This is a genomic window from Anaeromyxobacter oryzisoli (assembly GCF_022690765.1).
In the GTDB taxonomy this organism is placed as follows: Bacteria; Myxococcota; Myxococcia; order Myxococcales; family Anaeromyxobacteraceae; genus Anaeromyxobacter; species Anaeromyxobacter oryzisoli.
The window spans coordinates 1-49,531 of record NZ_JALCZA010000036.1; the positions used below are offsets into that span (position 1 = coordinate 1).

Here is a 49,531-nt window from a genome sequence, read left to right on the forward strand (position 1 = left end):
CGTCGCCCGCGCCGCCGCGGCCGCCCTCGCCGGGCGCCCCACCGTCGCGGCCCAGAACGCCCTCGCCCGCGCGCTCGAGCACCCCGAGGCGTCGGTCCGGCGGGTCGCCGCGACCGCGCTCGCCCGGCTCGCCGGCGAGCCCGTCGAGACCGAGGGCTCCCCCTCCGCGCGCCGCGCCGCCTCCCGCCGGATCGCCGCGAAGCTCGCCGCGATGGACGGCGCCACGCTCCGGGAGGCCGTCATCGTCGGGGCGGGGGCTGGGCTCCGGCGCCGGGCTGCGGGGCGCGGTGAAGGCCCCGGGCATCGCACGAACGTGGCCGCGAACGCGAATGCGAGCGCGACCGCGAGCGTTGTAGCGACCTCGACCGTGCCCCCTCCTCCATTCACCCCGAGCGTGGCGCCGCGAAACGGCGCGGAGTCGGAGCGTGCATCGACCGCGATCGCAGCCCCGAAGGCGAACGTGAAGCCGAATGCGACGGCTCACGCGACCGAGGACGGCAGCGGACCGCTCGCCCCGAGCGTGGCGCACCGCGGCGGGCATCCGCATCCAGGGCGCGAGCTGGACGGCAGCGCACCGTTCGCCCTGAGCGTAGCGCCGCGAAGCGGCGCGGAGTCGAAGGGCGCACCGCCGAAGGTCGCGCGCCGCGAGGCCGCCTCCGCGCTGCCGGCCTCGATCGCCCGGGCGGCCCGGGTCGCCATCGCCGAGCTCGCCTCGCCTGCTCCCCTCGCGAGCCGCGCCGCGGCGGCGGACGAGCCCCCCGCGCCGGACCTCGAGGCGACCGTCGTCGGCGAGCTCCGCTGCGCGCTCCGCGGCTGCACGCCGGAGGCGCTCGCCGCCACCCTCGGCGTCCCGCCGCCGCGGATCGAGGCGACCCTCGCCGCGCTCGAGTCGAAGCGCACCGTCGCGAAGCGCGGCACCCGCTGGTTCATGGCCTGAGAGGATTCCAGAGGATTCGATGGAGAACGTCCGGTACACCGCGAAGCGCCTCGCCGAGATCGTCGGCGCGACGGAGAAGCAGGTCGTCGCCACCCTCGGCCGGAAGGACGGGCTCGGGCTGGGGGACCTCGCGGTCCTGCGCGAGAAGCTCGAGAAGTTCCCCGAGCCGTTCCCGCACCGCATCCAGCTCTTCCTGAACTTCAAGGGCGGCACCGGGAAGACGAGCATCTCGTCGTCGTACGCCTACCGGCTCGCCGAGCGCGGCTACCGCGTCCTGATGATCGACCTCGACAGCCAGGGGCACGCCACCAAGTGCCTCGGCGAGGAGGGCTCGTCCTTCACGCGGACCCTGCACGACGTGCTCATCCGCCGCGTCCCCATCGACGAGGTGACGGTGAAGACGGGGATGCCGAACCTCGCCCTCGTCCCGGCGAACCTCGCGATGAGCACCATCGACCTCGCGCTCATGCCGCTCGCGGGCCGGGAGTTCCGGCTCCGCAACGCGCTCGAGCCGGTGCGGGCGAAGTACGACTTCGTGGTGCTCGACGCGCCGCCGTCGTTCGGGCTGCTGAACCTGAACGCGCTCATGGCGGCGACCGACCTCGTGATCCCGGTGCTCGCCGACTTCCTCTCCTACGACGGGCTGCGGCTCCTCTTCGAGACCATCCAGGGGCTCGAGCAGGACCTGTCGCACCAGCTCGAGAACATCTTCATCGTGGTGAACGCGTACAACCAGACGTACAAGATCGCCCGCGAGGCGCTCGACGCCCTGAAGGCGCACTACGCGGAGTACCTCCTCGACTCCGTGGTCCGGCAGTGCACCAAGTTCGCCCAGGCGTCGAGCGAGGGCTGCCCCATCTTCGGGTACGACTGGGAGTCGAAGGGGGCGAACGACATCGAGGCGGTCCAGCTCGAGATCCTCGAACGGGTCCGCGCCGCCGCGCAGGCGGCCGACGCCGCTGGAGCCTAGGCGATGCGCAAGGCCTTCGACGCGAACATCCCGAAGCTCCGCCCCAGGTTGAAGTCCGCAGGGGCGATCAGGCCTCAGGCCTCGGACGACGAGGCGAGGCCTCCAGCGTCGGGCTTCGAGCCTCGGGCGGCGTCGCCGGCTGCGGTCGAGGCGGACGTCGCCGGCGCGGTCCCGACCGCGAGGGAAGCCGCGCCTCGGGCCCTCGGCGAGAGCAGGCCTCGGGCGTCAGACCTCGGGACTGACGGCGCGGTGCCGGCTGCGCGCGAGACCGACGGCGCGGCCGCGGTTTCGACCGCGGGGGGAGTCAGGCCTCAGGCTTCACGCCTCGGACCTCGCGTCGCTGTGACGGCGGCGGTCGAGACGGCGCTCGCTGCGGCGCGCTCGCACACGCCCCCGACCGCGACCTCGGACGCGATCTCGGAAGCGACCGCACCCGCGTCGGAGACCCCGATCTCTCACGCGACGCCATCCCCCGGCTCGGCCCCGTCCGCCAGCGTGCCTCTCCCCGCGGCCAGGAGCCTGACGCCCGAGGTCTCTTCCCCAGACCTCGGGCCCGAGGCCTCGCCTCCCGACGACGTCGTCGCCCGCCGCGACCGCCTCGACCGGATCAAACGCCGCGTCGCCGACGCCGCGCGCCCCGCCGCCCGGATCGAGCCGGTCCCCGCCGATCCGGCGCAGGCCGCCGAGAGCGTCCTGGGCCTCGTCCGCGACCTCGAGGGCGAGCTCGCCCGGTCCCGCGAGCGCGAGGAGGCGCTCCGCGCCGACCTGGACGGCGCGCGGCAGGAGCTCGCGCGGGCCGCCGGCGAGGCGCGCGGCGTCTCGGAGCGGCTCGCCGCCGTCGAGAAGGAGCTGGAGGAGAAGCGCGGCGTCCTCGGCGAGCTGCTCGTCGAGCTCGAGGCGCTCGAGGACGAGCGCGACGGCGCCGTGCGCCGGGCGCAGTCGCTCGCGGCGCTCGACGAGGAGCGCGCGCGGCTGCTCGACGAGGTGTCCCGCCGCGCGGACGAGGAGGCGAAGCAGCGCGCCGAGCGCGAGGCGGAGGTCGAGCGGCTCGGCGAGGAGCTCCGCGCCGGCGCCGCCGACGGCGCGCGCCTCCGGACCGCGGTGGGCGAGCTCGCGCGCGAGCGCGATCAGCTCGCGGGCGAGGTGGACCACCTCCGCGCCGAGCGCGACGAGCTCGCGAGCGCGAAGCGCGCCCTCGAGCAGGTCCACGCCGCCCTCACGCAGGCGCGCGCCCGGCTCGGGTGAACCGCCTCCTCGGCCCCCGTCTCGTTCGCCCTGAGTTAGCGCCGCCCCCCCGTTCGCCCTGAGCGCCGCGCCAGGCGCGGCGCGGAGTCGAAGGGCGCGGAGTCGAAGGGCGCGGAGTCGAAGGGCGCGAAATCGAAGGGCGCCGAGTCGAAGATCGCGGAGTCCGCGCGTGCAGGCTCGAGGTGCGACACGCGCACACTCGGACCGTGCCCGCTCGCTGGTCAAAGGGGTGATGAGAGCCCGCGATCGCCCGCGGGATTCCCGTGTGCGACCACAAGCCGCGTGGGTGCCGAATCCTCCCTCGTGGCGCCCCGACTAGAATGCAGCCGGTCGGTGGCCGCGCGTCGAGGGGCGCCGGAGCCGCTCGGTGGGGAGGAGCACGATGGCCTGCAGCCGTGTCGTGGCGTGCCCGCTTTTCAAGCAGTTCTCGCTGAAGTCCTCGCTCAAGGTCTGGCAGTCCTACTACTGCGAGGGCGACTTCACGAGATGCGAGAGATACAAGCTGTCTTCCGGCGCGTGCACGGTTCCCCCGAACCTGCTCCCGAACGGCAAGATGCTCGACGTCCCGATCGATCGCCTGGGGCCGCTCGAGCTGAAGTGACGCGCTGAAACATCGATTTCGAGGGGGAGGGAGGCGGGGCGTCCGGGAGGGCGCCCCGCCATTTTCGTGCTCAGCGAGCGGGGGTCGCCGTCAGACCTTCTGCGCCGCGGCCCGCTCGATCGGCGTCACGTTGGCGCGCTCGCGCATGTGCTCGAGGGCGTCGTACGAGGCGTGCTTGTAGGCCTCGCCGAGGGTCGGGTAGTTGAACACCGCCTCGACGAAGTAGTTGAGGTCGCCGCCGTGGCTCATCACCGCCTGGCCGAGGTGGATGAGCTCGGAGGCGTGCGGTCCGATGCAGTGGACGCCGAGGAGCTTCCCGCCCTCCGTGTCGGCGATGAGCTTGAGGAAGCCCACCGCCTCGCCGACCAGGTTGGCGCGGGCGTTCCCGGTCAGGCTCGCCCTGCCGACCACGTACGCCTGCCCGCGCGCGCGGAGCGCCTCCTCGGTGTCGCCGACGCCCGAGATCTCCGGGATCGTGTAGATGCCCACCGGGAGGAGCGAGGAGAGCTTCTGCGTGCGGGCGCCGCCGCAGGCGTGGTTCATCGCGACCCGCCCCTGCTCCATCGAGGTCGAGGCGAGGCCGGGGAAGCCCACCAGGTCGCCCGCCGCGTACACGTGCGGCACCGCGGTCTGGTAGAACGCGTTCACCTCGAGCAGCCCCTTGTCGTTCGCCTGGAGCCCGGCGGCGCCGAGGTTCAGCGACTCGACGTTGCCCACCCGGCCCGCCGCGACCAGGACCTTCTCGGCCACGAGGCGCGAGCGGTCGGCGAGCGTCACGAGGACGTCCCGGTCGCTCGCCTCGAGCTTCACCGCCCGCGTCCGCTGGTACAGGTCGATGCCGGCCTCGACGAAGAGATCCTGCATCGCGAGCGACACCTCGGCGTCGAGCCAGGGCAGGAGGCGCTCCTTCGAGTCGATGATCGACACGTTCACGCCGAGCGCCGCGAAGATCGACGCGTACTCGCAGCCCGCCACCCCGCCGCCGAGGACCGCCAGCGAGCGCGGGACCCGGTCGAGCATCAGGATCGAGTCGGAGTCGTAGATCCGGGCGTTGTCGATCGCGTACTGCGGCGGGTGGAAGGGGCGGGTGCCGGTGGCGAGGAGGACCACGTCGGCGTGGAGGTCCTGCTCGCCGCCGTCGGGCACCGACACCCGGATGGTGTGCGGATCCACGAAGCTGGCCACCCCGCGGAACATCTCGACGCCGGCCCGGTTGAGGGCGTCCCGGATGCGCGAGTGCTCGCGCGCGGTGACCAGGCCGCGGCGGCCCATCAGCTCGGGGACCGTGACGGTGCCGGAGACGGTGAACTCGATCCCGTGCACGTCGCGGGCGCGGGCCTGCTTGATCGCGAGGGCGGTCTCGCGGAGGGCCTTCGAGGGGATCGTGCCGGTGTTCGCGCACGCGCCGCCGGGGACCGCCTCCTTCTCGACCAGGGCGACCTTCTTCCCGAGGAAGGCCGCCTGGATCGCGCCGTTCTCGCCGGCGGGGCCGCTGCCGATGACCACCACGTCGTAGGAGAGCATGCAGGCGGCCATATAATGCGCGCCGGCCCGGAGTTCGATATTCTCTACGGCTCCGTGCGCAACACCCCGAAGAATCCCGCCCTTTCGCAGGTCCAGAAGAACCTCTCGGTCGAGATCGACGAGCGCAGGAGGGCTCTCGCGGCCCGCGGCGTCCGCCTGTTCGACTTCGGCATCGGCGATCCCAAGGAGCCGACGCCCGCGTTCATCCGGGAGGCGCTCCGGGCCGCCGTCCCCGAGGTCTCGCAGTACCCGAGCGCCTTCGGGACCGCGCCGCTCCGGCGGAGCATCGCCGGCTACCTCCGGCGCCGGTTCGGCGTGACCGTCGATCCCGAGTCCCAGGTGCTCGCCTGCGCGGGCGCCAAGGAGGCGATCTTCCACCTCCCGCTCGCGTTCGCCGGCGACCCGTCCCGCCGCAAGATCGTGATGCCGGATCCCGGCTACCCCACCTACGAGGTGGGCGCGCGCTTCGCCGGGCTCGAGCCCGTGAAGGTGCCGCTCACCGCCGCCCGTCGGTTCCTCCTCGAGCCCGAGGACGTGGGCGAGGAGACGCTCCGGCAGACCCTGATCTTCTGGATCAGCTACCCGCACAACCCGACCGGCGCGGTGGCGCCCCGCGACTACCTCGCCCGCGTCGGCGAGGCGGCGCTCCGGTACGGGTTCGTGGTGGCCTCGGACGAGTGCTACGCGGACATCTACTACGGCGAGCGCCCCGCCTCGATGCTCGAGGTCCAGCTCGAGAACGTGCTCGCGGTCCACTCCTGCTCGAAGCGGAGCGGGATGACCGGCTATCGCAGCGGTTTCCTCGCCGGCGACCCGGATCTCGTGAAGGTCCTCCGGGGCGTGCGGAGCCACCCGGGGGTCTCCTCGCCGGCCTTCGTCTCGGCCGCCGCGACGGCGGCCTGGGGCGACGACGCGCACCCGGCGGAGCGCCGCGAGATCTTCCGGCGCAAGCGCGACCGGTTCCTCCGCTTCTTCGCGGAGCGCGGGCTCGTCGCCGACGCCTCGGAGGCGACGCTCTACCTCTGGGTCCGCGTCCCTGCGGGGGAGACGTCGGCGAGTTATGCCCTGCGGCTCCTCGAGGGCGGGATCGTGGTGGCGCCGGGGACCGCGTTCGGGGCGGGTGAAGGTTACATACGCGTCGCGCTGGTGCCGACGCTCGAGGAATGTGAAGAGGCCATCACGGCCTGGAAGAGGATCGACGGATGAGCGACTGGAACGACGTGGAACGGCTGGTCTCGGCGGCGTTCGCCGACCGGGCCCGGCTGTCGGACCCGCAGACCAAGGCGGCGGTGCTGAAGGCGCTGGACGGCCTCGACCGCGGCACGCTGCGGGTGGCCGAGAAGCGCGACGGTGAGTGGAAGGTCAACGCCTGGCTGATGCAGGCGGTGAACCTGTTCTTCGCGATCTCGCCGATGCAGACGACGCGCCACGGCGCCTTCGAGGCCCGTGACAAGATCCCGCTCAAGAAGGACCTCGAGCAGGCCGGCGTCCGGGTGGTGCCCGGCGGCGTGGCCCGCTACGGCTCGCACCTCGAGCCCGGCGCGGTGCTCATGCCCGGCTTCGTGAACATCGGCGCCCGCGTCGGCGCGAACTCGATGGTGGACACGTGGGCGACCGTCGGCTCCTGCGCCCAGGTCGGCGCGAACGTCCACCTCGCCGGCGGCGTCGGGATCGGCGGCGTGCTCGAGCCCCCCGGAGCCCGGCCGAACATCATCGAGGACGGCTGCTTCATCGGGAGCCGCTGCATCATCGTGGAGGGCGCGCTCATCGAGGAGGAGTCCGTCCTCGGCGCGAACGTCGTGATCACCCGCACGACGCCCATCATCGACGTCACCGGCCCGAAGGAGGTCGTCTACAAGGGCCACGTCCCGGCGCGCTCGGTGGTGATCCCCGGCACGCGCCCGAAGCAGTTCCCCGCGGGCACCTTCCAGCTCCCGTGCGCCCTGATCATCGGGAAGCGGAACGCCTCGACCGACAAGAAGGTGTCGCTCAACCAGGCGCTGCGCGACTTCGAGGTGCAGGTCTGATCAGGACCGACGCGCCGAGCCCTCCGGCTCGGCTCGGGGCACAAGGGTAACGAATGGATCTCGCCGAATCCCTCGCCCGGCGCGTCGAGGCGCTCTGCGCGACGCCCTCGCCCATCGGGCAGGAGCGCGCCCTGTGCGACCAGGTCGAGGCCTGGGCGCGGGCGCGCTCCCCGCTCGTGCGCCGGGTGAAGGATTCGGTCGTCGTGCAGGTGGACGGTCCGGCGGCGCCGGGGCGGCCGCGGCTCGCGCTCTGCGGCCACCTCGACACCGTGCCGATCCACGAGGCCGACCGCGGGCGGCCGCCGCGCCGCGAGGGCGGCCGGCTCGTGGCGCCCGGCAGCTCGGACATGAAGAGCGGCCTCGCGGTGATGATGGAGCTCGCCGAGCGGCTCCCCCGGACGGCGCGCTTCGCGGACCTCCTGCTGGTCTTCTACGCCCGGGAGGAGGGCCCGTTCCTCGAGAACGAGCTCGGCGACGTGCTCCGCGAGGCGGACGAGCTCCGCGGCGTGGACCTCGCGCTCTGCCTCGAGCCGACCGACAACGTGCTCCAGCTCGGCTGCGTAGGCTCGATCCACGGGACCTTCACCTTCGAGGGGAAGAGCGCCCACTCCGCCCGGCCCTGGCAGGGGCGGAACGCGGTGCACGCCGCCGGCGCCCTCCTCGCCGAGCTCGAGGGGCGCCCGCCGCGCGAGGCGGTGAGCGGCGGGCTCGTGTTCCGCGAGGTCGCGAGCGTGACCCGGATCGAGGGCGGCCGGGCCCGGAACGTGGTGCCGGATCGCTGCACGCTCAACGTGAACTTCCGCTTCGCGCCCGACAAGGCGCTCGACGCCGCCGCCGCGGAGCTCGTCGCCCTCGGCGCGCGGTTCGGGGCGAAGGTCGAGCTGACGGACCTCTCGCCCGCGTGCCCCGCCTACGCGGACCACCCGCTCGTGCGGCGCCTGCTCGATCGCACCGGGATCGCCGCCCAGCCCAAGCAGGCCTGGACCGACGTGGCCCGCCTCGCCCAGGCCGGGATCCCCGCCGCGAACCTCGGCCCCGGCGCGAACGCCCAGGCCCACCAGCAGGGCGAGTGGGTCGAGCTCGCCGCCCTCGACGCCGGCTACCGGATCCTCGAGCGGTTCCTTGGCCCCGACCGAGAGTAGTGCGGGGAAGGAGAACGAAGGGACTGCACAACGGTGGGTCGGATCGGGGTCAGGCGCGGAGTGGCGAGGCAAGACTTCGCCGACGAGACGCGATGAGCGCCGGGAAGAGTGCACAACGAGAGCCCGAACGCCGTCCACGGCGCACGAACGCTGGTGTGGCGACGTGCGCCATCCCGCGGCGGCTCATCGGGAGAGTCGGCGGAGCCTGCGTGGACTGGTGGCGCGATGGAACTATCCGCATGCCTCGCCGCATAGTGCGGCGTGCTGGACGCGCATGAGCCACGTGCCGGGGGGAAAGAGGATGTCGCGCGCGCCCGCCCTCCACGACTCGAGCGCCTTTCGGTAGGCCCATCCGAACTCCTCGAGCCGCTGGAGCGCCTCGATCCGCTTCCACCTGCTCCTGCACGCGACGCGAGGATTGAGCCCCCGCCGCGGCTCGCCGGGGGCGGGGCGCGCGTAGGGCTTCTGGGCGAGGACGCGGGCTGCGCCGAGGAAGGAGCGGCCTTCACCCGCGAGCTCCGCCGCGGCGCGGTCCTCGGCATCGCGGAGCGCCTTCCCGAGCCGCTCGGCGAAGGCGGCGTCCCACTCGAACCCCGGGGGCCTGTGGAGCTGGAGGCTCACCGAGGCCGGCATCCGGCCCATCTTGCGGAAGAACCCCGCGGGCTTCTTCGCGACGATGGGCTCTCCGCCGACCAGGGCCGGGTCGGACCAAAGCCCCGGCCACTCCCGGCCGCGCCGGACGAGGCCGGCGGCGACGGGATTCGCGAGGACGTGGACCATCTTCTCCATCACCGTGTCGTCGGTCTCGAGCCGGACCGCGCTGTAGCTGTCTCGCTCCCAGAAGCCGTCCCACCGGCCAAGGGAGCAGTTCATCGCCCGGGCGACCAGGCCGTCGAGGTAGCGGTGGAACTCGGGGAGCCGGGCGTGCGGGTCGGTCACGACCAGATGGAAGTGAGTCGAGAGCACGCAGAACGCGTGCACCTGGATCTCGTACCGGTTCGCGGCGATGGCGAGGACGTACCGGAAGATGTCGTCGGTATTCCTCGATGGACGGAGGAAGAAGCGGCGTTCCGAGCAACGGCGCGTGACGAGATAGGTGGTGCCCTCGAAAAGTTGCCTGGGCGCGGTCATGCCGGAGGCCCAGGGCAACCGGCGTGCCGAGGAGGGATCGCCTGAACTGCGGGACTTTGGGCAGCGGCGGCCGTCCGCGCGGCGGACGGATGGTCCGGGAAAACTTCTCTCGGTCGGGGTGGGCGGGCGGTCCGGCGCGCGCCCCTGGGGGCCGCGGCGCGGCCGGACCCGCCCGGCTTCGGCGTGCCGATCGCGGCGCCCCGGCGGGAACGATCCTTGCTGCGGCTCGTCCGCATGCCGTTCGCCTCGGACACCTCCCCGCTGCCGCACCTCGATCTCCCTCGCGAACGGCTCGTCGCCGACGGGCCGCGCGCCCTCTCCGACGCCGAGCTCGTGGCGCTCGTCCTCGGCACGGGGACGAGCAAGCTCTCCGCCCGGGCCGCCGCGCTGGGGCTCCTCGAGGCGGTGCCGATCGGCGAGCTGGCCTGGGCGGCGCCGGACGTGATCGCCGCCTGCCCCGGGATCGGCCTCGCCCGGGCGGCCGCCCTCGCCGCGGCGTTCGAGCTGGGCCGGCGCGGGGCGTGGTCGCCGCCCCGGCGCGGGGAGCGGTGCCTCGACCCGGGGCGCGTCTTCGAGCTGATGCGCCACGCGGCGCACGCGGAGCGGGAGGCGTTCCACGTCATCCTCCTCGACGTCCGCGGGCGCCTGCTCCGGGCGGTGCAGGTCGCGGAGGGCTCGCTCACCCAGTGCCCCGTCTCGCCGCGCGACGCGCTCCGACCCGCGGTCCGGGACGGCGCGCACGGGCTCGTCTTCGTGCACAACCACCCGAGCGGCGACCCGAGCCCCTCGCCCGACGACGTGGACCTCACCGAGCGGCTCCGGGCCGCCGCCGAGCTGGTCGGCGTCCTCGCCCGCGACCACGTGATCGTCGCGGCCGGCGGGTACTACTCGTTCGTGGAGGCGGGGCGGTGGAGGCGGTAGGCGAGCCGGCGGGGCGCGGCCGCGGCGACCCTCGGCGGACACACCGAGGGAGCGACCGGGTCCCGGCGCGGCTACGCCGCCGCCTTCCCGCACTCCTGGCAGAACGGTGCGTGAACGTGCATCGGACCGCCGCAGGACGGGCACGCCCGGAACTGGTCCATGCCGCAGAACGGGCAGGCGCGCGCCCCCGCCGGCAGGCGCCGGCCGCAGTCCTGGCAGAGCGCCCTCGCGATCCGCCTCTCGAGCAGCCTCTTCCGGGAGAAGAGCTTCAGCTGGACGAGGGCGACGAGGAGGAGCCCGGTGACGACCGCGGCGGCGATGACCGCGTAGTGCCAGAGCGCGACGAGCTGGAGCCGCTCGAGGAGCTGGATCAGCGCCCGGAGGAGCCGCTTCGGGAGGACGTCGTACACGGCGTCGGCGATCCGCAGGAGCACGGGGATCGCGGCGACGACGAGCAGGTGCGAGGCGACGAGCGTCTGTACGCCGCGGCCCCGGCGGAGGCTCGCCGCGCTCCACGCGTAGAACACCCCCAGGAGCGGGAGCAGGAACAGGAGCTGCATCCCGAGGACCTTCAGCGGGTGCCAGAACTCGAGCCGCCGGAGGTCCGCCTCCAGCCGGTCGCGGTCCGCGTCGCGGGTGGCCGCGAGCGCCGCCCAGACCGCCGCGACCGGTCTCGCCGCCTGGAGCTCCGCGTCCGTGGCGGCGAGCTTCGCGGTCAGCGCCTCGACGCTCGCCGTCCGGGCGAGGACGTCCTGCTCGATCGCGGCGACGCCGGAAGGGGCTCCTGCCTTGCCCGCCACGGTCCGGAGCAGCGCCGTGTCGTAGCTCCCCTTCACGCGGGAGAGCGCCTCCCGCGCCTCGCCGAGCTCGCGCGCGATCGCCGCGCGATGCCCGAGCGTCCGGGTCAGCGCCTCGTCGCGTGACGCGGCGTCCACCGCCGCGAGGAAGGGCGCGCAGACCGGATGCGGCGCGGGGCGGCGCTCGTCCTGGAAGATGAAGCCGCGGCGGGATTCGACGGCATCCGCGAGCCGCTCGAGCCGGGTCGTCGCGTTCCAGTCGCGGGCGATCACCGCCGTCCGGCAGAGATACGGCACGCGGTCTTCGGGCGCGGCGAGCTGGCGGGTGTGCTGGTCGAGCCCCTCGAAGATCGCGCCGAGGACGAACGCGTCGAGGAGCAGGACGATCGCGAGCGCCAGCTTCCCGAGCGGCTCGCCCTCGCCTGCGTGCGTCAGGTGTCCGGCGAGCCCGGCGACCCGGGCCACGAGCCTCTTCCACATGTGCGCCTCCCCCGCTCCCCGCTCGCGGCGGACGCGGCCGGCCTCATCCTACCGTGAAACGCCGAGGGCGAGGCTCGGCCGCGTGGCGCGGCGGGCCGCTCCTGGTTAGGCCTGGGGCCTCTCTTCGGAACGGAGGACGTCGTGATCACGGAGACGATCCGGTCGGTGCTGGAGCACGAGGGGCCGGCGGCATGGGTGACGCAGGGGCCCGAGGGCCCGCACCTCGTCGCGACCTGGAACAGCTACATCCAGATCCTCGACGACCACACCCTCGCGTTTCCGGCGGGCGGCTACCGCAAGACCGAGCAGAACCTCGCGAATGGAAGCGGCGCGCAGATGATCATCGGCGCGAAGGCGCCGGCCGGGATCGGGTTCCTCCTCACCGGCCGCGCCGCCCTCGAGGTGGACACCCCGGTGCACGCCCAGCTCCGGAGCAGGTTCCCCTGGTGCCGCGCCGCGGTGGTCTTCCGCGTGACACAGGTCGAGAAGGTGCTGGGATAGGGGTCCGCGCGCCGGTCACGCCTCCGGCCCGTCACCGCGGCCTCGCTCGATCGCCCGCCCGTGTCCGGCGGGGCGACCGTCGAGCAGCTACGGGTGCGGGTGGCCCTCGCCCATCGCCTCGAGGGCGATCACCGCGTGCGAGAACGCGGCGCCCGCTCGCATCTCGGCGGCGACCCAGATCGCCTCCATGATCTCGGCCTCGCTCGCGCCCTCGCGCAGCGCGGCGAGGGTGTGGCCGCGGATGCAGTACGGGCACTGCGTCGTGTGGGCGACCGCGACCGCGACGAGCTGCTTCGTCTTCCGGGGCAGCGCGCCGTCGGCGAACGCGGCCTTGCTGAACTCGCGGAAGGCCTTGTCGATCTCGGGCGCGAGCGCGCGCCTGCGCTGCGAGAGCTCGGGAGTGGAAGCGGGGTAGACCGGACCAGGCATGTTCCCTCCGGCATGGCGAGGTAGGAGGCGACTCGCGGCTCGGGGATTGCCCTGGGGCGTCCTACCCTCACGCGCCCGTCCCTCTGGCGACGTCCCCCGAGATCCCGGGGGAACGCGGCGCGCCGCCGGCTCCGGGGCGGTGCGTCGGCCCGGCCCCCGGCATGGGGAGCACCACGGTGAAGGTGGTCCCGCCCTCGCCGGAGGCCACCTCGATGGTCCCGCCGTGCGCCTCCACCAGGGACCGGGCGATGTGCAGCCCGAGGCCGAGGCCGCTCTGGTCCGCGGCGCTCGCGTCGCCCCGCCGGAACGGATCGAAGATGTGGGGGAGCACGTCGTCCGGGATCGGCGGGCCCTCGTTGTGCACCGTGATCCGGACCGCGCCGGCGCCGCCGGCCACCCGCAGCTCGACCGGCCGGCCGGGCGCGCCGTGGTGGAAGGCGTTGGCGAGGAGGTTCGAGACCACCTGCTCGAGCCGGACCGGGTCCCACTCGCCGGTCACGTCCCCCTCGACCTCGCAGAACAGGAGCGTCCCCGGCCGCGCCGCCTGGAGCTCCTGCGCCACGCGCCGGCAGAGGGCGCCGAGGTCCACCGGCTCGGGCGAGACCGGCAGGTGCCCCTCGATCCGGACGCGGGTGAAGTCGAGCAGGTCGCGCACGAGCCGCGACATGCGCCCGGCGCTCGAGACGATCCGCTGGGCGAGGGGGACGCGGCTCGAGGGCAGGTCGGGGGCGCGGGCGAGCAGCGCGGCCGAGCCGGCGATGGCGCTGAGCGGGGTGCGGAGGTCGTGGCCGACGATGGCGAGGAGCTGCTGCTGCAGCTCGGCGGCGCGGGCGTGCTCCCGCTCGCGCCGCTCCCGCTCCCTGAGGTGGCTCCGCACCGCGAACGCGGCGACCGCCACCAGGAGGAGGACCGACACCCCCGTGGCGATCAGCACCCGCGCCGCCAGCTCCGCGCGCTGCTCGGCGCTCCGCTCGCGCCGCGCGATCTCGGCGGACTCCGTGGCCCGCAGCGCCGTCAGCGCGGCCTCCGCCTCCCGGCGCGCGCCCGCCGCCGGGGGCTCCGCGGGCGCGACCGCGGCGGCGAAGGTGCGGAGCGACGCCTCCACGCGCGCGACGCCCGTCTCGTCCGCGACCGCGCGGACGGCCGCGGCGCGCAGCTCGCCGGCCACGTGCGCGAGCGCGCCGTCCGCGTCGGCGCAGCGCGCGGAGTCTCCGGCGTCGCGGCACGCCGCGTCGGCCTGGAGGAGCAGGGCGTGCGCGCGCTCCAGCGCCGTGACGGTCCGCCAGCCGTCCACGACGACGGCCGCCTCCCACCGCGCCCCCGCGAGCGCGTGGAACGAGAGCACGCCGCCCGCCACCGTCGCGAGGGCGACGGCGACGAGCACGAGCGCGATGCGCGGCGGGACCAGCTTCAAGGAACCCTCGGTGCGGGCGGTCGCGAAGGGGAGCCGCGACTTCGAACGAACCCGCGATCCCTGCCGGGCATTCCGGCGTGAGCTCGCCTGGCCTGCCTCCCGGCGTGGCTCCCGGCGCGCCTCGCGGTCGGGATCCGGGCGACGTCGGCGGTGAACGGCGGCGGCGGTGCGCCGGTGTGCGCGTGCGGATCAGCCCTGGATCGCCGGGCGCGACGCCGGCGGCCAGGAGATCGCGAGCAGGAAGAGCCCGGCCACGCCGATCGCGACGCCGGCGCCCACGAGCACCGCGGCGCCGCTCGCCGGCGCCTCGAGCGACGGGACCACGAGCAGGAACCGCTCCGCCCACAGGCCGGCCAGGATCGCGCCGGCGCCGGCGGCGAGCGTCCCGCGGCGCCGCTTCAGCCGCTCGGAGAAGAGCAGCCAGAACGGCCAGGCGAACACCGCGACGAGGACCGCGCCGGAGGCGGGTCGGTACGGACCGCGCCAGCGCCGGAGCAGCGCGGCCGACTCCTCCGGCACGTTGCCGTACCAGGTCGGGAGGAAGAGCGCCCAGAGCAGGTAGCTCCACACCACGATGCACGCGAACAGGAGCTTCCCGACGTCGTGCCGCAGGTCCGGGCCGCCCCGGTCCTGGAGCGCCGCCACCAGCGCGACCCAGGCCAGGCCGGAGAGGAGCGCGCCGAAGAAGTAGTAGGCGGGGACGACCGTGTAGGGCGGCGCGCTGGAGAGCGACATCACGAGGTCGTAGGCCCAGAGCGACAGCCCCGCCGCGTACGCCAGGACGTACATCAGGCTCGCGGTGCGGACCCGCTCCGCGTCGCGCGGGGTCGGCCCGGCCCGGCGCGCCACCGCGACGGCGCGCGCGCCGAGCCCGAAGACGACGACGCTGGAGAGGAGCAGCCGCAGCGCGAGGCCGGCCAGGCGGAGCGCGGAGGCGTCGCGCGTCCACGGGATGAAGGTCCGCGCGCCGACGAGGAGCACGACGAGCAGCAGGAGCGCGATCGCGAAGAAGCGGGTCGCCGCGTCGGCGACGGGGAGGACGGCCCGTGCCCAGCCGCCGTGCGCGAGCCGCACCGCCGCCGCGAGCGCGACGGCGCCGGCCGAGAGGCCGGCGAAGAAGAGCCAGCTCGCGTCGAGCGCCGCGAGCGCGGCGACGGCGTGGCCGGACAGGACGCCCGCGACGAACGCGACGAGGCCCACCGCGACGGCGGCGGCGGCGATGCGCGCGACGGAGCGGGGGAGCGGCAGGGGCGCGGCTGCGGTGATCATGGCTTCCCCGCTCCGCCGGAGGGCTCGGGGGGGACCGGCGGGGGCGGCGGGACCGTGACGACCGGCGAGGTCCGCTGGATCTCGCGCACCCAGTCCACGATGGCCCAGCGATCCGCGGCGGTGAGCCCCTCGCGCGCCGGCGGCATCGCCTTGCCGCCGTAGCCGACCGTCCCCCAGATGAAGCCGTCGGTCCGCTCGCGGACCTTCACGTAGGCGAGGTCCGGCGCAGGCGGGAAGAATCTGGAGACCGGCCCGCCGCCGCGCCCCTCCGGGCCGTGGCACGGCGCGCAGCGGGCGAGGAACAGGGCGTGGCCGCGCTCGAGCACGCGGGGCGAGGCCGGGACGGGGTTCGCGAGCTGCTCGGTGTCATCGCGGCTCTCGTACCGCGGCCCCGCGCCGAGCGGCACCGAGCGCTCCGGCTCCGGGCGGGGGGCCGCCTCGGGCCGGATCGCCGGCTGGTACCACATGTCCGTCCGCCAGTCGTTCCGGCACGCCGGCGTCGCGAGCGCCGCCGCGACGAGCAGCCCGACCGCGCGCGCCCTACGCATCGGCCACCTCCTCCGCGCCGGCCTCCCGGAGGATCCGCCGCGCCGCCTCCCGGTCCGCGCCGGCCGCGAGGACGGCGACCCGGTCCTCCACCGCGCGCGGCCGGGAGACCGCCGCCTCGCGCCGGGCGCCGCCCAGGCTCCCCACCGCGACCGCCGCGAGGTTCACGAGCGCGCCGACGAGCACGGTGAGCTCGAAGATCACGATCACGAACGGCGGGATCGAGACGATGGGCTTGCCGCCGGTCACGAGCGGCCAGGCGACCGAGGTGCCCACGGTGAGGGCGGTGCCCGCGACCAGGCCGGCGATCGCGCCGGGGAAGGTGACGAGGCCGAGGCGGCTCCGGGGGCGGCCGAGCGCCGCGACCACCTCCGGGAACGGCGCGGGCATCGCCGCCTCGACGCGGAAGCCGGCCGCGCGCAGGGCCCCGATCGCCCGCGCGGCGTCGGCGGGCGCCGCGAACGTCGCGACGACGGGGCGCTCACCGGCCACGGCTCGCCTCCTCGGCGCCGGCGTGCGCCGCGAGGTGCGCGGCCTCCTCCTTGAGCTCCGCGATCGAGACCGGGGGCAGGAGCTTGAGGCCGACCAGGAACAGGAAGAAGAACCAGCCGAACGCGCCGAAGGTGACGGCCCACTCCACCCAGGTCGGCACGTAGACGCGCCAGTCGAACGGCAGCCGATCGTGCGAGAGCGACGTCACGACGATGTTGAACCGCTCGAGCCACATCCCCACGTTGATCGCGACGCAGATGACGAGGAGCGCGGGCGTCGAGCGCCGGACGCGGCGCGAGAGGAGCAGGATCGGCCCGCCGCAGTTGCAGGCGATCATGGTCCAGAACACCGGCGCGTAGGGGCCGGTCATCCGGTAGAGGAACGTGCTGCGCTCCGGATCGCTCGCCGGCTCCTGGGCCGCGAGCAGGATCTCGGTGGCGTACGAGTAGGTGACGATGAGCCCGGTGAGGATGACCAGCCGGGCGAGCATGTCGAGGTGGCGCGGCGTGATGAGGTCCTCGAGCCGGAAGGCGCGCCGCAGCGGGACGAGGATGGTGATCACCATCGCCACGCCGGAGAGGATCGCGCCCGCCACGAAGTAGGGCGGGAAGAGCGTCGAGTGCCAGCCGGGGAGCACCGAGACGGCGAAGTCCCAGGACACGACGCTGTGCACGGAGACGACGAGCGGCGTCGCGAACGCCGCGAAGAAGAGGTAGGCGCGCGTGTAGTGGCGCCACTGCTCGTCGGTGCCGTGCCAGCCGAACGCGAGGAAGGAGTAGAGCCGGCGGCGCCACCCGGTCGCCCGGCCGCGCAGGGCGGCCGCGTCCGGCGCGACCCCCACCAGCAGGAAGACGGTCGAGACGATGAGGTAGGTCGAGACCGCGAACACGTCCCAGATGAGCGGGGACCGGAAGTTCATCCACAGCTCGCGCTGGTTCGGGTAGGGGAAGAGCCAGTACGCGAACCACGGCCGGCCGAGGTGGAGGATGGGGTAGAGGCCCGCCGTCATCACCGCGAAGACCGTCATCATCTCCGCGACCCGGTAGACGGCGGTGCGGAAGCGCGCCCGGAACAGGTAGAGGATGGCGCTGATGAGCGTGCCGGAGTGCGCGATCCCGACCCAGAACACGAAGTCGGTGATGAGGTTCCCCCACATCCCGGGGCGCTGGAGCCCGGTCCAGTGCAGGCCGGTCCGGACGATGAGCGAGTACGCCCATCCCCCGAACGCCGCGAGCCCGCCGGCGAGGGCGAGCCCGAGCCAGTAGGCCAGGCCGGGGCGCCCGTGCGTCGCGCGCACGGTCTCCTCGATGGAGCGGAAGGAGTCGCTGGCGGTCATGGCTCGCGCTCCTTCACGCGCGCGAGGTAGGCGATGGCGGGCCGGGCGTTGACCTCCTCGAGCGCGCGGAACGCGCGCCCGTCGCGCGAGAGGCGGGAGACGCGCGAGGCCGGATCCTTGGCGTCGCCGAAGACGATGGCCCGGGTCGGGCACGTCTGCGCGCAGGCGGTGACGACGTCGCCGTCCGCGAGCGGGCGCCCCTCGTCCCGCGCCTCGTTCTCGGCGTACCGGATCCGCTGGATGCAGAAGGTGCACTTCTCCATGACGCCGCGCGAGCGGACGGTGACGTCGGGGTTGAGCTGGAGGTCGAGCGGCCGCTCGAACCGGGCGTCGCGCCAGTTGAAGGTCCGGACCTTGTACGGGCAGTTGTTCGAGCAGTACCGGGTGCCGACGCAGCGGTTGTAGATCTGCGTGTTCAGCCCCTCCGCCGTGTGGTACGTCGCGTAGACGGGGCAGACCGGCTCGCACGGACCGTTGGTGCAGTGCTGGCAGAGCATGAGCAGGAGCCGCACGTCGAGCGCGCCGCCGGGCTCGTCGCCGAGGTATCGCTCCACCTTCAGCCACCCCATGTAGCGCCCCTCGCGCGCCGCGTCCGGCCCCATCACCGGCACGTTGTTCTCGGCGTGGCAGGCGACCACGCACGCCTGGCAGCCCGTGCACCGGTCGAGGTCGATCGCCATCGCCCACCGGTGCTCCGGGTGGACGGGCTCCGGGTACATCGTCGCCGAGAGGTCGGGCCGCGGCGGCGACGGCGCCGCGGCCGTGACGGTGGGCACGAGCTGACGGCCGTGCTGATACGGGCTCCCCTCGAGCAGCGGGAGCCGCGTCCGCTTCCCGGTGGAGGTCACCGTCACCGGGGCGCCGGCCCAGACGAGGTGGGCCCCGTCGCCCGCGGGCAGCAGCGCGAGGGCCTCGGGGCCGAGGGGCAGCCCCGCGGCGTCGTCCCGGACGCCGGGGGAGACGTACGCGGGCACCTCGACGCGCCCGGCGGCGGTGGCGACGGCGACGACGTCGCCCGTGCGCACGCCGAGCCGGCGCGCCGTGGCGGGGGACAGCTCGAGCCACGGGCTCCAGGAGACGCTCGAGAGCGCGTCCGGCACTTCGCGCAGCCACGGCAGATCCGCCCCGCGGCCGTCGCCGCGGAGCGGGGTCGGGAAGACCACCAGCGCGAGCGCCCTCGCGCCCGGCGCAGGCGCGGGCGGCAGGTCGAGGTACGGGGCGGCCGCCGCGGCGCGGAGGGCCGGCGCGGGCGCCGCCTTCGGCTCGAACCAGTAGCCGCCCCGCTGCAGCGCCGCGCGGTGGACCGGCGCGAGATCGGGCGGGGCGGCGCCGAGGGCGGCCCGCGCGTGCTCCGCCGCCCGGGCCTGCACGACGTCGAAGGGATCCGTCGAGGGGAACGGCGCCGGCGGCGTGAGCTTCGCCCCGACCTCCATCAGCACCTGGGAGGCCTGCCGGGTGTCGGCGAGCGGCGCCATCACCGGCTGCACGAGGGCCACCACGCCGCGCCGCGGGACCAGGTCCTCGAACGCCTCGAGCGCGTGGTGATCGGGGAGGACGAGGTGGGCGGCGCCGGTGGAGGGATCGGGCCGGAGCGCGAAGCTGACCACCAGCGGCACCCGCGCGAGCGCCTCGCGCACGCCGAGCGCGGCGGGGAGGGTCCCGAGCGGATCGGCGTGCTGCAGGAGCAGCACGTCCACCTCGCCCGCGCCCAGGGCCGACACGAGCGCGCGCACCTCGGCCGCGGACGAGGGCGCGTCCGCGCCCGGGTCGAGCCCGTAGCGCACCGTGCGCCCGACGTTCCCGAGGGCGAGGTTCACGAGGAGCACCACCGCGGCGAGGGCGGTCGCGTCCGGCGCCTGGCTCTGCGGCCCCGGGGCGAGCAGGGCCGACGGACGGCGCGCGGCGAGCTCCCGGGCGAGCCGCTCGATCCCGGGCCACGCCACGCCCGCCCGGGCGGCGAGCTCGGCCGGCGCGTGCCGGAGGACGAGCGGCGCGAGCGGCCGGACCTCCTCGGCCACCTCGATCCCGCTCGCCGGGTCGAGGAGCCCGCGCAGCACGCCGAGCGCCACCGCCCGCTCGCCGCCGCTCCGGCAGGCGATCCAGCGATCCGCGGAGACGCCGGTGAGCGCGAGCCGTGGCCCGACCCACGCGAGCCGCCGCCGCTCCGCGCCGAGGCGCCCGCGGCCGTCGGCGAGCTGGCGCGCGAGCTCCACCGGCGAGCGCCAGGTCTCGACGAGATCGGCGCCGAACGCCACCACGGTCCGGGCCGCCGAGAGATCGACGACGGGCAGCTCGGCGACGCCGAGGAGGGCCTCGCTCGCGGCCCGGAGCGGCGCGGGATCGAGGGGCTCGAGGACGACCCGATCCTCCGGTCGCGCCCCCGCGGCCTGCATGAACGTGCGCTGCACCGCGCCGGTGCTGCCGGGCTCGAGCCGGGTGAGGAGCCGGATCCGCCCCGGTCCCTTCGCCCGCGCGGCGGCGATGGCCTTCGCGAGCGCGTCCTCCGCCTCGTCCCACGACACGGGCGCGAGCGCGCCGCCCGCGCCGCGCCGGAGCGGCCCCTTGAAGCGCTCCGGGTGGTACAGGGACTGGATCGCCGCCTGGCCACGGGCGCAGAGCGCGCCGCGGCCGATGGGGTCCTCCGGGTTGCCCTCGAGCTTCGTCGCGCGCCCCTCGCGCGTCCGCGCGGTGACGCCGCAGCCGGCGCTGCACTCGCGGCACGCCGTCCGGTAGAAGAGCGGCCGGCCCGGGATGATGTCCTCCGGGGCGACCATCCACGGCACGAGCCGCTCGGTGGCCGCCTTCGGCGAGCACCCCGCCGCCGCGCCCGCGGCGCCGGCGACCTGGAGGAACGCCCTCCTCCCGAGCAGCCGCTGGCTGGGATCCGACATCCGCCCCTCACTTGTGGCAGGTGACGCACTCCGTGAGCTTGGCGCGGGCCTCGGGCTTCTCCCGCTGCTTGCGGTGGTGGCACGCGAGGCACCAGCCCATCGTGAGGGGCGCCACCGCCCGCACCGCGTCCACCTTCTCCACCTCGCCGTGGCACTCCTGGCACCGGACGCCCGCGAGCACGTGCCGCTCGTGCGTGAAGAAGACGTGGTCCGGCACCCGCGTCACGCGGACCCACTCGACCGGCTTCCCGTCCTCGAGGACCTTCGCGAACGCCTTGAGCTGCGCGTCGAGCTGCGGGTGCGCCGGGTCCTCCTTCACGAACTTGTGGCAGCCCTGGCAGCGCGCCATCGAGGGCACGCCGGCGACGGGCCCACGCTCCGCGTACACGTGGCAGGAGGTGCAGCCGATCCGCGCGTCCCCGGCGTGGACGCGGTGGCTGAACGGGACGGGCTGCGCCGGCGGCGCGGGGGTCGCCGCGCAGAGCAGCGCGACCGCGGCGCCGGAGGCGACGAGCGCGGCCATGCGTCGGGCGGCGCGCATGACCCGCCGCGCCTCACCGCTTGATCGCGAAGTTCGCCTCGGCCGCCTTGCCCGCCGTGACGGTGATGGGCTTCTCCGGCGCCTTCAGCTTCGGGTTCCACACCACGAGCTGGTAGCTGCCCGGCGGGACGTTCTTGATCGTGTAGCGCCCCTTCGCGTCCACGGCGGCGGCGTACGGGTTCTGGTTCACGTAGATGTAGCCGAGCATCTCGGGGTGGATGCTGCAGAGCTGCGAGTACGCGCCCTCCTTCTCGAACTTGTGCGTCCGCTCCTCGTTCGGCTTGAAGGTGCCGAGGTTGTACGCCTCGCCGTCCGGCGAGTAGACGTTGTGCGCCACGGTGTCGTGGTTCAGGAACCTCACCGTGTCCCCCTTCGTGATCACGAGGACGTGCGGGATGAAGGTGAGGGCTCGCTGATCCATCGACTCCGTCTTCGGCGGGAACGTCCCCGGGGCGTGCTTCACGTACACCACGGTCTCGGCCAGGTACTTCGCGGGCGTGGCCTCCACCTTGCCGGTGATGCTCCCGGTCTGGGCGAGGGCGGGGAGGGCGCCCAGCGCGGGCGCGAGGAGGGCGACGAGACGGCCGACGACATGGGCGCGAGGGGTCATGGCGTGCTCCTGCATGAAGGTGCTCACGATCGCGATGGCGTCATCGTCAGATGGCCCAGGCGAGGAACAGGGCCAGCGACTGGATCTCGGTCCGGGGGCTCGTGGTCGTGCTGGTGTCCCTCGGCGCGATGGCGAACCCGCCCCAGTCGGCGTTCCCGCCCATCCACCCGAGGGGGGCGCCGGTGGAGTCGCCGGGGAACCCGTTCGTCGTCTCGATGTTGGCGACCAGCACCGCCTTCACGTTGGCGCGCAGCAGGAACGCGATCCCGGGCATCACGTGGAGGGCGTCCACGTGGGGACCGTCGGACGGGCGCAGCCCGATCCGCTCGACCCGGACCGCCGGCACGAGCCACGGGAACACGACGTAGGACAGCTCCGCCCACTCGACGTCCGCGGAGACCGACGCCAGGCCGGCGGTGCCGCGGTCGTGCTTCTGGTTGTAGCCGCCGACGTCGAGCTCGAGCGAGCCGAGCTGGCCCCGGATCGCGCCGCCGATGGCGAGGGAGGTGTCGCCCAGCGGCGGCGGGGCCGTGGCGACGCCCGGCGTCGGGAAGGCCTCGCGCGAGTGGAGCACGAACGCGTCGAACGTCACCGCGTCCTCCGCCCACGGGCGCAGCGCGTCCTTCGGCCCCTGCGAGCCCTCGCCGTCGAGGCTCATCCCGCCGAGCTTGGCGCCGACGTGCGCGTACCAGTTCTCGCTGTTGAACTTGATCGAGGAGACGTTCTTCCCGGCGGTGACGCCCGCCGACCAGTCCAGGCGCCCCAGCAGCACGCCCGTCGCCTCGACGCCGTTGAAGCTGTCCACGAGCGTGAACGGGTCGGTGGACAGGCCGTAGATCCCGGTGAGGGGGACGGTCGTCATCCGGAGGTCGCCGAGGTACGACGAGTGCGGGCCGAAGCTGCCGAGGGTCGGGAACCCGCGGCCGACGTACACGTTGAGCAGGTGCTTCGGGCCCGCGAGGTCGTTCACCAGGACCTGCGCGTGCTCCACGTCGGCCTCGCCGCCGCCGAACGTCAGCTCTCCCCAGAGCGTGACCGAGTCGTCGAGCGCCGCGCCGGCCCAGATGTGCCCCTCCTTCACCAGGTCGTCGAGGACGTACTGGGTGCCGTTGTTGGCGCGCGACACGCTCGCGCTCTGGTCGGGGTAGATGAAGGCCTGGCCGTTCGCGCCGAACGCGAGCGGGATCGAGATGGGGATCGTGGCGGGCCAGACGGAGTTCGGGAACGTCTTCTTGTTCGCCTCCTGGCCGAGCGCGACGGTCTCCTGCTTCACGTAGTCGGAGTCCACGCCCGGGAACCGGTAGCCGTTCCGGCGGAACGCCTCGCCGAACGGGACGAGGCGCGGATACACGCTGTGGCACGTGAGGCAGCTCGTGCCGTACTTGCGCGCGAACGCGGGGATGGCAGACGCCGGCGCGGGCGCGGCGAGCGCCGCGAGCGTGGAGGCGACGAGCGCGAGGTGGAGCGAGAGGGCTGCCCTGGGCCTCATGTCCATCCCTTTCCGGCGGGGGGCGGCGTCGGGCGAGCTGGAGGCCTCGCCTTCGACGCGCCGTGGCCGCCTTGCAGCAGGAGAACGCGGACAGCACCGTCCTCGCGCGCGCACTGTCAGGCAACCGGTTCGTGGGGGACACCCGTCGGTCGGGGCCCCCGCGGAGCTGCGTCACGATGCCCGGTTGGGCGCGAAAGGGGCGAGTGGCGGAGCCCGCCGGACGCGCGAGGCACCCGCGCGCGAGAGCGGCTACCGGTCATCGAGGTTCGCCTCGACTCCGGCGGCGGACGTCGCCCGCGCGCGGGGGCGGCTATCCCTTCCGCTGGTTCGCCTCGGCGGCGATCTTGCGGGCCTCGGCCGCGTCGGCGGCCTGGGCGCCGGCCTTCACCGCGCGCTCCGCGAGCGACCTCGCCTGGGGGCGGTCCCCGGCGGCGAGGGCCGCGCGGGCGCCGGCGAGGAGGAGCCGCGGATCGCGCGAGGCGGCGGCGATCCCCCTGTTCGCGGCGCGGAGCGCCTCGGCGGGCTGGCCCTCCGCGAGCCAGGCCGCGGAGAGGAGCCGCAGCGCCTCGGAGTCGGCGGGGCGCGCGAGCAGCACCACGTCGAGGTCGGCGCGGGCGGCGGCCGGGGCCTTGGCGGCGAGCCGTGCCGCCCCGAGCGCGCGCCGGGCGTCCAGGTCGGACGGGTCCGCGGCCGCGGCCCCCTCGAGCAGCGGCAGCGCGCCCGCCGCGTCGCCGCGGGCGAGGAGGAGCGCGCCGAGCGCGGCGTTCGCGTCCGGCGCGGTGGGATCGCGCTCGAGCGCGGCGCGGTAGGCCTTCTCCGCGTCGGCGGGGCGGCCCTGCGCCTCGAGCGCCCGGCCGAGGGCGACGTGCGCGCCGGGGGGCGGCGTCTTCCCGGAGGTGAGCTTCTCGAGGAGCGCGAGGGCGCGGTCCGCGCGCCCCTGGGCGAGGTCCACGATCGCGTACCAGACCGCCGCCTCGGCCGGCATCCGACCGTCACGCGTGGTGCGCTCGAGCTCGGCCCGGGCCTGCGCGAGCTGGCCGAGCCGGTACCGGGCGATGGCGCGCTGGAGCCGGACCGCGCGGCCGTCGAGCCCGTCGGTGGCCGCGAGCGCCTCGGCGAAGCGGCCGCGGCCGATGCGCGCGCGGGCGAGGAGCACGTGGGCGCCGGCGTCCTTCGGCGCGAGCGTGACGGCCCGGGCCGCCGCGTCCTCCGCGCGCTCCCACGCGCGCGCGGCGAGGTGGACCTCGGCGAGCGCCTCGGCCAGCGGCGCGGTCTCGCCGCGCTCCCGGGCCACGCGGGCGAGCCGCTCGGCCGCCTTCCCGGGGTCGCCGCTCGCGGCGAGCACGCGGGCGGTGACGAGCTCGTACCGGAGCCGCAGGTCGGCGGGCGGCGCGCTCGCCGGGTCGGCGTCCACCGCGGCCAGCTCCTTGCGCGAGACGTCGAGCTCCCGGCCGAGGGCGAGCCGGGCCTCCGCGGCGCCGACCACGGCGCCGGGGTGGGTCGGCTGCGCGGCGAGCGCGGCGCGCTGGAGCGCCAGCGCCTGCTCGGCGTCGCCGCCGGCGAGGGCGAGGTCGCCGAGCGCGGCGACGGCGCGGAGCAGCGGGGGCCACCCGTCCTCGTCGCGGGCGCCGGCCTCGTTCACCCGCGCGGCGATCGCGAGCCGGCCCCGGCCCGCCTCGACCTCGCCGCGCTCGAGCAGGATCCGTCCGGCGAGGGCCTCGACGAGGGGCTCGGAGGAGGGCGGCGCCGCCAGGATCGCGTCGGCGGCCTCGCGGCGCGCCTCGGGCGTCTCGGCGAGCAGCCAGCGCGCGGCGAGGGCCCCGTCGCCGGCGTCGTCGCGCCCGGCCAGCTCGGCGGCGGCGCGCGCCGACGCGACGCCGTGATCGACGGCGAGGAGGGCGTTCGCCTGCGCGGCGAGGGAGAGCAGCTCGGGCGAGCGCGGCGCGCGGCGGCGCGCCTCGGCGAGCAGGGCCGCGGCGTCGGTGAGCGAGCCGCGGGTGTCGCGGGCGATGCCGGCGCGCGCCTTCGACGCCGCGTTCGTCGCGAGGTCCGAGGCGCGCCGCCCGTCCACCAGGAGGTAGACGGCGACCGCCCCGCCGATCGCGAGGAGGGCGGCCGCGGCGAGGACGAGCTTCCGGTGGCGCCGGAGCGAAGGGACCGGCGGCTCGGGAGCGTCGGCCAGCCGGGCCCGGATCTCCTGCTCGTACTGGGCGGCGATCCGGTCGGCCTCCGCCGCGGCGTCGGCGTCGGCGGCGGTCGCCACCGCGAGCGCCGCCCCGGACCTGGGTCGCGGGCCGGGAGCGCCGCTCGAGCCCGGGATCATCGCCAGCAGCGACCCGTCCGGCAGCGGCGGCGCGGCGGCGCCGCGGAGCGGAGGCGGGCGGATCGGAATGGCCGGCGGACCTGCGCTGGCGTCCGCGGCCCCGCTCGTCTCGTCCTCGCCCGGCTGGGCGTCCCCGCTCGTGCTCGCGACCTCGGTCGTGTTCGCGCTATCGGCCGCGCTCGCGTCCCCGTTCGCGGTGGCGCCGGGGAGCGCGAACGTCGCGGTGTGCTCCGCAGGATCCTCTGCGGCCTCGCCGTTCGCCGCGATCATCCGCTCCGGGGCGGGTCGCTCCGACGCGCCGGCGTCACCGGAAGGCTCGCCGTTGCCGCCGGTCTCCCCGGCTGGACCGGCTGCACCGGCGGTCGCGTCGGCATCGCCCGCGGCGGTCTCGCCCGCGACGGTGCTGCTCCCCGCGGTCGCGTCCGCCTCGGCCGCGCCTGCGGCAGCCTCGGCGTCGCCGTTCGCAGCCGCATTCGCAGGAGCATCGTCGCCCGCGGCGGTCGGCTCTCCACCACCATCCGCGGTGGCCGCCGGGCCGCCCGCGGCCCCGTCCTCCTCCTGGACCTTGCTCCGGGCGTCCTCGAGCCAGCGCTTCGCCCGGGGGTCGGCGGGCTGGAGCTCGACGGCGCGGGTGGCGACCGGGAGCGCCTCGCGGTAGAGCCCCTTCCCGAGGAGCGCCTCGGCGATGAGGTTGTAGGGGTAGGGGCTCGCCGGATCGAGGGCGATAGCGATCTCGAACTGATCCATCGCCCCCTTCGTGTCCGCGGACTCGAGGAGCGCGCGCCCCCAGACCACCCGGCCCAGGATCGAGGTCGGGTGGTGCTCGAGCCCCTGGCGGCACACCTCGATGGCACGCGCCGCCTCGCCGCGCTCGACGAGCGCCTTCGCGAGCTCCACGAAGATGCGGGACCTGGGGTCTGCTGCGAGGATCTGCTCGTACTTCTCGAGGATGGAGGACATTCGCGCGGATCGACCGACGGTGAGGAGACGAAGCGTATCACGCGAGGCCCATCCGCGACCGGAGGGGCGACGAATGCGCGAGGCGCGGATGTCGGTGCGTGTGGCTGCGCCGCTCCGCATACACGATGCGACGCGGACGGTCGCGTTGCCCGCCTGTTTCACTTGATGTCATCATCGGCTCGCGCCCGACCGCGCCGACGCGCCGGAGAGACTTTCGATGACATGGCCGGCGGGCTCTCCGCTGAAGTCGCTCGCCGACGCGCAGATCGTGGCGATCCTCGGGATCGCGATCGGGGTGCCGCTCCTCCTCGTGCTGCATCTCCTGCTCGAGGAGGGCGGGAACGCCGACGGGTTCCGGCTCGTGGCGGTGGCCGCCGTCGTGGTTCAGGTCGCGATCGCCGCCGCGCTGTACTGGCTCGCACGGGCGCTGCGAGAGCCCGCGCCGGTCCTGTGGGCGGTCATCGCCCTGATCCAGTTTCCGCTGCCGCTGATCGTCTTCGCAATCCTGAGCCCCCGCGCGACGCAGCGACTCCGCGCCGCCGGGATCGATGTCGGCGTGCTCGGCGCGCGGCTTCGCGATGCGCGGCCGCGCTCCCTGGAGCAGGGGGATGCCAGCGAGCGCTGACCCGCGCCATGGGCCTGGTCACCAGCGCAACCGCGCCCGCTTCAGGCGCATTAAAAAGGCGCGGACCTCTCGGTCCGCGCCTCGAAACGGCGTGCGAGCGGCGCAGTCGCGGCGCCCGCCCACCTGAAGCTGATCCTGAAGCCTAGAACGGGATGTCGTCCGGCCCGCCGCTGGAGCTGCCGCCGCTGGAGCCGCCGGGGCCGGGGCCGCCGGGGCCGGGCCCCATGTCCGGCTCCTCGAAGCCGCCGGGAGGACCCTCCTCCGGACCACGCGAGCGGGCCGGGCCCGCGCCGCGCCCGGCGCCGCCGCCGAGGAACCGCACCGCCTCGGCGACGATCTTCACCTTCGAGCGCTCCTGGCCGGACTGCTTGTCCTGCCACTTGTCGGTCTTGAGGCGCCCCTCGACGTAGACCTGGCGGCCCTTGGCGAGGTACTCGCCGCACTGCTCGGCCTGCTTCCCCCAGACCTCGACGTCATGCCACTCCGTCTCCTCCTTGCGCTGGCCGGACTGCTTGTCGGTCCAGGAGCGGGAGGTGGCGATGCGGAGGTTCGCGACCGCCTGCCCGCCGGAGGTGTACCGGACCTCGGGATCCTTCCCGAGATTGCCGACGAGGATGACCTTGTTCACCATGGCGATCGTCTCCTTGCGCCTGCTTGGCGTGGCCTGCGTGCTCGCAGGCTTCGTTGTGATGCGGGACCGTAGCAGCGGGGTCTGACATCGACAACGGCGCAAGGGCGGTCTCGATGGCGGTCCGGAAGCCGGCGAGCGAGCGCCAGGTCGGCGCCGCGGTGGTCGCTCGCCGCGGCCCGGCATACGACTTGCGCCATCGTGCTACGGCACGCTAGGCTGCGCCCGCCCGTCTTACGATTTCCCATCTGCGTGCTACGGGCGGCGTAACCTCCTGAGGAAAGAGATGAACAAGATCCTCGCCGTCGCGGCCCTGGTGGCCGCCCCCGCCCTGGCGACCGCGCACGATCTCTGGGTCGAGCGCACGCCGGGAGGCTTCCTCGTCCGCTCCGGCCACCGCGGCGCCGAGGCGCTCACGGTCGACGCCGCGAAGGTGAAGGCGATCCGCTGCCTCGACGCCGGTGGCGCGCAGAGGGACGTCCTCCAGGCCGCCCGGTTCGCCCCGCGGGAGGTCCGGGTCGCGGCGTCCTGCGCCGCCGTCTCCGTCTTCCACGACGGCGGCTACTGGTCCCTGACGCCCGATGGGGAGGTGAACCTCCCGAAGAACCAGGCCCAGAGCGTCGTCAGGTCCTGGGCGTCGCGCCAGTACGCGAAGTGGGTGGACGCGAAGAGCCCGCGCGCCGGCGCCGTGCTCGGCGACGAGCTCGAGCTGGTGCCCGTGACCGAGCTCGGCAGGGCGCGCGCGGGCGACAAGATCACGCTGCGGGTGCTCTCGGCCGGCCGGCCGGTCCCGGACGCCGTGGTCGCGATCGGCCACCGGCTCATCGGCGACACGGACTCGAAGGGCGAGATCCGCCTCCGGGTCCGGAGGGCGGGCGTCGAGTCGATCTCGACCTCGATCCGCCGCACCCGCGCCACGCCCGAGGCCGACGCCGAGGTGCTCGAGGCGAGCCTCACGTTCGAGGTCGCGAAGTGACCCGCGCCGGAGCGCTGCTCGCCGCCGCCATCGCCGTCCTCGCGCCCGTCGCCGCGGGCGCGCACGAGGTCCTGCACGAGCTCGAGCGGGACCGCGCGATCTCCTTGAGGGCCTACTTCGCGGACGGCGAGGTGCTCGCCTACGCCCAGTACGAGCTCTACTCGCCCGCCGATCCGAAGATCCCCTACCAGAAAGGCAGGACCGACCGGAGCGGCTGGCTGTCGTTCGTCCCGGACGTCCCCGGGAAGTGGCGGGTGAAGGTCGTGGACCAGACCGGCCACGGCCTCGACCTGGAGGTGGACGCGGACGCGGCCCTCGCCGCGCCCCCGGCGCAGGGGAGGTCGGCGCCGGCCTTCACCACCGCCTTCGTCCTTCGCCCGCTCGTCGGCCTCGCCGCGATCGCCGCCGTCTTCGGGGGCCTCGTCGCCGTGTATCGCCGCAAGGGGACGCGCCCGTGAGGAGGTCGCTCTCGACCGCCCTCGGCCTGGCGGCGCTGGCGGTCGCCCGCCCCGCCCGCGCCCACCACGGCGTCGCCGCCGTGGGCGTCGAGCAGGCCGAGCAGCAGGGCTCGGAGGGGCTCGAGAGGTTCCGCGCCGCCTTCACCTTCAGCTACTCGACCCGGCTCTAGCCATGCACGTCCCGGACGGCTTCCTCTCGCCGCAGATCACGATCCCCGCCTACGCGGTGTGGGCGCCGCTCTGGGCGTGGGCGGCGCGGCGGCACTTCGGCCGGGCCGCGGTGGAGTCCCTCCCGGTGATCGGGACGCTCACCGCGCTCGCGTTCGTGATCCAGACGATCATGATCCCGGTGCCCGGGGGGACCTCGACGCACCTCGTCGGCGTGACGCTGCTCGCGCTGCTCTACCACCCGCTCGTCGCGTTCGTGTGCGAGTCGCTCGTGTTGCTCGTCCAGGCGCTGTTCTTCGGCGCAGGGGGCGTCACCGTGCTCGGCGTGAACGCGCTCGCGATGGGGCTCCTCGGCCCGCTCGCCGGCTGGCTCGCCTGGAAGGCGCTCCACCGCGTGAACGGGAAGGTCGCGGTGTTCGTGGCGGCGTACGCGTCCATCCAGGTCGCGACGCTCGCCGTCGCGGGCGCGTTGGGCCTGCAGCACGCCCTCTCGCCCCGCTACTTCCCGCTGCCCGTGGCGGTGGTGCTCCCGGCGATGCTGGTCCCGAGCCTGACCGCCGCCGGCCTCGCCGAGGGCGCCTACACCGTCTTCGCGCTCTCCCTCCTCCGGAAGGCGAACCTCCGTGGCGTCACGCTGGACTGACCCGCGCGCCAGCCGCGCGCTCGTCCTCGGCTGGCTCGCCGCGGTCTTCGGCGTCTCGGCGCTCGCGGACCTCCGCGCGCTCGGCGCCGCGGCCGCGGTGTCCCTCCTGGTCTTCCACCGCGGCCTCGTTCGAAATGTCCGGCGGGCCGCGCGGTCGGCCGTGCCGATCTCGGTCGGCCTCTCGGCCGTGTCGTGGCTCTTCCTGTGGGCCGTCCAGCGGACCCGCCCCGACGTGGAGCCGTTCGTCGCGCTCGCCCTGCGCACCGCGGTGATCGCGTTCCTCACCTTCGCCGTGCTCGACCGCGTGAACCTGCTCCGCGCGTGCGAGCCCTGGCCCACGCTGTCGCGCCTCCTGGTCGTCACGCTGGCGCAGATCCACGCGCTGCGGCTCCTCGCCACCGACTCGCTGCAGGCGCTCCGGAGCCGGCTGGTGCGCAAGCCCGGCCCGCGCGACGTCCTGCGCGGCGCCGGCGGCGTGACGGCGGCGATGGTCACCCTCTCCACCCGCAACGCGCGAGAGATCTCGGACGCGATGCGCTCGCGAGGCTTCTAGATGCCGTTCGAGGTCGCTGGACTCGGGCTCGAGCTGGGCGGTCGGACCGTCCTCTCCGACGTCTCGTTCTCGGTCCGCCCGGGCGAGCGGGTCGTGCTCCTCGGCGTGAACGGGTGCGGGAAGACCACCCTCCTCAAGGCCCTGGACGGCCTGGTCGCCCCGGGCGCGGGCGCCATCCGGTACGGCGGTGCCCCGGTCACGCCCGCCGCGCTCGACGACGCGGCGTTCCGCCTGCGGTTCCGCGCCGAGGTGGCGCTCCTCTTCCAGAACGTGGACGCGATGCTCTTCAACCCGACCGTCGCGGACGAGATCGCCTTCGGCCCGCGGCAGCTCGGGCTCGCCGACGTGGACGCGCGCGTCGCGCGCTGGGCGAGCGCCTTCGAGGTCGAGGGGTTCCTCGATCGCCCGCCCTTCGAGCTCTCGGGCGGCGAGAAGAAGCGCGTCGCGCTCGCGGCGCTCATGGCGATCGAGCCGAAGGTGCTCCTCCTGGACGAGGCGACCGCGAACCTCGACCCCGCCTCGGCGGCCCGCCTCGTCGACTTCCTCGGCGCGCTCCCGGGCGCGACCGTCATCTCCTCGACGCACAACCTCTCGATCGCGGAGGAGCTCGGCGCACGCGCGATCCTCCTCGCCCCCGGCCGCCCCGGCGTCTGCTTCGACGGCCCGACCGCCGATCTCCTCGGGGACGAGCGGCTGCTCGCCGAGACCGGGCTCTCGCACCGCCACGGCCACCGCCACGGCGCGACGGCGCACGCCCACTACCACGTCCACGATCTCGAGTAGGTTGTCGGGGTGGCCGGCGTCGGCTAGCGTCGCCGGTCACGGAGGACGCATGCTGGAACGCATCGGGGTGTCGCTCGAGGACGAGCTGCTCGGGAAGTTCGACCGGCTCATCGCCGAGAAGGGCTACGTGAACCGCTCCGAGGCGATCCGCGACCTCATCCGTGACGCGCTCGTCCAGCGCTCCTGGTCGGAGTCCGACGGCCGGGAGGAGCGGGTCGCGGTCGTGACCCTGGTCTACGATCACGACTCCTCGAGCCTCGCCCAGAAGCTCGCCCATATCCAGCACGAGAACCACAAGGCCGTGGTCTCGGCCCTCCACGTCCACCTGGACCCGCACAACTGCCTCGAGGTGCTCGTCCTCCGCGGCCGCGGGAAGGACGTCATCGGCATGGGCGAGGGGCTCGTCTCCACGAAGGGCGTGAAGTACGGGAAGCTCGTGCCGGCGACGACGGGGCAGGATTTCTGACGGCGAAGGGCCCGCGCAGCGAGCTGCCGCGGCACACGCTGCCAGCCTGCGCGGAGCGGCCCCTCCCTGCGCGAGGAGGACCGCCCGCGCCCGCTACCGCGCCGGCGCGGCCGTCGATGCGGGCACGAGCGTCGGCGCGGTCTGCACCGCGGCGGCGGCGCGGGTCGCCTGCTCGAGCCGGGGGAGGAGGCCCCGCGCGAAGGCGCCGAGGGCGTCCTTCTTCGCGCCGAGGGCCCGGAGCGCCGCCGGGAACGGGTGATCCGCCTCGTCGGAGCGGGCGAGCCCGGTCCCGAGCGCGCCGAGCGCGGCGTCGGCCGTCGCGGGCGGCGCCGCGCGCAGCGCGTCGACCAGCTCGCTGGGCGCGCTCGCCGCGACCTCGGCGAGGGTGTCGGCGATCGCGGCCGCGAGCCTGCCGTCGAGCGCCGCCGCGGGCGCGAGCTCGACCAGCTTCGCCAGGGCGTCGGGCGCGCCCTCGGCGGCCACGTCGCCGAGCGAGGGCAGCACCGGCGTCGTCCCGCCCGCCGCCGCGAACCAGAGCCGGCCCATCACCTGGGGATCGGCGGAGATCGCCTCGAGGAAGCCGTGGCGCGCCGTCTCGCTGCCGGGGTCGGAGAGGTACATGGACTCCGCGATCGCGAGGCGCAGGGCGGGGTCGGTCTGGGCCCGGAGCGCGTCGCTCAGCGCCGCCACGTTCCGCGGATCCGCGGCCCGGCCGAGCGCGTAATAAGTCCCGACCGCCTGCGCGAGCGCCGCCGGCGTCACCGGCGTCCGGGCCGACTCGGGCGCCTTCGCGAGGGCCACCGCCGCCGCGATCGCGCCGGCGCCCGGCGCGCCGCCGCTCGCCGCCATGGCGCCGCCCAGCGCGTCCACCGCGCGGACCACCTGCGCGTGCCGGCCCGGGTAGTCGTTCACCAGGATCGAGAAGGCGAGGACCTGGTGCGCCGCGTTCTCGACGTAGCCGGACAGGCTGGTCACGTTCTCGAGGGTGCCCGTCTTCGCGCGGAGGCGGCCGGCCGCCTCCGTCCCCTCCATGCGCCAGCGGATCGTCCCGTCCCGCCCCGCGATCGGGAGCGAGGAGAGGTACTCGGCCTGGAGCGGGAAGCGCGCGTACACGTGGCGGAGGAGCGTCACCACCTGGCGCGCGCTGAACCGGTTCGTGTCGTTCAGCCCCGAGCCGTTCTGCATCACGTAGGAGCCGCGCGGGATCCCGGCGCCCTCGAGGAAGTCCCCGACGGCGGCGACCCCCTTGGCCCAGCTCCCCGGCGCCCCCTTCGCCTCGGCGCCGAGCGTCTCGAGGATCTGCTCGGCGATGAAGTTGTTCGAGGTCTTGTTGAGCCGGCGGACGATCTCGGCGAGCGACTCCGACTGCGCGACGTACACGAGGCGCGCGGCCGGTGGGGCCACGCCGGCGCGGACGTCCCCGACCTTCACGCCGCGCAGCGCGAGGAGCCCCTCGAGGGCGCTCCCGAAGTAGAGCGCCGGCGCGTCGATCTTCCGGCGCGCGGCCTGCGGCCGGCTCCCCAGGGGGAGGCGCCCCTCGATCACGATCCGCTGCCGGCCGTTCACGAGCTCGGAGGAGATCGTGACGCGCCGGCGCCCCTTCGGCTTGACGGTGGTGGTGCGGTTCTCGACCACGAACAGGTCGGTCGCGGGCTCGAGCTCGATCCGCCCGCGGGCGCCCACGCGATCGCCCGGGCCGGCGAGCACCGTGACGGTGTTGAAGTCGAGGGAGAGCGCGCCGGTCGGGGCGAGGTAGGCGCGATCGCCCCCCTCCTGGTCGAACCCGGGGCCGATCTGCGCGGCGTCGAAGAACGAGTCGTCCACGACGAGCGCGCCGATCCGGTCGATGCCGAGGTGCCTCAGCTCGCCGGCGATCCCCCAGAGCCGCTCGTTCACGAGGGTCGGGTCGCCCTTGCCGCGGACGTAGAGCGTCTTCACCGTCCGTCCAGCGACGCCGCCCGGGTCCACCAGGAACTCGGTCGCGAAGCGGTACTCCGGCCCCAGGCGCGCGAGCGCGGCGGCGCTCGTGAAGAGCTTCACGTTCGACGCGGGGTTCAGGAGGACGTCCGCGTCGCGCGCGTAGAGCACCTTCCCGCTGGCGGCGTCCGCGACCAGGATCCCGGTCCGCGCGCCGCCGAGCGTCGTCCCCTCGACGATCGCGCGGAGCGCGCCGTCCAGCCCGCCCGGCGCCGGGTCGGCGGCGCGGGAGAGGGAGGGGGCGAGGGGCAGGAGGAGGAGCGGGAGGATGGCCGCCAGGGAGGGGGCGCGGCGAGCGGGCGAATTCACACGGTTCCTTTACCGGATGGCCGGGCGGGTGGACAGGGCGCGGGGAGGCGTCCCCCGGAGAACCGGACAGGGTGCCGTGGCTATTTCTGACAGGCGTTGACACGCTCGCCGGCGTGCCGATAGGGTGTGCCACTGTGAGAACGGGTCGCACCGACGACCGCGCGCCGGAGCGGGACGAGCGCACGCATCAAGCGCTGGAGCGGTTCGAGCGGTTCCTCCATCAGAAGGAGCTCCGGCTCACGGAGGCGCGCGCCGCGATCGTGGAGGCCGCCCTCGCCCGCCAGGGGCACTATCCCATCGAGGAGCTCATCGCCGACCTGAAGCAGCGCGGGATCCGCGGCTCGAAGGCGACGGTCTACCGGACGCTCCCGCTCCTCGCGGAGGCCGGCATCCTGCAGCCCGCCATCGTCGCCGGCGAGTCGAAGAGCTACGAGACCACCTTCGGGAAGCAGCACCACGACCACCTGCTCTGCCTCGGCTGCGGCAAGGTGGTCGAGTTCGAGTTCGAGGCCTTCGAGATCCTCGAGAAGGAGGTCGCGACCCGCTACGGGTTCCGCCTCCGCACGCACCACCACGAGCTGGTGGGCTCCTGCCCCGACTGCCTCGCGAAGGAGGCGGCGAGCTCCGGCGGCGCCGCCCCCGCGAGCGGCTCGAAGTCGAACGGCTCCGAGGCGGCGTAGACCACCTTCGCTCGACGCCGACTACGCCGGCGCGTCCTCCTCTATCGGGTCCGCGCGCGGCCCGACGGGCTCCGCGCCCGGGGTGGCGAGGAGCGCGTCCGCGTCGGGGGTGGGGAGCTCCTGCACCGTCCGGAGCTTGCGCTGGATCGCCCGGCTCCGGGTGGCGACCGTCTCGAGCGTGGTGGACGCCTCCTGGAGCTTGCGGTCCACCTTCTCGAGGACCTGGCCGAACTTGCCGAACTCGGTCTTCACCGCGCCGAGCACCTGCCACACCTCGCTCGAGCGCTTCTGGATCGCGAGGGTGCGGAAGCCCATCTGCAGGCTGTTGAGCAGCGCGGCGAGCGTGGTCGGGCCGGCGGCGACCACCTTGTACTCGCGCTGCAGCAGGTCCGTGAGCCCCGCCCGCCGCACCACCTCCGCGTAGAGCCCCTCGGTCGGCAGGAACAGGATCGCGAAGTCCGTGGTCGCCGGCGGGTTCAGGTACTTGTCGTGGACGTCGCGGGCGCACCCCTTGACGCGCTGCTCGAGGGCGCGGCTCGCCTCCTCGACCGCCGCGCCGTCGCCGCGCTCGGCCGCGTCCACCAGCCGCTGGTAGTCCTCGATCGGGAACTTGGCGTCGATGGGGAGCAGGACCTCGGCGCCGTCCGCGTCGTGCCCCGGGAGCCGGATCGCGAACTCGACGCGCTCCCCGGTGCCCGGCCGCGTCGCGACGTTCGTCGCGAGCTGCTCGGGCGCGAGGAGCTGCTCGAGGAGGCTCCCGAGCTGCACCTCGCCCCAGGTCCCGCGGAGCTTCACGTTCGCGAGGACGCGCTTCAGGTCGCCGACCCCGTTCGCGAGCGCCTGCATCTCGCCGAGGCCGCGCTGGACCGCCTCGAGCCGCTCGCCGACGAGCCGGAACGAGTCGCCGAGCCGCTTCTCGAGGGTGCCCTGGAGCTTCTCGTCCACGGTGAGGCGCACCTGCTCGAGGCGCGCCGCGTTCTCCTCCTGCACCGCCCGGAGGCGCCCGTCCACCGTGGCGCGCAGCGCCTCGAGCCGCTGCTCGACCGCGCCGGTCAGGCGCGCGAGCTGCGCGGCGAACCCCTCGAGCTGCCCCTTCTGGAGCGCCGCGAGGTCGGTGAGCGTCCGGCGGACCTCCTCCCGGAGCTGGTGCGCGGTCGCCGACGTCTCGCCGCGGTTCCTCGCGATCTCCTCGCGCAGGGCGCGCTCCTGCCGCTCCTGGGCGCGCCCCAGGCCGTCGAGCCGCTCCTCGAGGCGGGCCCGGAGGGCGGCCGCCACGCGCGCGGGCAGGAGGAGCAGGAGCGCGGCCGCTCCCGCGAGCACCGCGATCGACGACACGAGCATCGGCAGGTCGGCCATGGGCGAGCCCTCCCCGGCCCGGCGGGCCGGCGGGACCGTTCACCGTACACCGCCGCCCGGACATGGCCGGCGCGCGCGGGGCGAGCGTCCGGGGATGGAGCGTCATGGCGCCAGCCGGTTGCGTCGCAGCAAGGCGAGCGGGCGTCGCCATCATGCGGGGTCGCCCGCGGCCGGCGGCGCGGCCGCCGCCTCCGGGGCGGGCGGCCGCTCCCGGAACCGCGCCGCGAAGGTGCGGGCCCCGGCGGCGAGCTCCCCGCGGAACGCGAAGGCGAGCGCGGCGAGGAGGAGCGTCGCGGCGGTGGCGAGCGCGGCGACGAGCCGAGCAGCGACGAGCACCACGAAGACGGGGCGCGGCGCGTCCGAGGCGAGCAGCTCCCGGTGGAAGTACGTCTGCCGCGTGCCGTCGGGCAGCTCGATCCGCGCGGGGAGCCCCTCGTAGCCCGGAGCGCCCTTCGCCTTCGCGCGCGTCTCGGCGGGCGACGCCGGCGCCTCGCTCTCGTACCGCTCGCCCAGATCCTTCGCGACGTAGGAGCCCGAGCCGAAGTCCGACGAGCGCAGCGAGATCACCACGGCGATGGCGGCTGCGAACGCCGTCAGCGCGGCGCCGCCACCCAGGACGAGCGCGAGGACGCGGCGGACGCCGGCGAGCCGCCGCCACGCGACCGTGAGGGCGAGCGCGCCGAGCGGGAGGAGCGTCGCCACGATCGCCAGGTCGCGCGCGGGCTCGGAGAGGAGCGCGAGCAGGGCGAGGGCGCCGAGGAGCGCGAGCCGGCGCCGGCGGGCGACGGCGCCGAGCCGGAGGAGCGCCTCCGCGGCGACGAGGAGCAGCGCGATCGCGAGGAGCTCGTCGGGGTCGGGGAGGTGCCAGCGCACCGACGGCGCCAGCTCCTCGTACGCCGGGAGCCACTCCGCGGGGTACCGCAGCTCGACCGTCGCCGTGCTCGCCGGCACGCCGGTGCGCGGCAGCTCGAGGCGCGCGACGCCCACCCCGAGCCGGCTTCGGAACGGCCGCACGTCCTGCACCATCACCTGCTGCGCGCCGGGGCCGAGCGGCAGGAACAGCCGGCCGTCCGCGTTCCGGGTCAGGTAGGCGGGCTCGCCGCCGACGCTCGCGAAGGTCGGCTCACCGGGGACGCCCAGGGCGAGCGCCGGCGTCCCCTGGTTGTCGAGCGAGAGGGTGGTCTCGCTGCGCGCCTTGCCGTCGGCGCCGAGGAAGAAGGTCTGGGAGAGGGCGTTCACCGCGAACCCGGCGGTCTCGAGCGCCTCGAGGCGGGTCGCGGTCCAGGTCACCTCGCCCTGGCCGTCGAGGAGGAACGCCTGCGCGCCGCGGTACGCTGCGGTGAGGCCGGTCTCGCCGGCGCCGACCCGCCGGCCGGCCGCCGCGACCTGGGCCCGGATGAGAGGGTGGCTCTCGACGAGCAGGTACTGAACGCTCGCCGGGACGGGCGGCGCGAACCGCGCGCCGGTGAGCCGGCCGGTGAGGCGGATCGTGGACTCGCCCGGCGGCAGGTCGAAGCGGTAGCGCGCGCCCTCGAGGTCCCACGCCACCGGGGCGTCCACCGCCTCGACGTGCTCGGCCTCCCGGAGCGCGATCTCGAACCGCCGGTGGGTCCGGGACGGGTTCCGCACGTCGAGCAGGTAGGTGAAGCGCGTCTCGTCGGGGAGGAGCGTCACCTGGTAGCGGCCCGCCACCGACGGCGGGAGGTCCTCGCGCGCCCCCGCCAGCCGACGCACCACCGAGAGGCTGCGCGCGCCGCTCCCGGCGTCGGCGAGGACCGGCTCGCCGTCCTCCACCGTGGCGGCCACCTCGAGCACCGCCGGGGTGGCGGTCGCGGCGAGGCGGTCGCTGCCGTCGAGCGCGATCCGGCAGCGGACCCGGAACCGCGGCGCCAGGGGCGTCACCGCGAACGCGCCGGACGCGGCGCGCGAGAGGAGGGCGTCCCCGTCGCAGGAGTGGAGGCGGAATCCCTCGCCGGAGAGCACGTCCACCGCGGGGAGCGTCCCGGCGGAACGCCCCGAGAGCGTGAGGCCGAGATCGCGCCGGGCGAAGCTGCCGTCGATCCGCAGGTGGTCGATCACGGTGAGCGACGGCCGCTCCTCGAGTTTGCGGAGCCGCTCGTAGTCGGCGAGCGGCAGCGTCACCTGAGGGGCGCTCGCCGGTTGGGCGAGCAGCAGGGCCACGACGAGCGGCGTCATCGCAAGAACCTCCGGTGAACGAGGAAGCAAGGAGAGCAGACGCCCCGTGTGGGCGTCCAGCGGAGAAAACGCGCCGCGGCGCGAAACGATCTCCCCGGCGACGCGCTCGTCGGTGTGCGAACGGGGCGCAGCGAGCGGACCTGCTCGTCCCGCCGTGGCGGCTCCTCTTCGCCCGGTCGGTCGCGCGGTGCCGGCGAACGGATCGGGCGGGTCAGCCGCCGGCCGCGAGCGCGGCGCGAGCCTCGGCGCCGGTCATCGGGTGGTTGTAGAGCGGCGTGCCCGGCTGCTGGCGGCGGCCGCCCTCGCGGAGCGAGCCCGTGTCCACCGGCGCGAACCCGATCTGCTCGACGAGCGTCGCGACCAGGCGCTTCGCGGCGGGGTCGTCGCCGGCGAGGAAGATCGCGTGGCGCTCCTCGAGCGGCAGGTCGGGCCGGCCCCGCGTGGCGAGGTGCTCGAAGTAGATCGTGTTGAAGGCCTTCACGAGGCGGGCGCCCGGGAGGCGCCGGGCGGTCTCCTCGCTCGAGGTGGTGGCCCCGAGGTCGAGGACCTGGCCCTCGGCCGAGTACGGGTTCATCGCGTCCACCACCACCTTGCCCGCGACGCGCGCCGTCGGCGGGAGGGCCTCCGGGGAGCGCCACGGCGTGGCGAGAAAGATCACCTCCCCGAACGCCGCCGCGTCCTCGACCGTCGCCGCGTGCGCGCGCGAGCCGAGCCTCGCCACCAGCTCGCGCAGCGAGTCCGGTCCCCGCGAGTTCGCGAGCGCCACGTCGTGCCCGGCGTGGACGAGGAGCCGGGCGACGGTGCCGCCGATGCGACCCGCGCCGATGATCCCGATCTTCATGGAACCCCTCTTCGACTCTAATCGTCCGAGAGATCCGCGCGCACCTCCCGCGAGCGGGTGAGGAGGGGTCCCGGTAGGGTGCGTCGGAGGGGATCACCCGGCCCTGCGCTCCGGCCTGACCGAGAGAAGTTTTCGGCGGGAAAATTACTCTCGGTCGGGAGGAGCTATCCCGCAAGGGTCTGGCGGATCGCCGCCGCGTGCTCGAGCCGCGCCTCGACCCGGGCCACGAGGGCGCGACGCTCGCGCTCGACCGCGGCGGCGGAGAGCCCGAGGGCGCGACCGACGACGAGGTCGAGCTCGCGCTGGGCGGGCCGCGCGAGCATCGCCCGGAGCGCCGTGGTCACCGGATCCCGCGCGAGCGCGCCCCGGAGCGCCGCGAGCGGGCGCGCGACGCCGGCGAGCGCCGCGGGTCTCGGGAACGGGGCCGCGGCGAGCACCCGGCAGTCCACGTCGGCGATCGCCTGGGCGCCGGTGAGCTGGCGCGCCCCCGCGTCGATGGCGAGGCGGACGGGGGTGGCGGAGAGCACGAGCGCGAGCTGCCACGCAGGGACGGCCGGGCCCGGGAAGAGGGCGTGCCACTTCTTGTCCTCCCACAGCCCCGCCTCGTTCAGGAACGCGAAGGCGCGCGCCCCGAGCTTCGCCGGGTAGAGCACCGGCGCGGGGCCGCGCCCCGGAACGAGCCGCCACCACGGTGCGCGGCCGGCGCAGGTCGGCCGCCGTTGGACGCCGAGCGCCTCGCCGAGCCGGACGTAGGCCCGGCTCGCGGCGCTCGTCCGCGCGGGTCGGAAGAGCACCTTGCCCGGCGCCGCCTCCTCGGGGGCCCGCGCCTCCTTCAGGCTCGCGAGGAGCGGCACCACGTCGGCGTCGCCGAGGGCCACCTCGCCCGCGAGCGCCGAGGCGAAGCGGCCGCCGCCGAGCGGCGCGAGGTGGAAGAACGCGTTGCAGCCGGTCTTGGTCCCGAACCGGACCTCGCACACGTCCGCGACGGTGATCGCCTCGCGCGGCGCCTCCGCCGCGCCCCGGCTCCGGCGGACGCGCGGGGTCGCGCCGCCGCGCGCGATCGCCTCGAGCTCGTCATCGCCGAGCGCGCCGAGCGGCACCGCCGCCTCCGCGGGCGCGGCGTCCCGCGCGCCTTCGGCCCACACCGCGAGCGCCGTGTCCACCGACGCCGCGAAGCTCCCTGCGGCCCGCGACCGGAGGCGGAGGACGAAGCCGCCGCGGGCCCGCGCGTCGGCGAGGACGGGGGCGGAGGAGCGCGACACGTCCAGCGCCCGGGGCCAGACCAGCGCCGCCACCGGCGCGCGCCGGAGGGCCAGGGCGGCGAAGTGCGCGGAGAGATCGGCCTGGCGGGTGAGCCCGCTCGCGGTCGCCGCGGCGGCCTTGTCGTCAGCGGGGATCGCCTCGTGCCGGAGGAAGGGCGGGTTGGCGAGGACCAGCTCCGCGGCGGGCCAGGGGACGCGGAGCGCGTCGGCGCAGGCGATCGCCGCGTCGGCGTCGAGGAGCGCGAGGCGCGCCCGGGCGGTGCGGGCGGCGAGGGGCGCGACGTCGATCCCGTGGAGCGCGAGCCGGGCGCCCTGGAGCCGGGCGAGCCGCGCCGCCGCGGCGAGGAGCGCGCCGCCGCCGCAGGCGGGATCGAGGACGGCGAGGCCGTCGAGGGCGGCGGCGAGGCGGGCGTCGCGGGCTCCGGAGAGGAGGGCGGCCAGCCCCGCGGCGGCGGGCGGACCGCCCCGGCCGGCGGCGGCGTGGGCCAGGCCGAACGCGGCGAGGATCCGGGCCTCCGCGTCGGGCGTGAAGATCGCGCCGCGCGCGCCGGCGAGGGCGCGCGCGCAGATCGCCTCGAGGAGCGCGCCGTCCACCTCGCCGGCGCCGGGCCGGAGCTCCGACCCGCGGGAGAGCCCGGCGAGCGCCCGGCTCGCACCACCGCCGAGCCAGCGCGCCGCCTCCGCGAGCTGGGCCTCCGGGGGGAGCGGAGCGAGCGCGGCGAGGGCGCGGGCGAGGGACGCGGCGGCGGTCACGGTGAAGGATCCCGGCGCGCGGTCGCGCTCGAGCGCGCGCTCGGGATCGCCCCGGACAGCGGCACGTCCAGGATCGGCGCGCGGCGCGCCCCGGGACCGTCGAAGTGCCACCACTCCATCCGGTTCACCCGGAACCCCTCCGCCTCCATCGCGGCGCGGAGGAGATCGCGGTTCGCGCGGGCGGCGCGCGAGATCCCGCTGCTCGCGGCGGCCCGCGCGCGGGGCTCGAACGCGTCGAACGGCGTCGGCAGCTCGGCCTCGCGACCGTCCGGGGTCGAGAGCCCGACGTCCACGGCCGCGCCGCGGTTGTGGTTCGAGCCGAACCGCGGGTCGGCGACGAACCCGGGGCGCGGGACCAGGCGCCACATCTCGCGCTGCACCGCGAGCGGCCGGTAGCAGTCGTAGAGCCGGAGCCGGAACCCGCGCGCTCGCACCCGGGCGGCGGCGCGGGCCAGGCGGGCGGCGACGTCGGTGCGGAGGAGGCAGCGCGCGTCCGGCGGGTACACCGCGCGCCCCAGGAAGTTCGCCGCCGTCGCGTAGCGGAGATCCGGCACCGCGTCCGGCACCACCGCCAGGACCTCCACGAGCGGGGTCGCCGGCGGGGCGGCGGCGAGCAGGACCGGCAGCAACGCGTGGAGCGCGGGCACGTGCAGATTGTACGCGACGCGGATCCGCGACGCGATGGGGGCCGTGCGGAATGACGTGAGGCGCGGACGTCGTCGCGGAGTCGCGGCCGGCCGGGTCGCGCTCGCGTCGGCCCGCGATCGGCGGCGCGCCGTCGTTGCCTGCCCCGGTACGGTCCGTGTATAGGCCTGGCCCCGATGCTCGCGCCGCTCCCATCCGTGCAGCCCGCTCCGGCGGCCAGCGATGACGCGGGCGAAGGTGCACCGCTGGCGCGGCACCCGTCGGCGCAGAGCCCGGTGCGCCGCGTCCCGTGGGCGCTCGTCGTCGCCGCGGCAGCGCTCCCGGCGGTCTTCGCGCTCGTGCGGCTCGGCCGCTGGCACCCGGACGAGATCTACCAATATCTCGAGCCGGCGTTCTTCAGGGTCCACGGATACGGAGTCCGTGCGTGGGAGTGGGACGTCGGGCTGCGGAACTGGGCCATCCCGTTCGTGCTCGCGGCGTTCCTGCGCGCCGCCCACGCCGCCGGGATCGATCACCCGATCGCCTGCCGCGCCGTCCTGGCCGTTCCACAGGCGGCCGTGCTCCTGCTCGCGATGATGTCCGCCTGGCGGTACGTGGAGCGCCGGTGCCGGGAAACGCCGTCCTCCGCGAAAGGCGCCTTCCTCCTCTTCGCGCTCCAGGCGCCGGTGCTCCTGTTCGCCGGCCGCACGATGGGGGAGAGTTTCTCGGCCGCCTTCCTCGTCGTCGCGTTCGAGCGGCTCGACAGGCCCGGCGACGGGCGAAGGAGCGGGACGTGGGCCGGCGCGATGCTCGGGCTCTCCGTGGTCGCGCGGTACGGTTCGGCCGTCTTCGTGGTGGTCGCGCTCGCGTGGCTGGTCGCGAAGCGGCGCTGGCGGGCGCTCGGGTGGACGTGCGCCTCCGGCGGGGCCGTCGCGATCTCGCTCGGCGTGCTCGACTGGGCGACGTGGGGGAGGCCGTTACACTCGCTCATCGCTTACTTGCAGTTCAACGTCCTCTCGGGCAAGGCGAGCACGTTCTTCGGCGCGCAGCCCGTCGGGTTCTACCTGTGGGCCCTGGGAGCCTGGTTCGCGCTCTGGATCTGGCCGGGGCTGTGGATCGTCACCGCTCGCGAGCGGCGCCTTCCGCTCCCGGCCGTGGCAGCGGTCCTCTACGTGCTCGTCCTGCTCGCGACGCCACACAAGGAGAACCGGTTCCTCTTCCCCGCCGTGATCCTCGCCGCCCTGGCCGCCGCCCCGGGAGCGGCGTGGCTCGTGGCGAGGTGCCAGACGAGACGAGCACGAGTCGGCGCGACGGTGGCGGCGCTCCTCGCCGGGAGCATCGCCTTCACCGGGCCCGACCGCCCCACCTCGGGCCGTGACTTCCGCGCCCTGGCGCGGCTGGGCCGCGATCCAGCGACGCGCGGAATCCTCGTCGTCGGCGGACCGTGGGGATCGTGCGGCTACTTCTGCGTCGGTCGCGACGTCCCGCTTCACCATGTGGAAGACACCGCGGAGATCACACGCGTCCTCGAGGATTCGCGGGTGAACCGTGCGGTGGCGGTGGGACCGGCGAGCGTCGACCTGCAGCGCCGCGGCTTCGCGGTCGTGGAGCGGCAGGGGAAGTTCGACGTCCTGGCTCGGCGCTGACCGCGTCACGCCCGCGCGCCGGCGCGATCGGCCCGCCCCGCCGCGTCGCGGGCCAGCGGCGGCGCGAGCCGCGTGCTCGGGAACAGGGCGAGCAGGAGGAGCGCCACGCCGCTCACGACCTCGACCACGGACGCGCCCCGATCGCCGGTGGTCCGCGCGCTCCAGGCCAGCCACACGGCGGGGACCGCGAGGCCGAACCGGGCGGGAGGCCACTCGAAGGACGCGAGCGTGCCGATGCACACGAGCAGCCCCATCGCGACGTCGTGGAGGATGGGGCCGACCGCGCCATAGCCGAGCAGCAGCGGTGCGAAGACCAGCCCGAGCCCCACGCCGAAGCTCGCCCACCGGGCGTACATGCTTCAAACCTAGTGGGGGGTTTGGGGGTCGCAAGGGGAGGGCGCTCGCGGGCGCCTGCCCGGGCGGGTGCACGAAACTGGCGGAGTCAGACGCTCTCGCTAGGATGCGATCGTCTGCGAGCGACCGCGGCGCCGGGTCACGGGAGGATCGCGCGATGGCTCGACGCCGGACCGAACGCTCAGGCAGCACGACGGAATCTTCGATGACCTACGCCGACGAACGCGTGGCGGCAGAGATGGGACGAGTCCTGCTCGCGCTGTACCGGGCCGGGATGCAGGTCCGGGTCTGGCCGGACGCGCTGAAGGGGCGCGCCGGCGCGCGGATCGTGGCCGGCCCCTCCGCGAACAGGCGCCGGACCGCGCTCAAGCCGGTCACCGGCTCGGGCGACTCGCCGCTCCAGGCGATCTACGCCGCGGTGGAGCGCATGAACGAGCGCGCCGGGGCGATCGTCGTCCGGCTGGACTGATCGGAACGTTCGCCCGCACCCGCACCCGGCTGCGAACCTGTCATCCCTGTCCGTTCCCCGGGTCCCGAGTTCCCTGTCCCGGCTTCTCCGTGGCCCGTTCCGGAGCGGGAGCGGAGCAGTCAGGGGCGTTGATGCGGGCGAGGGGATCCGGGTTACGTGCGGCGGCGAAGCCGGGTGCGCGTTCGGGGTCGGGTACGGCGAGGCGGCCTGGCAAGCTGGGGAGGCGCACCCCTCCGCGCGGGGAGCTCGCGCGCGGTCGCGAAGCGAAGCGCGCGAGGTCACGGTTCCCCGCTCTAACCAAACAGCCCGTCGAGCTTCCGCTCGATGTCCTCCTGGACCTTCTGGCGCATGGCGCCCGGGACGAGCATCGGGAACTTCAGCTCGATCGTGACCTCCTCGTCCTTCACGGCGTAGGCCCCGCTGACGCCCATCTTGGAGACCTGCCCGGTCTTCGCCGGGCCGTCCTTGTGGTAGTCGAGCGACATCTTCTGGGCGATGCGCTCCATCACCTGATCCACCTTCTCGTAGATCTCGGCGGCGTTCTTCCCCGGGTACTTCCTCGTGATCTGCGGCATCCGGCGTTCGTCTCCTATCAAGGCTGCTGCTCAGGGCTGCTTCGCGTACAGAGTAGGGTCCGCCACCCCCGCCTCGGCAAATCCCTTGCGGCGCAGGCGGCATGCATCGCATCGGCCGCAGGCGCGGCCGCGGACGGGGTCGTAGCACGACATCGTCATCCGGTAGGGCACGTCGAGCGCGGAGCCGAGGCGGATGATCCCGGCCTTCGAGAGCTTCAGGAGCGGGGCGCGGATCCGCAGGGGCCGTCCCTCGACGCCGGCCTTCGTCGCCACCTTCGCGAGCCGCTCGAACGCGCGCAGGAACGGCGGGCGGCAGTCCGGGTAGCCGGAGTAGTCCACGGCGTTCACGCCGATGAACACGTCCTCCGCGCCGACGGTCTCGGCGTCGGCGAGGGCGAGGGCGAGCATCACCGTGTTCCGGGCCGGCACGTAGGTCACGGGGATGTCCTGGCCCATCCGCCGCTCGCTCCGGTCCTTGGGGACCGCGATCCTCGCGTCGGTGAGCGCCGACCCGCCGAACGCCGAGAGGTCGACCTTCACGATCCGGTGCTGCGCCGCGCCGAGGGTCCGGGCCACCCGCCGCGCGCGGGCGAGCTCACCCCGGTGCCGCTGGCCGTAGTCGACCGACAGGCAGTGCACCTCGAACCCCTCCGCGCGCGCGATGGCGAGGCAGGTCGTCGAGTCCAGACCGCCCGAGAGGAGCACCACCGCGCGCTTCGCCTTCGCCATCCCGAGTCCTCCAGATCACGGCGCCGGTGCGCCGGTCACGTCGTAGCGCGCGTCGCAGGGGAGCGGGCACGTCCCGCAGTCGCCCTCGATCCGGCGCATCCGCTCGATGTAAGAGCCGCCGAACCCCGTCGCAGCGCCGGCGGAGTCGCGCTGGACGGTGCCGTCGAGGATGATGGTCAGCTCGGCCGCGCAGGTGCCGCAGCCGCCGAGGATCGCGCCGGAGGTGGTCGCCTCGAGGTGGACCGCGTCGCCCGAGCGGGAGCCGAAGAGCGTCTCCGCGTGGTCCCGCCCGGAACAGAACGCGGCGCCGGACGTCCCGGCGTCCGACGACAGCGTGCCCGAGAACGCGATCGGCGCCTCGTCGAAGCCGGTCTCGGGCGGGCAGGCCGGGATGGTCGGGTCCGCGGGATCCGACGCGAGGTTCCGGGTGCCGGCGAGGTCGAAGACGCCGATGGTGTCGCCCGGGCAATCGCCGCGCCCGCTGGCGCCGCACGCCGCGAGGGACGCGGAGAGGGTGGCGAGCGCGAGGAGGGCTGGGCGAGCGGGGCGCGGCATCGGCGGGGCGTCACCCTAGCACCGAGAGCCGCAGCTCGAGGAACGGATCCGAGAGCGCGAACAGGGCGAGGTCCCGCAGGTCCGGCAGCGCGAGCGCCTGCGCCGGGTCGAGGTCCCCCGCCTCGCCAGGGCGCTCGAGCCGCGCCAGGGCGCGGAGCGCCTCGCCCGGATCGCCGGCGTACACGAGCGCGACCCGGCTCGCGGTGCGCCGGAGGGCGGCGGCGAGCTCGCGCGGATCGGCGGCGCCGAGCTCGGCGGTGGCCGCGGCGCCGAGCCGGCGGGCGGCGTTCCGGATCGAGCTCGGGACGCGCTGCTCGAGGGGCCCGAGGAAGGCGGCGGCGCGCTGGGGCGGGAGCCCGGAGGACGCCGGCGCGCCGCCCGCGAAGCGGCAGGCCAGCTCGAGCAGGATCGCGAGGTCGCGCGGCGCGAACTTCCCGGCGAGGGCCCACCCGTGCTGGACGAGGTCGAGGGTGCGCGCCGCCACGAACGGGAGGGCGCGCTCGGGCAGCGTCGCCACGCCGGCGGAGAGGATCGCGGCGGGCGGCTGCGTGTTCTCGACCGCCACCTCGGCGCCGGGCTTCGCGGTGAGGAGCACCGCGTGCGGCCGGGTGGCGAGCGCGCGCGCGGCGTCCTCGAGGGCCGTCCGCAGCGCCGGCGCCCGCGGCGGGGCGAGCCGGTCGGCGGGGGTCGCGCCCCGCCGCCCGAGGTCCGCCGGGAAGAGCGGCTCGAGCCAGGGGCAGAGCAGCGCCAGGAGGCGCGCGAGGGGACCCGTCGCCCCGGGTGCCGCCGCCCGAACCCGCGCCGCGGATGGGACGGCCCGGGCGAGCCGCGCCGGCGCCGGGGGGGAGACGCGCCCGGGCGCCACGTACGCGGCGAGGGAGGCGACGATCCGGCTGCGCTCGGCGAGGCGAGCGGCGTCGGCGGACCCCACGTCCCGGGCGAGGGTCGCGCACGCAGCGGCGGCGCCGGCGAGGGCGACGCCGTCGGACGGCTCCGTCCGCGCGGCGGCGAGGGCGGCCTCGAGGGCGCGCGCGGCGGTCTCCGGCCGCCCGGCCCAGGCGGCGATCAGGGCCCGCCGCGTGTCGGCGTCCTCCGGGACGAGGGCGAGCGCCTTCTCGAGCATCACCGTCGCCTGCTGCGGGCGGTCGAGCTTCGCCGTGAGGACCTCGGCGAAGTGCTTGAAGCGTGCGGCGGCCGCGAGGGGATCGTAGGCGGCGATGGCATCGGCGCAGACCTCGCCGAGCTGCACGTACTCGTCGTAGCGGCGGAGCTTCTCCGCGACGCGGCAGAGATCGCGCGCCACGGTGAGCTCGGCGGGCTCCTGCGTGAGGGCGCGCGCGAGCCAGGCGTGGGCCTCCTCCCACTCGCCGGCGCGCATGTGGGCCCGGCCGAGCGCGGCCGCGTCGGGAGGGGGCGGCGGCGGGGTCGGGGTCGGGGGCGGGGCTGGCGTCGCGGTCGCACGCGAAGCGGCCGTGCCCGTGCCCGTCACCGTGCCCGGCGCCCGTGACCCGCCTCCCGCGTCCCGTGGCTCGTGGCCCGAGGTCGGGGTCGGGGCGGGGGCCGGGGCGGGGGCCGGGGCGGGGGCCGGGCTCGGGGCCGGGGCAGGGGTCGGGGTCGGGGTTTGGGTCGGGGCCGGGGTCCGGATCGGGGTCGCGGTCGGGGTTCGGGTCGAGGCCGGGTTCGCGTTCGCGTTCGGGATCGCGTTCGTAGTCGGAACCCGGGGCCCGACGCTCGACGCCCGAGGCCCGCTCCTCGACGCCATCATCGCCCGCGCCTCGGCGAGCGCCTCCTGGTGCTGGGCGGCGTCGGCCTGGACCTGCGCCGCGAGCCGGTTTTTAAGGGCGTGGGCCCGGGCGAGCCGGGCCGGATCACCCTCGGCGAGGCGGAGGAGCCAGGCCCACGTGAGCTCGCGCTCGGCGTCCACCTCGAGGGACTCGAGGAGCGCGTCGGCCGCGCCGCCGCGGTCGCCAACCCGCTCGAGGTGGCCGGCGAGCCGCTCGAACAGCTCGGCGCGCTCCAGGCCCGCGGCCGCGGCCGCTTGGCCCCGGAGCACCGCGGCGACCGGATCCGACCCCGCCGGATCCGCCGCAGGCCCCGCGGCGGGGACGGAGGTCCCCGGGGCGCCGGCGGCGCGCGCGTCGAGCTCCGCGAGGAGCGCCTCGGCCTCGGCCGCGGTCCGCTGCCCGGCGGGGGCGGCGCTCGCGCGGGCGATCGCGAGCGCGGCGTCGAGCGCGGCCCGGGCGGTGACGTCGTCGCCGAGCCGCTCGGAGAGGATCCGTGCGCGGCGGAGGTGGAGCGCGGCGGCCTCCGCCGGATCGGCGGCCCCGTCCGCCGCGGCGGCGAGGGCGCCGGCGGCGGCGGCCCAGGCCTCGCGGCGCGTGTCGAGCTCCGCGAGCGCCTCGAGGGTCGGGCCGTGGGTCGGATCGAGCTCGAGGGCGGCGAGGTAGGCGCCGCGCGCCTCCTCGACCTGATCGTGATCGGCGAAGAGCCGGCCGCGCGCGTACCGGAGCGCGAGCCGGCGCGCGTCGTCGCCCCACGCCGCGAGCGCCTGCTCGTGGACGCGGGCGAGATCGAGCCACGCGTCGATGGCGCCCCGGCTCGCGGCGAGCCCGGCCGCGCGATCGAACGCCTCCGCGTCCTCCGGCTGGTCGCGGAGCACCTGGATCCAGGCCGCCTCGGCGTCCGCGGGGCGCCCGGCCGCCTCCAGCGCGCGGGCGAGCTTGCGCGCGTGGGCGCCCCGGGCCTCCGCCGGCAGCTCCTCGAGCGGGATCGCGGACAGGTGGCGCGCGGCGGCGTCCACGTCGCCCGCGGCGAACGCCTCCTCGGCGAGGACGGCGCCCTCGGGCACGCAGCCCGGGCGCGCGTGCAGGGCGATGCGGTAGGCGCGGGCAGCCTCGCCGTGGCGCTCGGCCGCCTCAAAGAGGCGCGCGGCCTCGAGGGCGGACGCGGCGGAGTCGTCGGCGCCGGTCCGAAGCGCGGCGGCGAGGTGGGCGCGGGCGGCCGCGACCGGATCCCCGGCGGACGTCTCGAGCCGCGCGAGGGCCTGCCACGGCGCGGCGGCGTCCGGGTCAGCCTGGCACGCCAGCTCGAGGACGGCGCGGATCTCGTCCGGCTGCGCCGCGGCGCGGACGAGCGTCTCGGCCGACTCGAGGAGCGCGGCCGCGCGGGCGGCGGGATCGTCGGTCGCGAAGGCGCGCTCCGCGGCGGCGCGCGCGACCTCGCGGAGATCGGTGGGCGCGGGCGCAGGGCTCGCGCCCCCGCTCGCCGGCGCGCTCGCGGCCGGGGCGGCGACCGGCTCGAGGGCCGCCTCCACGTCCGAGGCCAGCTCG

At 75.5% G+C, this 49,531-nt stretch carries 44 protein-coding genes and 2 pseudogenes; 20 read left to right on the forward strand and 26 right to left on the reverse strand.

The window, feature by feature from the left end; genetic code table 11:
* From MNZ27_RS12735 to MNZ27_RS12750, 4 genes and pseudogenes are all read left to right on the forward strand, one after another.
* Nucleotides 1-937: pseudogene (locus tag MNZ27_RS12735) on the forward strand (hypothetical protein); the annotation flags it as partial.
* A gap of 19 nt (nt 938-956) precedes the next feature.
* Nucleotides 957-1,907 (forward strand): ParA family protein, encoded by a 951-nt coding sequence (locus MNZ27_RS12740; RefSeq protein WP_242394455.1) that lies wholly within the window; start codon nt 957-959, stop codon nt 1,905-1,907.
* Between the two features lie 495 nt (nt 1,908-2,402).
* On the forward strand, nt 2,403-3,152 hold the full coding sequence (locus tag MNZ27_RS12745) for a hypothetical protein (RefSeq protein ID WP_242394456.1): 750 nt from the start codon (nt 2,403-2,405) through the stop codon (nt 3,150-3,152).
* Between the two features lie 382 nt (nt 3,153-3,534).
* Complete coding sequence (locus MNZ27_RS12750) at nt 3,535-3,753, forward strand: hypothetical protein (protein ID WP_242394457.1); 219 nt, start codon at nt 3,535-3,537, stop codon at nt 3,751-3,753.
* Nucleotides 3,754-3,843: 90 nt separating this feature from the next.
* Here MNZ27_RS12750 and sthA read toward each other — a convergent pair whose 3' ends face one another.
* A complete protein-coding gene (sthA, locus tag MNZ27_RS12755) occupies nt 3,844-5,277 on the reverse strand; it encodes a Si-specific NAD(P)(+) transhydrogenase (protein WP_242394458.1) in 1,434 nt (477 codons plus the stop codon).
* 54 nt (nt 5,278-5,331) lie between these two features.
* On the opposite strand from sthA, the gene dapC reads away from it, so the two are divergent.
* Genes dapC through dapE form a run of 3 tightly spaced genes read left to right on the forward strand, consistent with a single transcriptional unit; the run spans nt 5,332 to nt 8,446 of the window.
* Nucleotides 5,332-6,483, forward strand: coding sequence for a succinyldiaminopimelate transaminase (dapC, locus tag MNZ27_RS12760; RefSeq protein ID WP_242394459.1), 1,152 nt, complete (start codon nt 5,332-5,334; stop codon nt 6,481-6,483).
* The gene (locus MNZ27_RS12765) at nt 6,480-7,304 is read left to right on the forward strand and encodes a 2,3,4,5-tetrahydropyridine-2,6-dicarboxylate N-succinyltransferase (protein WP_242394460.1); all 825 of its coding nucleotides are present in this window, start codon (nt 6,480-6,482) and stop codon (nt 7,302-7,304) included. The genes dapC and MNZ27_RS12765 overlap by 4 nt, the downstream gene beginning before the upstream one ends.
* Before the next feature lie 53 nt (nt 7,305-7,357).
* A complete protein-coding gene (gene dapE / locus MNZ27_RS12770; protein ID WP_242394461.1) occupies nt 7,358-8,446 on the forward strand; it encodes a succinyl-diaminopimelate desuccinylase in 1,089 nt (362 codons plus the stop codon).
* 231 nt (nt 8,447-8,677) lie between these two features.
* Here dapE and MNZ27_RS12775 read toward each other — a convergent pair whose 3' ends face one another.
* Entirely contained in the window at nt 8,678-9,577 is a 900-nt protein-coding gene (locus MNZ27_RS12775; RefSeq protein WP_242394462.1) for a transposase, read from the reverse strand.
* 234 nt (nt 9,578-9,811) lie between these two features.
* Here MNZ27_RS12775 and radC point away from each other — a divergent pair, with 234 nt between their 5' ends.
* Nucleotides 9,812-10,498: a RadC family protein gene (gene radC / locus MNZ27_RS12780; protein WP_242394498.1), complete on the forward strand. Its 687-nt coding sequence runs from the start codon at nt 9,812-9,814 to the stop codon at nt 10,496-10,498.
* Between the two features lie 71 nt (nt 10,499-10,569).
* On the opposite strand, the gene MNZ27_RS12785 is transcribed toward radC, so the two are convergent.
* The gene (locus tag MNZ27_RS12785; RefSeq protein ID WP_242394463.1) at nt 10,570-11,775 is read right to left on the reverse strand and encodes a zinc ribbon domain-containing protein; all 1,206 of its coding nucleotides are present in this window, start codon (nt 11,773-11,775) and stop codon (nt 10,570-10,572) included.
* 141 nt (nt 11,776-11,916) lie between these two features.
* On the opposite strand from MNZ27_RS12785, the gene MNZ27_RS12790 reads away from it, so the two are divergent.
* On the forward strand, nt 11,917-12,276 hold the full coding sequence (locus tag MNZ27_RS12790) for a pyridoxamine 5'-phosphate oxidase family protein (RefSeq protein WP_242394464.1): 360 nt from the start codon (nt 11,917-11,919) through the stop codon (nt 12,274-12,276).
* 87 nt (nt 12,277-12,363) lie between these two features.
* Here MNZ27_RS12790 and MNZ27_RS12795 read toward each other — a convergent pair whose 3' ends face one another.
* From MNZ27_RS12795 to MNZ27_RS12845, 11 genes are all read right to left on the reverse strand, one after another.
* Nucleotides 12,364-12,705: a carboxymuconolactone decarboxylase family protein gene (locus tag MNZ27_RS12795; RefSeq protein WP_242394465.1), complete on the reverse strand. Its 342-nt coding sequence runs from the start codon at nt 12,703-12,705 to the stop codon at nt 12,364-12,366.
* A 67-nt stretch (nt 12,706-12,772) separates the two neighbouring features.
* Entirely contained in the window at nt 12,773-14,119 is a 1,347-nt protein-coding gene (locus MNZ27_RS12800) for a sensor histidine kinase (protein ID WP_242394466.1), read from the reverse strand.
* Between the two features lie 189 nt (nt 14,120-14,308).
* Nucleotides 14,309-15,388, reverse strand: coding sequence for a hypothetical protein (locus tag MNZ27_RS12805; RefSeq protein ID WP_242394467.1), 1,080 nt, complete (start codon nt 15,386-15,388; stop codon nt 14,309-14,311).
* Entirely contained in the window at nt 15,385-15,936 is a 552-nt protein-coding gene (locus MNZ27_RS12810; RefSeq protein ID WP_242394468.1) for a c-type cytochrome, read from the reverse strand. Before MNZ27_RS12810 ends, MNZ27_RS12805 begins: the two co-directional genes overlap by 4 nt.
* Complete coding sequence (locus tag MNZ27_RS12815; protein WP_242394469.1) at nt 15,929-16,426, reverse strand: quinol:electron acceptor oxidoreductase subunit ActD; 498 nt, start codon at nt 16,424-16,426, stop codon at nt 15,929-15,931. The genes MNZ27_RS12810 and MNZ27_RS12815 overlap by 8 nt, the downstream gene beginning before the upstream one ends.
* Nucleotides 16,416-17,762, reverse strand: coding sequence for an NrfD/PsrC family molybdoenzyme membrane anchor subunit (nrfD, locus tag MNZ27_RS12820; protein WP_242394470.1), 1,347 nt, complete (start codon nt 17,760-17,762; stop codon nt 16,416-16,418). The genes MNZ27_RS12815 and nrfD overlap by 11 nt, the downstream gene beginning before the upstream one ends.
* Complete coding sequence (locus tag MNZ27_RS12825) at nt 17,759-20,653, reverse strand: molybdopterin dinucleotide binding domain-containing protein (RefSeq protein ID WP_242394471.1); 2,895 nt, start codon at nt 20,651-20,653, stop codon at nt 17,759-17,761. Before MNZ27_RS12825 ends, nrfD begins: the two co-directional genes overlap by 4 nt.
* A 7-nt stretch (nt 20,654-20,660) precedes the next feature.
* Complete coding sequence (locus MNZ27_RS12830; protein WP_242394472.1) at nt 20,661-21,194, reverse strand: cytochrome c3 family protein; 534 nt, start codon at nt 21,192-21,194, stop codon at nt 20,661-20,663.
* Nucleotides 21,195-21,207: 13 nt separating this feature from the next.
* Nucleotides 21,208-21,804 (reverse strand): carboxypeptidase regulatory-like domain-containing protein, encoded by a 597-nt coding sequence (locus tag MNZ27_RS12835; protein ID WP_242394473.1) that lies wholly within the window; start codon nt 21,802-21,804, stop codon nt 21,208-21,210.
* 46 nt (nt 21,805-21,850) lie between these two features.
* Complete coding sequence (locus tag MNZ27_RS12840) at nt 21,851-23,293, reverse strand: hypothetical protein (RefSeq protein WP_242394474.1); 1,443 nt, start codon at nt 23,291-23,293, stop codon at nt 21,851-21,853.
* 310 nt (nt 23,294-23,603) lie between these two features.
* Nucleotides 23,604-26,576: a tetratricopeptide repeat protein gene (locus MNZ27_RS12845; RefSeq protein WP_242394475.1), complete on the reverse strand. Its 2,973-nt coding sequence runs from the start codon at nt 26,574-26,576 to the stop codon at nt 23,604-23,606.
* A gap of 268 nt (nt 26,577-26,844) precedes the next feature.
* Between MNZ27_RS12845 and MNZ27_RS12850 the strand changes: the two genes are divergently transcribed.
* Nucleotides 26,845-27,201 (forward strand): hypothetical protein, encoded by a 357-nt coding sequence (locus tag MNZ27_RS12850; protein WP_242394476.1) that lies wholly within the window; start codon nt 26,845-26,847, stop codon nt 27,199-27,201.
* Nucleotides 27,202-27,343: 142 nt separating this feature from the next.
* Here MNZ27_RS12850 and MNZ27_RS12855 read toward each other — a convergent pair whose 3' ends face one another.
* Nucleotides 27,344-27,832, reverse strand: a complete 489-nt coding sequence (locus MNZ27_RS12855; RefSeq protein ID WP_242394477.1) for a single-stranded DNA-binding protein — start codon at nt 27,830-27,832, stop codon at nt 27,344-27,346.
* Between the two features lie 283 nt (nt 27,833-28,115).
* On the opposite strand from MNZ27_RS12855, the gene MNZ27_RS12860 reads away from it, so the two are divergent.
* From MNZ27_RS12860 to nikR, 7 genes are read left to right on the forward strand one after another with little or no spacing between them, the layout of a single operon-like run.
* Entirely contained in the window at nt 28,116-28,805 is a 690-nt protein-coding gene (locus MNZ27_RS12860) for a DUF4198 domain-containing protein (protein ID WP_242394478.1), read from the forward strand.
* Nucleotides 28,802-29,263, forward strand: a complete 462-nt coding sequence (locus tag MNZ27_RS12865) for a hypothetical protein (protein ID WP_242394479.1) — start codon at nt 28,802-28,804, stop codon at nt 29,261-29,263. Before MNZ27_RS12860 ends, MNZ27_RS12865 begins: the two co-directional genes overlap by 4 nt.
* Nucleotides 29,260-29,433: a hypothetical protein gene (locus MNZ27_RS12870; RefSeq protein WP_242394480.1), complete on the forward strand. Its 174-nt coding sequence runs from the start codon at nt 29,260-29,262 to the stop codon at nt 29,431-29,433. The genes MNZ27_RS12865 and MNZ27_RS12870 overlap by 4 nt, the downstream gene beginning before the upstream one ends.
* Before the next feature lie 2 nt (nt 29,434-29,435).
* On the forward strand, nt 29,436-30,074 hold the full coding sequence (locus MNZ27_RS12875) for an energy-coupling factor ABC transporter permease (protein ID WP_242394481.1): 639 nt from the start codon (nt 29,436-29,438) through the stop codon (nt 30,072-30,074).
* Nucleotides 30,055-30,627 carry a hypothetical protein gene (locus tag MNZ27_RS12880; RefSeq protein ID WP_242394482.1) on the forward strand — a complete coding sequence of 191 codons (573 nt, stop codon included), beginning with the start codon at nt 30,055-30,057 and terminating at the stop codon, nt 30,625-30,627. Before MNZ27_RS12875 ends, MNZ27_RS12880 begins: the two co-directional genes overlap by 20 nt.
* Nucleotides 30,628-31,410: an energy-coupling factor ABC transporter ATP-binding protein gene (locus tag MNZ27_RS12885; protein WP_242394483.1), complete on the forward strand. Its 783-nt coding sequence runs from the start codon at nt 30,628-30,630 to the stop codon at nt 31,408-31,410.
* Nucleotides 31,411-31,459: 49 nt separating this feature from the next.
* The gene (nikR, locus tag MNZ27_RS12890) at nt 31,460-31,876 is read left to right on the forward strand and encodes a nickel-responsive transcriptional regulator NikR (RefSeq protein ID WP_242394484.1); all 417 of its coding nucleotides are present in this window, start codon (nt 31,460-31,462) and stop codon (nt 31,874-31,876) included.
* A 93-nt stretch (nt 31,877-31,969) separates the two neighbouring features.
* Here nikR and dacB read toward each other — a convergent pair whose 3' ends face one another.
* A complete protein-coding gene (gene dacB / locus MNZ27_RS12895; RefSeq protein WP_242394485.1) occupies nt 31,970-34,162 on the reverse strand; it encodes a D-alanyl-D-alanine carboxypeptidase/D-alanyl-D-alanine endopeptidase in 2,193 nt (730 codons plus the stop codon).
* 134 nt (nt 34,163-34,296) lie between these two features.
* On the opposite strand from dacB, the gene MNZ27_RS12900 reads away from it, so the two are divergent.
* Entirely contained in the window at nt 34,297-34,842 is a 546-nt protein-coding gene (locus MNZ27_RS12900; RefSeq protein ID WP_242394486.1) for a Fur family transcriptional regulator, read from the forward strand.
* Between the two features lie 21 nt (nt 34,843-34,863).
* Here the strand turns inward: MNZ27_RS12900 and MNZ27_RS12905 are convergent, their stop codons facing one another.
* From MNZ27_RS12905 to MNZ27_RS12925, 5 genes are all read right to left on the reverse strand, one after another.
* The gene (locus MNZ27_RS12905; RefSeq protein ID WP_242394487.1) at nt 34,864-36,198 is read right to left on the reverse strand and encodes a DNA recombination protein RmuC; all 1,335 of its coding nucleotides are present in this window, start codon (nt 36,196-36,198) and stop codon (nt 34,864-34,866) included.
* A 150-nt stretch (nt 36,199-36,348) separates the two neighbouring features.
* On the reverse strand, nt 36,349-38,394 hold the full coding sequence (locus MNZ27_RS12910) for a hypothetical protein (protein WP_242394488.1): 2,046 nt from the start codon (nt 38,392-38,394) through the stop codon (nt 36,349-36,351).
* 211 nt (nt 38,395-38,605) lie between these two features.
* On the reverse strand, nt 38,606-39,235 hold the full coding sequence (locus MNZ27_RS12915; RefSeq protein ID WP_242394489.1) for an NADPH-dependent F420 reductase: 630 nt from the start codon (nt 39,233-39,235) through the stop codon (nt 38,606-38,608).
* Nucleotides 39,236-39,399: 164 nt separating this feature from the next.
* A complete protein-coding gene (locus tag MNZ27_RS12920) occupies nt 39,400-41,250 on the reverse strand; it encodes an N-6 DNA methylase (protein WP_242394490.1) in 1,851 nt (616 codons plus the stop codon).
* Entirely contained in the window at nt 41,247-41,897 is a 651-nt protein-coding gene (locus MNZ27_RS12925) for a M15 family metallopeptidase (RefSeq protein WP_242394491.1), read from the reverse strand. The genes MNZ27_RS12920 and MNZ27_RS12925 overlap by 4 nt, the downstream gene beginning before the upstream one ends.
* A gap of 174 nt (nt 41,898-42,071) precedes the next feature.
* Between MNZ27_RS12925 and MNZ27_RS12930 the strand changes: the two genes are divergently transcribed.
* A complete protein-coding gene (locus tag MNZ27_RS12930; RefSeq protein WP_242394492.1) occupies nt 42,072-43,520 on the forward strand; it encodes a glycosyltransferase family protein in 1,449 nt (482 codons plus the stop codon).
* Nucleotides 43,521-43,525: 5 nt separating this feature from the next.
* Here the strand turns inward: MNZ27_RS12930 and MNZ27_RS12935 are convergent, their stop codons facing one another.
* Nucleotides 43,526-43,876, reverse strand: a complete 351-nt coding sequence (locus tag MNZ27_RS12935; protein ID WP_242394493.1) for a hypothetical protein — start codon at nt 43,874-43,876, stop codon at nt 43,526-43,528.
* Nucleotides 43,877-44,079: 203 nt separating this feature from the next.
* Here MNZ27_RS12935 and MNZ27_RS12940 point away from each other — a divergent pair, with 203 nt between their 5' ends.
* Nucleotides 44,080-44,343, forward strand: a complete 264-nt coding sequence (locus tag MNZ27_RS12940) for a hypothetical protein (protein WP_242394494.1) — start codon at nt 44,080-44,082, stop codon at nt 44,341-44,343.
* A gap of 293 nt (nt 44,344-44,636) precedes the next feature.
* On the opposite strand, the gene MNZ27_RS12945 is transcribed toward MNZ27_RS12940, so the two are convergent.
* The 4 genes and pseudogenes from MNZ27_RS12945 to MNZ27_RS12960 all read right to left on the reverse strand — a co-directional run.
* A complete protein-coding gene (locus MNZ27_RS12945) occupies nt 44,637-44,918 on the reverse strand; it encodes a polyhydroxyalkanoic acid system family protein (protein ID WP_242394495.1) in 282 nt (93 codons plus the stop codon).
* Nucleotides 44,919-44,948: 30 nt separating this feature from the next.
* Nucleotides 44,949-45,647, reverse strand: coding sequence for a 7-cyano-7-deazaguanine synthase QueC (gene queC / locus MNZ27_RS12950; RefSeq protein ID WP_242394496.1), 699 nt, complete (start codon nt 45,645-45,647; stop codon nt 44,949-44,951).
* Between the two features lie 15 nt (nt 45,648-45,662).
* Complete coding sequence (locus MNZ27_RS12955; RefSeq protein WP_242394497.1) at nt 45,663-46,202, reverse strand: hypothetical protein; 540 nt, start codon at nt 46,200-46,202, stop codon at nt 45,663-45,665.
* Between the two features lie 10 nt (nt 46,203-46,212).
* Nucleotides 46,213-49,531 (reverse strand): annotated as a pseudogene (locus tag MNZ27_RS12960) (hypothetical protein); the annotation flags it as partial.

What these genes read in the sequence shown, in the direction of transcription:
- MNZ27_RS12740 (WP_242394455.1), top strand. Translation starts at nt 957, where the DNA reads ATGGAGAACGTCCGGTACACCGCGAAGCGCCTCGCCGAGATCGTCGGC.
- MNZ27_RS12750 (WP_242394457.1), top strand. Translation starts at nt 3,535, where the DNA reads ATGGCCTGCAGCCGTGTCGTGGCGTGCCCGCTTTTCAAGCAGTTCTCG.
- sthA (WP_242394458.1), bottom strand. Translation starts at nt 5,277, where the DNA reads ATGCTCTCCTACGACGTGGTGGTCATCGGCAGCGGCCCCGCCGGCGAG.
- MNZ27_RS12765 (WP_242394460.1), top strand. Translation starts at nt 6,480, where the DNA reads ATGAGCGACTGGAACGACGTGGAACGGCTGGTCTCGGCGGCGTTCGCC.
- dapE (WP_242394461.1), top strand. Translation starts at nt 7,358, where the DNA reads ATGGATCTCGCCGAATCCCTCGCCCGGCGCGTCGAGGCGCTCTGCGCG.
- MNZ27_RS12775 (WP_242394462.1), bottom strand. Translation starts at nt 9,577, where the DNA reads ATGACCGCGCCCAGGCAACTTTTCGAGGGCACCACCTATCTCGTCACG.
- radC (WP_242394498.1), top strand. Translation starts at nt 9,812, where the DNA reads ATGCCGTTCGCCTCGGACACCTCCCCGCTGCCGCACCTCGATCTCCCT.
- MNZ27_RS12785 (WP_242394463.1), bottom strand. Translation starts at nt 11,775, where the DNA reads ATGTGGAAGAGGCTCGTGGCCCGGGTCGCCGGGCTCGCCGGACACCTG.
- MNZ27_RS12795 (WP_242394465.1), bottom strand. Translation starts at nt 12,705, where the DNA reads ATGCCTGGTCCGGTCTACCCCGCTTCCACTCCCGAGCTCTCGCAGCGC.
- MNZ27_RS12805 (WP_242394467.1), bottom strand. Translation starts at nt 15,388, where the DNA reads ATGATCACCGCAGCCGCGCCCCTGCCGCTCCCCCGCTCCGTCGCGCGC.
- MNZ27_RS12810 (WP_242394468.1), bottom strand. Translation starts at nt 15,936, where the DNA reads ATGCGTAGGGCGCGCGCGGTCGGGCTGCTCGTCGCGGCGGCGCTCGCG.
- nrfD (WP_242394470.1), bottom strand. Translation starts at nt 17,762, where the DNA reads ATGACCGCCAGCGACTCCTTCCGCTCCATCGAGGAGACCGTGCGCGCG.
- MNZ27_RS12825 (WP_242394471.1), bottom strand. Translation starts at nt 20,653, where the DNA reads ATGTCGGATCCCAGCCAGCGGCTGCTCGGGAGGAGGGCGTTCCTCCAG.
- MNZ27_RS12830 (WP_242394472.1), bottom strand. Translation starts at nt 21,194, where the DNA reads ATGCGCGCCGCCCGACGCATGGCCGCGCTCGTCGCCTCCGGCGCCGCG.
- MNZ27_RS12835 (WP_242394473.1), bottom strand. Translation starts at nt 21,804, where the DNA reads ATGACCCCTCGCGCCCATGTCGTCGGCCGTCTCGTCGCCCTCCTCGCG.
- MNZ27_RS12840 (WP_242394474.1), bottom strand. Translation starts at nt 23,293, where the DNA reads ATGAGGCCCAGGGCAGCCCTCTCGCTCCACCTCGCGCTCGTCGCCTCC.
- MNZ27_RS12845 (WP_242394475.1), bottom strand. Translation starts at nt 26,576, where the DNA reads ATGTCCTCCATCCTCGAGAAGTACGAGCAGATCCTCGCAGCAGACCCC.
- MNZ27_RS12855 (WP_242394477.1), bottom strand. Translation starts at nt 27,832, where the DNA reads ATGGTGAACAAGGTCATCCTCGTCGGCAATCTCGGGAAGGATCCCGAG.
- MNZ27_RS12860 (WP_242394478.1), top strand. Translation starts at nt 28,116, where the DNA reads ATGAACAAGATCCTCGCCGTCGCGGCCCTGGTGGCCGCCCCCGCCCTG.
- MNZ27_RS12875 (WP_242394481.1), top strand. Translation starts at nt 29,436, where the DNA reads ATGCACGTCCCGGACGGCTTCCTCTCGCCGCAGATCACGATCCCCGCC.
- MNZ27_RS12885 (WP_242394483.1), top strand. Translation starts at nt 30,628, where the DNA reads ATGCCGTTCGAGGTCGCTGGACTCGGGCTCGAGCTGGGCGGTCGGACC.
- nikR (WP_242394484.1), top strand. Translation starts at nt 31,460, where the DNA reads ATGCTGGAACGCATCGGGGTGTCGCTCGAGGACGAGCTGCTCGGGAAG.
- MNZ27_RS12905 (WP_242394487.1), bottom strand. Translation starts at nt 36,198, where the DNA reads ATGGCCGACCTGCCGATGCTCGTGTCGTCGATCGCGGTGCTCGCGGGA.
- MNZ27_RS12910 (WP_242394488.1), bottom strand. Translation starts at nt 38,394, where the DNA reads ATGACGCCGCTCGTCGTGGCCCTGCTGCTCGCCCAACCGGCGAGCGCC.
- MNZ27_RS12915 (WP_242394489.1), bottom strand. Translation starts at nt 39,235, where the DNA reads ATGAAGATCGGGATCATCGGCGCGGGTCGCATCGGCGGCACCGTCGCC.
- MNZ27_RS12930 (WP_242394492.1), top strand. Translation starts at nt 42,072, where the DNA reads ATGCTCGCGCCGCTCCCATCCGTGCAGCCCGCTCCGGCGGCCAGCGAT.
- MNZ27_RS12935 (WP_242394493.1), bottom strand. Translation starts at nt 43,876, where the DNA reads ATGTACGCCCGGTGGGCGAGCTTCGGCGTGGGGCTCGGGCTGGTCTTC.
- MNZ27_RS12940 (WP_242394494.1), top strand. Translation starts at nt 44,080, where the DNA reads ATGACCTACGCCGACGAACGCGTGGCGGCAGAGATGGGACGAGTCCTG.
- MNZ27_RS12945 (WP_242394495.1), bottom strand. Translation starts at nt 44,918, where the DNA reads ATGCCGCAGATCACGAGGAAGTACCCGGGGAAGAACGCCGCCGAGATC.
- queC (WP_242394496.1), bottom strand. Translation starts at nt 45,647, where the DNA reads ATGGCGAAGGCGAAGCGCGCGGTGGTGCTCCTCTCGGGCGGTCTGGAC.
- MNZ27_RS12955 (WP_242394497.1), bottom strand. Translation starts at nt 46,202, where the DNA reads ATGCCGCGCCCCGCTCGCCCAGCCCTCCTCGCGCTCGCCACCCTCTCC.